The 53,844-nt window shown below is 66.1% G+C and carries 58 protein-coding genes, 3 tRNA genes, 1 pseudogene and 1 riboswitch (1 of these 63 only partly in view); of the genes and pseudogenes, 19 read left to right on the forward strand and 43 right to left on the reverse strand.

All coding sequences use genetic code 11. The features are described 5' to 3' along the window. Nucleotides 1-24 precede the first annotated feature (24 nt). The 5 genes from RM50_RS06845 to RM50_RS06865 all read right to left on the reverse strand — a co-directional run bounded on the left by RM50_RS06845 (nucleotide 25) and on the right by RM50_RS06865 (nucleotide 2,670). Nucleotides 25-966 carry a hypothetical protein gene (locus tag RM50_RS06845; RefSeq protein WP_043451175.1) on the reverse strand — a complete coding sequence of 314 codons (942 nt, stop codon included), beginning with the start codon at nucleotides 964-966 and terminating at the stop codon, nucleotides 25-27. 117 nt (nucleotides 967-1,083) lie between these two features. Further along, nucleotides 1,084-1,377 (reverse strand): DUF503 domain-containing protein, encoded by a 294-nt coding sequence (locus tag RM50_RS06850; RefSeq protein WP_043451176.1) that lies wholly within the window; start codon nucleotides 1,375-1,377, stop codon nucleotides 1,084-1,086. A gap of 15 nt (nucleotides 1,378-1,392) precedes the next feature. Then, nucleotides 1,393-1,713: a putative quinol monooxygenase gene (locus RM50_RS06855; protein WP_043451178.1), complete on the reverse strand. Its 321-nt coding sequence runs from the start codon at nucleotides 1,711-1,713 to the stop codon at nucleotides 1,393-1,395. Beyond that, nucleotides 1,710-2,264, reverse strand: a complete 555-nt coding sequence (locus RM50_RS06860; RefSeq protein ID WP_043451180.1) for a DUF1990 family protein — start codon at nucleotides 2,262-2,264, stop codon at nucleotides 1,710-1,712. Before RM50_RS06860 ends, RM50_RS06855 begins: the two co-directional genes overlap by 4 nt. After that, complete coding sequence (locus RM50_RS06865; RefSeq protein WP_043451181.1) at nucleotides 2,257-2,670, reverse strand: MmcQ/YjbR family DNA-binding protein; 414 nt, start codon at nucleotides 2,668-2,670, stop codon at nucleotides 2,257-2,259. The genes RM50_RS06860 and RM50_RS06865 overlap by 8 nt, the downstream gene beginning before the upstream one ends. 45 nt (nucleotides 2,671-2,715) lie before the next feature. On the opposite strand from RM50_RS06865, the gene RM50_RS06870 reads away from it, so the two are divergent. Continuing rightward, nucleotides 2,716-3,753: an isopenicillin N synthase family dioxygenase gene (locus RM50_RS06870; RefSeq protein WP_043451182.1), complete on the forward strand. Its 1,038-nt coding sequence runs from the start codon at nucleotides 2,716-2,718 to the stop codon at nucleotides 3,751-3,753. 4 nt (nucleotides 3,754-3,757) lie between these two features. Here the strand turns inward: RM50_RS06870 and RM50_RS06875 are convergent, their stop codons facing one another. The 10 genes from RM50_RS06875 to RM50_RS06920 all read right to left on the reverse strand — a co-directional run bounded on the left by RM50_RS06875 (nucleotide 3,758) and on the right by RM50_RS06920 (nucleotide 13,011). Beyond that, complete coding sequence (locus RM50_RS06875) at nucleotides 3,758-4,183, reverse strand: CoA-binding protein (RefSeq protein WP_043451184.1); 426 nt, start codon at nucleotides 4,181-4,183, stop codon at nucleotides 3,758-3,760. Between the two features lie 72 nt (nucleotides 4,184-4,255). Continuing rightward, on the reverse strand, nucleotides 4,256-5,167 hold the full coding sequence (locus RM50_RS20190; protein WP_052260021.1) for a hypothetical protein: 912 nt from the start codon (nucleotides 5,165-5,167) through the stop codon (nucleotides 4,256-4,258). After that, nucleotides 5,164-5,715 (reverse strand): RNA polymerase sigma factor, encoded by a 552-nt coding sequence (locus RM50_RS06885; protein WP_043451186.1) that lies wholly within the window; start codon nucleotides 5,713-5,715, stop codon nucleotides 5,164-5,166. Before RM50_RS06885 ends, RM50_RS20190 begins: the two co-directional genes overlap by 4 nt. Before the next feature lie 251 nt (nucleotides 5,716-5,966). Beyond that, nucleotides 5,967-6,335, reverse strand: a complete 369-nt coding sequence (locus RM50_RS06890; RefSeq protein ID WP_043451187.1) for a YegP family protein — start codon at nucleotides 6,333-6,335, stop codon at nucleotides 5,967-5,969. A 176-nt stretch (nucleotides 6,336-6,511) separates the two neighbouring features. Beyond that, a complete protein-coding gene (locus RM50_RS06895; RefSeq protein ID WP_043451331.1) occupies nucleotides 6,512-7,801 on the reverse strand; it encodes an adenylosuccinate synthase in 1,290 nt (429 codons plus the stop codon). A gap of 235 nt (nucleotides 7,802-8,036) precedes the next feature. Beyond that, complete coding sequence (locus RM50_RS06900) at nucleotides 8,037-9,122, reverse strand: M14 family zinc carboxypeptidase (RefSeq protein ID WP_043451189.1); 1,086 nt, start codon at nucleotides 9,120-9,122, stop codon at nucleotides 8,037-8,039. 169 nt (nucleotides 9,123-9,291) lie between these two features. Continuing rightward, nucleotides 9,292-10,956 carry a choice-of-anchor G family protein gene (locus tag RM50_RS06905; RefSeq protein WP_043451191.1) on the reverse strand — a complete coding sequence of 555 codons (1,665 nt, stop codon included), beginning with the start codon at nucleotides 10,954-10,956 and terminating at the stop codon, nucleotides 9,292-9,294. Then, nucleotides 10,953-11,633 carry a hypothetical protein gene (locus tag RM50_RS06910; protein WP_240471903.1) on the reverse strand — a complete coding sequence of 227 codons (681 nt, stop codon included), beginning with the start codon at nucleotides 11,631-11,633 and terminating at the stop codon, nucleotides 10,953-10,955. Before RM50_RS06910 ends, RM50_RS06905 begins: the two co-directional genes overlap by 4 nt. 49 nt (nucleotides 11,634-11,682) lie before the next feature. Continuing rightward, complete coding sequence (locus RM50_RS06915) at nucleotides 11,683-12,195, reverse strand: peptidase S26 (protein ID WP_043451194.1); 513 nt, start codon at nucleotides 12,193-12,195, stop codon at nucleotides 11,683-11,685. A 120-nt stretch (nucleotides 12,196-12,315) separates the two neighbouring features. After that, on the reverse strand, nucleotides 12,316-13,011 hold the full coding sequence (locus RM50_RS06920) for a SipW-dependent-type signal peptide-containing protein (RefSeq protein WP_043451195.1): 696 nt from the start codon (nucleotides 13,009-13,011) through the stop codon (nucleotides 12,316-12,318). Nucleotides 13,012-13,268: 257 nt separating this feature from the next. Beyond that, nucleotides 13,269-13,373: riboswitch (SAM riboswitch) on the forward strand. 10 nt (nucleotides 13,374-13,383) lie between these two features. Between RM50_RS06920 and RM50_RS06925 the strand changes: the two genes are divergently transcribed. Together RM50_RS06925 and RM50_RS06930 are read left to right on the forward strand one after the other, a co-directional pair. Beyond that, entirely contained in the window at nucleotides 13,384-14,592 is a 1,209-nt protein-coding gene (locus RM50_RS06925) for a cobalamin-independent methionine synthase II family protein (RefSeq protein ID WP_043451197.1), read from the forward strand. 199 nt (nucleotides 14,593-14,791) lie between these two features. Further along, nucleotides 14,792-15,424 carry a uracil-DNA glycosylase gene (locus RM50_RS06930; protein ID WP_043451199.1) on the forward strand — a complete coding sequence of 211 codons (633 nt, stop codon included), beginning with the start codon at nucleotides 14,792-14,794 and terminating at the stop codon, nucleotides 15,422-15,424. 149 nt (nucleotides 15,425-15,573) lie between these two features. Here the strand turns inward: RM50_RS06930 and RM50_RS06935 are convergent, their stop codons facing one another. From RM50_RS06935 to RM50_RS06945, 3 genes are all read right to left on the reverse strand, one after another. Further along, complete coding sequence (locus RM50_RS06935) at nucleotides 15,574-15,996, reverse strand: DUF3151 domain-containing protein (RefSeq protein ID WP_043451201.1); 423 nt, start codon at nucleotides 15,994-15,996, stop codon at nucleotides 15,574-15,576. Beyond that, entirely contained in the window at nucleotides 15,997-17,016 is a 1,020-nt protein-coding gene (gene fbaA, locus RM50_RS06940) for a class II fructose-bisphosphate aldolase (RefSeq protein WP_043451203.1), read from the reverse strand. 238 nt (nucleotides 17,017-17,254) lie between these two features. Further along, entirely contained in the window at nucleotides 17,255-17,911 is a 657-nt protein-coding gene (locus RM50_RS06945) for a TrmH family RNA methyltransferase (protein ID WP_240471904.1), read from the reverse strand. A gap of 72 nt (nucleotides 17,912-17,983) precedes the next feature. Here RM50_RS06945 and RM50_RS06950 point away from each other — a divergent pair, with 72 nt between their 5' ends. Next, nucleotides 17,984-18,820 (forward strand): HAD-IIA family hydrolase, encoded by an 837-nt coding sequence (locus RM50_RS06950; protein ID WP_043451206.1) that lies wholly within the window; start codon nucleotides 17,984-17,986, stop codon nucleotides 18,818-18,820. On the opposite strand, the gene RM50_RS06955 is transcribed toward RM50_RS06950, so the two are convergent. From RM50_RS06955 to RM50_RS06970, 5 genes and pseudogenes are all read right to left on the reverse strand, one after another. After that, nucleotides 18,817-19,857, reverse strand: coding sequence for a Tat pathway signal protein (locus RM50_RS06955; protein ID WP_043451208.1), 1,041 nt, complete (start codon nucleotides 19,855-19,857; stop codon nucleotides 18,817-18,819). The genes RM50_RS06950 and RM50_RS06955 overlap by 4 nt on opposite strands. Nucleotides 19,858-19,925: 68 nt before the next feature. Further along, entirely contained in the window at nucleotides 19,926-20,546 is a 621-nt protein-coding gene (locus RM50_RS06960; RefSeq protein WP_043451210.1) for a hypothetical protein, read from the reverse strand. An 82-nt stretch (nucleotides 20,547-20,628) separates the two neighbouring features. Beyond that, the gene (locus tag RM50_RS06965) at nucleotides 20,629-21,375 is read right to left on the reverse strand and encodes a GAF and ANTAR domain-containing protein (protein ID WP_043451212.1); all 747 of its coding nucleotides are present in this window, start codon (nucleotides 21,373-21,375) and stop codon (nucleotides 20,629-20,631) included. 210 nt (nucleotides 21,376-21,585) lie between these two features. Beyond that, nucleotides 21,586-22,170: an orotate phosphoribosyltransferase gene (pyrE, locus tag RM50_RS20980; RefSeq protein WP_205622237.1), complete on the reverse strand. Its 585-nt coding sequence runs from the start codon at nucleotides 22,168-22,170 to the stop codon at nucleotides 21,586-21,588. A gap of 48 nt (nucleotides 22,171-22,218) precedes the next feature. Further along, a pseudogene (locus tag RM50_RS06970) lies at nucleotides 22,219-23,466 on the reverse strand (FAD-dependent oxidoreductase); the annotation flags it as partial. A gap of 75 nt (nucleotides 23,467-23,541) precedes the next feature. Between RM50_RS06970 and nadE the strand changes: the two are divergent. Further along, nucleotides 23,542-24,396, forward strand: a complete 855-nt coding sequence (gene nadE, locus RM50_RS06975) for an ammonia-dependent NAD(+) synthetase (RefSeq protein WP_043451213.1) — start codon at nucleotides 23,542-23,544, stop codon at nucleotides 24,394-24,396. Nucleotides 24,397-24,509: 113 nt separating this feature from the next. On the opposite strand, the gene RM50_RS06980 is transcribed toward nadE, so the two are convergent. Next, complete coding sequence (locus RM50_RS06980) at nucleotides 24,510-25,307, reverse strand: IclR family transcriptional regulator (protein ID WP_043451214.1); 798 nt, start codon at nucleotides 25,305-25,307, stop codon at nucleotides 24,510-24,512. A gap of 164 nt (nucleotides 25,308-25,471) precedes the next feature. Here RM50_RS06980 and RM50_RS06985 point away from each other — a divergent pair, with 164 nt between their 5' ends. From RM50_RS06985 to RM50_RS07000, 4 genes are read left to right on the forward strand one after another with little or no spacing between them, the layout of a single operon-like run. Continuing rightward, complete coding sequence (locus RM50_RS06985; RefSeq protein ID WP_043451215.1) at nucleotides 25,472-26,188, forward strand: CoA transferase subunit A; 717 nt, start codon at nucleotides 25,472-25,474, stop codon at nucleotides 26,186-26,188. A gap of 57 nt (nucleotides 26,189-26,245) precedes the next feature. Next, nucleotides 26,246-27,685: a short-chain fatty acid transporter gene (locus RM50_RS06990; RefSeq protein WP_043451216.1), complete on the forward strand. Its 1,440-nt coding sequence runs from the start codon at nucleotides 26,246-26,248 to the stop codon at nucleotides 27,683-27,685. 31 nt (nucleotides 27,686-27,716) lie between these two features. Further along, nucleotides 27,717-28,388: a CoA transferase subunit B gene (locus RM50_RS06995; RefSeq protein WP_043451217.1), complete on the forward strand. Its 672-nt coding sequence runs from the start codon at nucleotides 27,717-27,719 to the stop codon at nucleotides 28,386-28,388. After that, entirely contained in the window at nucleotides 28,385-29,578 is a 1,194-nt protein-coding gene (locus tag RM50_RS07000) for an acetyl-CoA acetyltransferase (RefSeq protein ID WP_043451219.1), read from the forward strand. Before RM50_RS06995 ends, RM50_RS07000 begins: the two co-directional genes overlap by 4 nt. A 126-nt stretch (nucleotides 29,579-29,704) precedes the next feature. Here RM50_RS07000 and RM50_RS07005 read toward each other — a convergent pair whose 3' ends face one another. Next, nucleotides 29,705-30,277: a GlcG/HbpS family heme-binding protein gene (locus RM50_RS07005; protein WP_043451221.1), complete on the reverse strand. Its 573-nt coding sequence runs from the start codon at nucleotides 30,275-30,277 to the stop codon at nucleotides 29,705-29,707. A 193-nt stretch (nucleotides 30,278-30,470) separates the two neighbouring features. Between RM50_RS07005 and RM50_RS07010 the strand changes: the two genes are divergently transcribed. The 5 genes from RM50_RS07010 (at nucleotide 30,471) to RM50_RS07030 (ending at nucleotide 33,964) form a co-directional block, all read left to right on the forward strand. Continuing rightward, nucleotides 30,471-31,700 carry a sensor histidine kinase gene (locus RM50_RS07010; RefSeq protein WP_043451223.1) on the forward strand — a complete coding sequence of 410 codons (1,230 nt, stop codon included), beginning with the start codon at nucleotides 30,471-30,473 and terminating at the stop codon, nucleotides 31,698-31,700. Then, entirely contained in the window at nucleotides 31,697-32,323 is a 627-nt protein-coding gene (locus RM50_RS07015; protein ID WP_043451225.1) for a response regulator, read from the forward strand. The genes RM50_RS07010 and RM50_RS07015 overlap by 4 nt, the downstream gene beginning before the upstream one ends. A gap of 132 nt (nucleotides 32,324-32,455) precedes the next feature. Then, a complete protein-coding gene (locus RM50_RS07020) occupies nucleotides 32,456-32,659 on the forward strand; it encodes a cold-shock protein (RefSeq protein ID WP_009357211.1) in 204 nt (67 codons plus the stop codon). 121 nt (nucleotides 32,660-32,780) lie between these two features. Next, a complete protein-coding gene (locus tag RM50_RS07025) occupies nucleotides 32,781-33,116 on the forward strand; it encodes a hypothetical protein (protein ID WP_043451226.1) in 336 nt (111 codons plus the stop codon). A 53-nt stretch (nucleotides 33,117-33,169) separates the two neighbouring features. After that, nucleotides 33,170-33,964 carry a MerR family transcriptional regulator gene (locus RM50_RS07030; protein ID WP_043451229.1) on the forward strand — a complete coding sequence of 265 codons (795 nt, stop codon included), beginning with the start codon at nucleotides 33,170-33,172 and terminating at the stop codon, nucleotides 33,962-33,964. Here the strand turns inward: RM50_RS07030 and RM50_RS07035 are convergent. The 4 genes from RM50_RS07035 to RM50_RS07050 all read right to left on the reverse strand — a co-directional run bounded on the left by RM50_RS07035 (nucleotide 33,961) and on the right by RM50_RS07050 (nucleotide 37,717). Next, nucleotides 33,961-34,644 carry a DedA family protein gene (locus tag RM50_RS07035; protein WP_043451232.1) on the reverse strand — a complete coding sequence of 228 codons (684 nt, stop codon included), beginning with the start codon at nucleotides 34,642-34,644 and terminating at the stop codon, nucleotides 33,961-33,963. The genes RM50_RS07030 and RM50_RS07035 overlap by 4 nt on opposite strands. Nucleotides 34,645-34,759: 115 nt before the next feature. Next, on the reverse strand, nucleotides 34,760-35,536 hold the full coding sequence (locus RM50_RS07040; RefSeq protein WP_043451234.1) for an enoyl-CoA hydratase: 777 nt from the start codon (nucleotides 35,534-35,536) through the stop codon (nucleotides 34,760-34,762). Next, nucleotides 35,533-36,558: a 3-hydroxyisobutyrate dehydrogenase gene (gene mmsB, locus RM50_RS07045; RefSeq protein ID WP_043451236.1), complete on the reverse strand. Its 1,026-nt coding sequence runs from the start codon at nucleotides 36,556-36,558 to the stop codon at nucleotides 35,533-35,535. The genes RM50_RS07040 and mmsB overlap by 4 nt, the downstream gene beginning before the upstream one ends. Next, nucleotides 36,551-37,717 carry an enoyl-CoA hydratase/isomerase family protein gene (locus RM50_RS07050; RefSeq protein WP_043451237.1) on the reverse strand — a complete coding sequence of 389 codons (1,167 nt, stop codon included), beginning with the start codon at nucleotides 37,715-37,717 and terminating at the stop codon, nucleotides 36,551-36,553. The genes mmsB and RM50_RS07050 overlap by 8 nt, the downstream gene beginning before the upstream one ends. Nucleotides 37,718-37,878: 161 nt before the next feature. Between RM50_RS07050 and RM50_RS07055 the strand changes: the two genes are divergently transcribed. Both RM50_RS07055 and RM50_RS07060 read left to right on the forward strand, forming a co-directional pair. Next, nucleotides 37,879-38,685 carry an exodeoxyribonuclease III gene (locus tag RM50_RS07055; protein WP_043451238.1) on the forward strand — a complete coding sequence of 269 codons (807 nt, stop codon included), beginning with the start codon at nucleotides 37,879-37,881 and terminating at the stop codon, nucleotides 38,683-38,685. Between the two features lie 34 nt (nucleotides 38,686-38,719). Continuing rightward, nucleotides 38,720-39,604, forward strand: a complete 885-nt coding sequence (locus RM50_RS07060; RefSeq protein ID WP_043451239.1) for a hypothetical protein — start codon at nucleotides 38,720-38,722, stop codon at nucleotides 39,602-39,604. Nucleotides 39,605-39,653: 49 nt separating this feature from the next. On the opposite strand, the gene RM50_RS07065 is transcribed toward RM50_RS07060, so the two are convergent. The 5 genes from RM50_RS07065 to RM50_RS07085 form a co-directional block, all read right to left on the reverse strand. Continuing rightward, nucleotides 39,654-40,706 carry a LacI family DNA-binding transcriptional regulator gene (locus RM50_RS07065; protein WP_043451240.1) on the reverse strand — a complete coding sequence of 351 codons (1,053 nt, stop codon included), beginning with the start codon at nucleotides 40,704-40,706 and terminating at the stop codon, nucleotides 39,654-39,656. A 157-nt stretch (nucleotides 40,707-40,863) separates the two neighbouring features. After that, nucleotides 40,864-41,112 (reverse strand): hypothetical protein, encoded by a 249-nt coding sequence (locus RM50_RS07070; RefSeq protein WP_043451244.1) that lies wholly within the window; start codon nucleotides 41,110-41,112, stop codon nucleotides 40,864-40,866. Further along, nucleotides 41,109-42,008 carry a carbohydrate ABC transporter permease gene (locus RM50_RS07075; RefSeq protein ID WP_043451246.1) on the reverse strand — a complete coding sequence of 300 codons (900 nt, stop codon included), beginning with the start codon at nucleotides 42,006-42,008 and terminating at the stop codon, nucleotides 41,109-41,111. Before RM50_RS07075 ends, RM50_RS07070 begins: the two co-directional genes overlap by 4 nt. Further along, nucleotides 42,005-43,042, reverse strand: a complete 1,038-nt coding sequence (locus tag RM50_RS07080) for a carbohydrate ABC transporter permease (protein WP_043451247.1) — start codon at nucleotides 43,040-43,042, stop codon at nucleotides 42,005-42,007. The genes RM50_RS07075 and RM50_RS07080 overlap by 4 nt, the downstream gene beginning before the upstream one ends. 7 nt (nucleotides 43,043-43,049) lie before the next feature. Beyond that, a complete protein-coding gene (locus RM50_RS07085) occupies nucleotides 43,050-44,339 on the reverse strand; it encodes an ABC transporter substrate-binding protein (RefSeq protein WP_043451249.1) in 1,290 nt (429 codons plus the stop codon). A 140-nt stretch (nucleotides 44,340-44,479) separates the two neighbouring features. On the opposite strand from RM50_RS07085, the gene RM50_RS07090 reads away from it, so the two are divergent. Continuing rightward, nucleotides 44,480-46,342, forward strand: coding sequence for a glycoside hydrolase family 13 protein (locus tag RM50_RS07090; protein WP_043451251.1), 1,863 nt, complete (start codon nucleotides 44,480-44,482; stop codon nucleotides 46,340-46,342). Nucleotides 46,343-46,385: 43 nt separating this feature from the next. Here RM50_RS07090 and RM50_RS07095 read toward each other — a convergent pair whose 3' ends face one another. The 9 genes from RM50_RS07095 to RM50_RS07135 form a co-directional block, all read right to left on the reverse strand. Then, on the reverse strand, nucleotides 46,386-46,997 hold the full coding sequence (locus RM50_RS07095; RefSeq protein WP_043451253.1) for a hypothetical protein: 612 nt from the start codon (nucleotides 46,995-46,997) through the stop codon (nucleotides 46,386-46,388). Further along, nucleotides 46,994-47,632, reverse strand: a complete 639-nt coding sequence (locus RM50_RS07100; protein ID WP_043451256.1) for a hypothetical protein — start codon at nucleotides 47,630-47,632, stop codon at nucleotides 46,994-46,996. Before RM50_RS07100 ends, RM50_RS07095 begins: the two co-directional genes overlap by 4 nt. Further along, nucleotides 47,629-48,009, reverse strand: a complete 381-nt coding sequence (locus RM50_RS07105; protein ID WP_043451258.1) for a hypothetical protein — start codon at nucleotides 48,007-48,009, stop codon at nucleotides 47,629-47,631. The genes RM50_RS07100 and RM50_RS07105 overlap by 4 nt, the downstream gene beginning before the upstream one ends. Beyond that, nucleotides 48,006-48,197 carry a hypothetical protein gene (locus tag RM50_RS07110; protein WP_043451259.1) on the reverse strand — a complete coding sequence of 64 codons (192 nt, stop codon included), beginning with the start codon at nucleotides 48,195-48,197 and terminating at the stop codon, nucleotides 48,006-48,008. The genes RM50_RS07105 and RM50_RS07110 overlap by 4 nt, the downstream gene beginning before the upstream one ends. Further along, nucleotides 48,194-48,643, reverse strand: a complete 450-nt coding sequence (locus RM50_RS07115) for an Asp23/Gls24 family envelope stress response protein (RefSeq protein WP_043451260.1) — start codon at nucleotides 48,641-48,643, stop codon at nucleotides 48,194-48,196. Before RM50_RS07115 ends, RM50_RS07110 begins: the two co-directional genes overlap by 4 nt. Before the next feature lie 196 nt (nucleotides 48,644-48,839). Further along, nucleotides 48,840-50,438 carry a glycoside hydrolase family 68 protein gene (locus RM50_RS07120; protein ID WP_043451262.1) on the reverse strand — a complete coding sequence of 533 codons (1,599 nt, stop codon included), beginning with the start codon at nucleotides 50,436-50,438 and terminating at the stop codon, nucleotides 48,840-48,842. 987 nt (nucleotides 50,439-51,425) lie between these two features. Then, a tRNA-Phe gene (locus tag RM50_RS07125) sits at nucleotides 51,426-51,501 on the reverse strand. Nucleotides 51,502-51,549: 48 nt separating this feature from the next. Continuing rightward, a tRNA-Asp gene (locus RM50_RS07130) sits at nucleotides 51,550-51,623 on the reverse strand. A gap of 90 nt (nucleotides 51,624-51,713) precedes the next feature. After that, nucleotides 51,714-51,786 (reverse strand) — tRNA-Glu (locus RM50_RS07135). A gap of 164 nt (nucleotides 51,787-51,950) precedes the next feature. On the opposite strand from RM50_RS07135, the gene RM50_RS07140 reads away from it, so the two are divergent. Then, nucleotides 51,951-52,967 (forward strand): PHP domain-containing protein, encoded by a 1,017-nt coding sequence (locus RM50_RS07140; protein ID WP_043451264.1) that lies wholly within the window; start codon nucleotides 51,951-51,953, stop codon nucleotides 52,965-52,967. Between the two features lie 91 nt (nucleotides 52,968-53,058). Then, a protein-coding gene (locus RM50_RS07145) for a DMT family transporter (protein ID WP_156133853.1) crosses the window boundary here: on the forward strand, nucleotides 53,059-53,844 show its 5' portion. 135 nt of this gene lie beyond the right edge of the window; 786 of the gene's 921 nt are visible here — the first part of the coding sequence; its start codon is at nucleotides 53,059-53,061; its stop codon lies beyond the right edge, outside the window.

Below are 53,844 nucleotides of genomic sequence, written 5' to 3' on the forward strand. Positions count from 1 at the left end.
ACGACAAGTACGCAGCAGTCGTTTTTAAGATCCCCTTCGCCAGCCGGCCTGGGCCAAGGCAACAAGCACTTTGGCGGCGGCAGGCTTCGCGTCGTTGACCATGTGCCGCTTGGAGATCCTGACCTCAGTCCACCCCAACGCAGCGTACCGTTCGGATCGTGTGATGTCCCTGGCGATCTGACTGTCCTCGCCGTGGTGGTCGCCCTCGTACTCGATTCCGATCTTGTATTTGCGGTAGGACAGGTCCGGCTCATGATGCCTGGTGCCATCCTCAGTAATGATCGGCACATTCAGCTCCGGTTCGGGCAGGCCCGCGCGGACAATCGCGAGCCGGAGCAGGGTTTCCTGCGGTGAATCAGCTCCGACCCGAATGAGTGCCAGGGCCTCCTTCGCCTTCCGGAGCCCCCGTTTGCCCCGGTGCCTGTCGATGGTCCGCTGCAGGTCCCTTGTGCTGCACAGGGGCATGTCCCGGCCCTCAAACTCCGGCCTGGGCACGCGGACGCAGGCATCCCCCATCACCACGAGCTCGTCGACGGACAGCAGCTCGGCCATGTCCAGCCAGGTCCGCGCCGGCGTTGTGACCGGAAGCCCGTCCATTGCCGTGACTTCATCCCCGTACAGCTTCATGCGGTGCACGATGACGTGGGGCCGGTCCAGGTAGGCTGCGCCCTCGGGGCGTATGAGGTGGTAGACGTCGAAGGCCTCATCCCGCCGCCGCTGCGGCAGTGAATGAAGCTCCGCGGCCGTAACGTGAGAGGCAGCACAAAGCTCGTTGACCTCGATGAAAGGACGGACCCGCGCGCCCAACGCAAGCTCCGCCGTCGGGCCCTCCATCCTGATGCCCCTGCCACGGTATGCCAGCGATCCGTGCCGCCAGCGGCGTGGGGAGACTCCGGCAACCGAAGCGTCACTAAGAGTGAAGGGGCGTCCCCGGAGTTCCTCCGGCAGCGGCTGTGGAGTCTTCATCGATCCATGACAGCAGAATCCAGGCAACACCCGCAGAAGTTATCCACACCCTCAATCGACTGCTGAGTACTTGTCGTTTTGAGGCCCGAAAACGACAACTACTCAGCAATCGATGAGTTAATCCTCGCTGTGCAGCTCACGTTGGCGCGCGCTGAGCAGCTCAAGCTCGGGGCGGCCGGCCACGAAGCGTTCGACGGCGTCGAGCACCTCCACGAGGTGCCTGCGGTCAGCTGCCACCAGCCCCACCCCCAGCTTCGTGCGCCGGTACTGGTTCTGGTCCCCCACCTCAGCGACGGAGACCTCGAAACGGCGTTTCACGTCAGCAACGAGCGGCCGCACGACCGAGCGTTTCTCCTTCAGGCTGTGCACGTCGCCCAGAAGAATGTCGAACTCGATCCAGCCGATCCACATGGCACTGGCCCTTGGTTATTCGATGGTGAGTTCACCCATGAGGTCCCACCCGTCGCCGTCGAGCTGCCGGCTGATGATCCTGGGTGTTTCGGCGAGGGCCTGCGGCATATCCGCCATGGCCTTCTGGAAGTGTGCGCTGTTGACGTGGTCGCCGGCGGCATCGTCCTTGAAGGCCTCCACCAGGACGTACTCGTTGGGGTCGTCGAGGCTGCGGGACCAGTCGAACCACAGGTTGCCTGGCTCCTGCCGGGTGGCTTCGGTGAAGTCCGCCACCAGGGCCGGCCAGCGCTCGGCCCACTCGGGCTTGACCTTGAACTTGACGACGATAAAGATCACTGGGATGTTCCTTCCGCGGCGAGACTGCGTGCCCCTTCAATGTACCGGGAAGTAACGTGGCGCTGCGCCGCGCGGGTGACCACACCGCCGGCGGCGTAGAACCAGTTGGCTGGCCTGCTGAACGCCCGGATCCGCAGCCACACTTCCCCCTGGCCGTTGATCTCCACTTCGAAGGACTCCTCCCCGCGGGCGGGATGGCCGGGCAACGTTCCGTAGCCGAAGCCGGCGGATTGGGGAACACCGTCCGGCAGGGGTTCGTGCACCCACACCACCTGGCAGGGGGCGGGCAGGCGGAACGGCCCGACGCCGAATCCGCTCACCACGCGCGCCCCGGGCACCGCCCTGGGTGAATCGGCGCGGACCCGGAGCCCTGCCCGCCGCTGCAGCTCCCAGCCCAGGATGCCGTCAGCAACCCGCCGGTAGAGGTCCAGTCCGTTCCCCAGCCGGGCCTCCTCGAGGACGCGGCTGTACCCTTCCGGGGCGAGGCCGTGTTCTGTGCCGCCCACGTCCGGGTAGTCCAGCCCGGCCTCCGTCTGTTCCCTGTCAGTCATTGCGGCCTGCCCTTTCGAACCGCGCCCAGCCCAGTTGCTCCTGCTGTTTCCGGCTCAAGCCGGACACCACCAGGTCGTACGAGTCCTCCACCATGTCGCGGATCATCCCATCCGGCAGCGAGCCGTCCAGACGGACTCCGTTCCAGTGGGTCTTGTTCATGTGCCATGCGCCGGTGATCGCGGGATGGACCGCGCGCAGCTGAACCGCCAGGGCCGGCTCGCACTTGAGGTTCACGTAGAAGTCGTCTTTGTCCATGGAGGACAGGGCAAACAATTTTGCCTCGTGGCGGGCTCCACCGGCGGTGCTGGCGCGGACCTTGAAGACCGAAGTCTCGGGTCCGAAGGGAAAATCCTCGTATGCGCCGGGAAACGAAAGGCAGATCCTGCGCAGCGCATTTGGGTCCATAAGGGAAGCCTATAAACAGGACCTGCCCGGTGCTAGTCTGCGAGGATGTCACGCGATCAGGGAGCCATACCTGTTCTGGATCTGAGTTCCGCACGGCAGCCCTACGGGACTTTCAGTTCCGGGTTTATCGAGCAACTGCGGCATGCCACCCACGATGTCGGGTTCTTCCAGGTCACGGGATATGGCGGACGGCCGGGCCAGGCAGAGCACCTACTGGACATCGTCCGGCGCTTCTTCGACCTGCCGCTCGAGGAGCGGCTGAAGCTCGACAACCGCTTGTCTCCCCACTTCCGCGGCTACACCCGCATGGGCACTGAGGTGACGCAGGGCCGGGCAGACGCACGGGAACAGATCGACTATTCGCCGGAACGTGAACCGGTCAGGGACTATCCCGCGGACCAGCCCTACTGGCTTCTGCAGGGCCCCAACCTCTGGCCTGACGACGCCTTACCCGAGCTGAAACCCGCGGCCATGGAATGGGCGGACCTCATGTCCGAGGTAGGGATGGAACTCCTGCGCGCCATCGCAGTGTCCCTGGAGTTGCCGGAGGACTACTTCGACGAACCCTTCCAGGGCACTCCCGCCTGGATGGGCAAGCTGGTGCACTATGTGGGTGGGGTGGTGGAGGCGGCCGGAGACCAGGGCGTCGGGTCGCACGCGGATTACGGATTCGTGACCCTCCTGCTGCAGGACGAAGTGGGCGGCCTCGAGGTCCTGCCGCCGGGCACCAGCCAGTGGCTGCCCGTTGAGCCGCTCCCGGGAGCCCTGGTGGTCAACCTTGGCGAGATGCTGGAGGTGGCCACGGAGGGATACCTTGCCGCCACCATCCACCGCGTGCAGGCCCCGCCGCCGGGCGTGGACCGGTATTCGGTTCCGTTCTTCTGGTCGCCCCGCCTCGACGCCGTCATTAAGCCCGTCCCGCTGGCGCCCGGGCTGAAGGCAGCGGCCCGTGGCATCACCGACGATCCCAACAATCCGCTGCTTGCGTCATTCGGCCTCAACATGCTCAAAGGACGGATGCGGGCGCACCCGGACGTCACCGAACGGCACTATCCGGACATGGTGAAGGGCCGGACCCGGTGAAGCGCTAAAGGTTGTACTTCCAGGCAACCTGGGCAGGACAGGCGTTGGCCACCACGTCCAGGCCTGCCGCCTTGGCGCGTTCCACCGCGGCTTCGTCCATGACGCCCAGCTGCATCCATACCGCCTTTGCCCCGACGGCAATGGCCTGGTCCACCACCTCGCCCACTTTCTGCGAATTCACAAAGCAGTCCACGACGTCGATGGGCTGCTTTTCCGCCGGGATGTCACCGAGGGTGCGGTACCCGGTTTCGCCGTGGACGGCATCCCCGCGGAGATTGACTGGAATGATCTCCATGCCCAACCTGTCACGGATGAACAGCGAGACGTCGTAGGCCGACCGCCACTCATTGGTGGTCAGGCCGACGATGGCCCAGCGGCCTTTGGTCCGGAGGAGGCGTTCGATGACTGCGGGATCGTTCGTGTGGCCCATGGGATCAGCCTACGCTGCAACTTGTCCAACAACGCGGGCCCGCCCACGCGCACCCGTTTGGCTGGATACCGGCTATTTCGCCGGGACTGCGTTGGTGCGGCCATTCCCCGGGCCGTCGCCTTGTCCTGCACCCTGTGGCGGGCTCTGGGCTTGGCCTGCATTGTCCGCGGAGCCGGCATTCTGTGCCGGAGCCCCGGGGTCCAGTCCGCCTGCCGGATTTGGTTCAGGCGTCCTGGCGCCACCCGGCACGGCGGGCGCACCGGTCCCCGCAGCGGCGCCGGTTCCAGCTGCCTCCGCAGGCGTTCGGTCACCTGTGGACGGTCCCGCAAGATCCTTGCCGTTCCCGGTTGCGGCATCCATGGTGGAGGATGCGGCGGAGCCGGCCGCGCATGCTGCGGCGCCGGTGCCGGGGCCGTGCTTAAGCGGTCCGGCGCAAACCGGGGCGGCAGGCACGCCTGATGGATCCCGCAACAGCCGGAAGCCATGGCTCCCGGCGCGGACAGTGCCACCAGGCGCGGCTGCCGATGCGGCACCTGCCGGTTCTGCGCCGGCTGCCGGATCCGTGGCACGGTAGCCGGGGGCAGCGGGCGCCGCGGTGGCAGGCCTGTTCCATGGCGCCCATTCCTCCAGCAGGTGCTCCACGCCGTTGTTTCCGGAGACCGTGGAGGTCGCGGCCACCCCGCCAACGCCCAACCCCATCCCGGCCACCAGGACCAGGCCCAGGGCGGTGGGACGGTGACGGCGGCGCCGGCGGCGGCGGGCCAGCTCATCCCCGGGCTGTTTGGCGGGGGCAGGCTCTCCGGCCCTTGGCGCGTCTCCTGTTTGAAGCAGCGCCGCCAGGTCACCGGAAGGTTCCGGCGCCGGCAGGGCCGCCAGGGAGCCCAGCGAGAGCAGGACGCCGCGGAGTTCCACGTCCTGGCCGAGGCCTGCGTCCTGCAACATGCCATCGACACGGGTGGCGAGGTTATCGGAAGCGGATGTCATGGCGCGAGATACTCCTTCACTGCCGCAAGGTCCCGGAGTTTCAATAGGGCGCGCCGCTGGAGCTGTTTCACGGCACCGGCACTCTTATTCATGGCCTCCGCTGTCTGTTCAAGCGTCAGGCCGCCCAGCAGGCGCAGCGACAGCACTTCGCGCTGGTCAGCGGGCAGTCCATCCAGGAGCCCCAGGACTTCCCCCGGCGAGATGCGTTGCAGGGCTTCGTTTTCCGCCGAGGTGTCCTCGCGCTGGTCAAGTTCCGGCTCGAACGGCAGCTTGGCGGGGCTCCGGCTCTGGCGTCGGTGGTCGTCCACCATCCGGGCGTGGGCAACGGAAAAGATAAAAGTACGCAGACCGCCCTCCCCACCATGGACAGTGTCGAGCCGGGGCAGGACGGACAGGAACACTTCCTGCATCGCCGCCTCCGGATCCTCGACTCCCCGGGCCGTGAGATAACCCAATACCTGTGACGCATATGTCTTGTAGACGAGGCTGAAGGCAACGGTCCCGGTAACCGGCCGGTCCTGGGCCTCATCTTTCTGGGCATCGGTCACTGACGTAGGACTTTCCGTCAAAAAAGGTGTTGGCTAGGCAGGCGTTCAGTACATCCGGAACGCTGCCCCCACTTTACCCTTCGGTAACCACCGCCGCAGGTACCGCCACAAGCCCGCCGAAAGACAAAAGAGCCGGCCTGGAACGTGATGGGGGACAGGTTCCAGACCGGCACTTCATAGAGGTAATCGCTGCGCACCGCGAAAGGGTTACGCGTTTTCAAAAACTTTTTTGAAACCAGCTTTTTCGTTCGTCAGCGGGCCGCTGCCCGGGTCCACCGGGGTGCCGTCCCCTGCCGTCGCGGCACCTTCGCCAGGGGGAAGGTATGCAGCCTGCCGGGCATCCGTTCCTCGCCGCAGGCGGGCACGACGGCGGGGGGCACGTCGGCGGGTGCGTCGGCGCCGGCCAGGGGGACGGCCGCGGGACGGACCGGGGCCCCTGCGGGACAAAGATCCGTGACCAGGCCGGTCCCCGCGCATTCGCGCACGGCGGCGATTCCGGCGGCGAGCGCCTGTTTGTCCTGGTACGGTCCGGAAACCGCCACCACGGCGCCATCCGGCGCCAGCAGCCGGAACCGGAAGAGGGAATCAGCGTCAACGAATGCTTCGAATTTTCCGGCCATGACGGTCCTTCCTTGGGCACCAGGGGGTACCAAAGAGTCTGGCCGCGACGGCGGCGGCCCCACAAGGCCGTTCACGTTAAGCCTGTGTAAATTGCTTTCCACCCCGCCACGGCAAGCGGCAGGCCACCCGTGGAAGGTGGCCTGCCGCCGTCGTGATCCTGCTGTGGAGGAGCGTGTCAGTCGTTGATGAGGTCGTTCACCACGATGGTCTGGTCCCGGTCCGGGCCCACACCGATGGCGGAGAACCGGGTGCCGGAGAGCTTCTCCAGCGCCAGGACGTAGTTCCGGGCGTTTTCCGGCAGGTCCGCAAGGGTGCGGGCACCGGTGATGTCCTCAGTCCAGCCGTCGAAGTACTCGAAGATGGGCTTGGCGTGGTGGAATTCGGTCTGCGTCATGGGCATCTCGTCGTGGCGTACGCCGTCGACGTCGTAGGCCACGCACACCGGGATCTGCTCGATGCCGGTGAGTACGTCCAGCTTGGTGACGAAGTAGTCCGTGAAGCCGTTGACGCGCGAAGCGTGGCGGGCCAGGACGGCGTCGTACCAGCCGCAGCGGCGCGGGCGGCCGGTGTTCACGCCGAACTCACCGCCGGTCTTTTGCAGGTAGACGCCCATCTCATCGAAGAGCTCCGTGGGGAACGGGCCGGCACCAACACGGGTGGTGTAGGCCTTGATGATGCCGATGGAACGCGAGATGCGGGTGGGGCCGATGCCCGAGCCCACTGAGGCGCCGCCGGCGGTCGGGTTGGACGAGGTGACGAACGGGTAGGTGCCGTGGTCGACGTCCAGGAAGGTGGCCTGGCCGCCCTCCATCAGGACCACCTTGCCTTCGTCCAGGGCGGAGTTCAGGACCAGGGTGCTGTCGATGACCAGGGGCCGGAGACGCTCGGCGAAGGACAGGAAGTACTCCACGATCTCGTCCACCACCACGCTGCGGCGGTTGTAGACCTTGACCAGGAGTTCGTTCTTCTGCCGCAGCGAACCCTCCACCTTCTGGCGCAGGATGGATTCGTCAAAGACGTCCTGGACGCGGATGCCCAGGCGGGCCACCTTGTCCATGTAGGCGGGGCCGATGCCGCGGCCGGTGGTGCCGATGGCCCGGCTGCCCAGGAAGCGTTCCGTCACCTTGTCCAGGACCTGGTGGTACGGGGCCACCAGATGGGCGTTGGCGGATACCCGCAGCTTGGACGTGTCGGCACCGCGGGCCTGGAGTCCGTCGATTTCCTGGAAGAGTGCCTCCAGGTTCACCACGCAGCCGTTGCCGATGATGGGGACGGCATTGGGGCTGAGGATGCCTGCCGGCAGCAGCTTGAGTTCGTACTTTTCACCGCCTACGACGACGGTGTGCCCGGCGTTGTTGCCGCCGTTGGGCTTGACGACGTAATCAACACGGCCGCCCAGCAGGTCGGTGGCCTTGCCTTTTCCTTCGTCGCCCCACTGGGCTCCTACGATCACAATTGCTGGCATGGGATCCTCCCCCATTCGTTCGGACTGCCCGCGTCCAGCCACCAGGTGGCGGGCCCGTGCAGCGCCGTTCATGAGAATGCCCCGAACAGACCGGCCTTCGCCAGGCCGCGTTGCGGCGCAGCGACGCAAGAGTTCGGGGGCTCTTACCACCCAAGTTTAGCGGATTGGGCACTTTGTCCAGCGTGTGGCCCGCCGCGGTCCCGTGGATAACTGGACCGCGGCCGGCCGGAGACGCCTACTCGTCCTCTGCTTCCCCCGCAGGCCGCGAGGTCTGCTCGGCGAGCGTGTCCCAGAAGGAGGTGTCGGCGCCGGCAATGGATCCGTCCGCGATCGCTGCGGCGGTCGATGTCAGCATAGTGACGGTCTGCTTGATCAGGTAGCCGTTGCTGCGCTGCCCAAGGGCGTAACCGTCCAGGTAGTGGTCCGACATGCCCCGCATCTCGAAGAGGAGGGTGGCGATGCCGTACTCCACGGCAATGCCGTTGCGGCTGATGGTCTCGGCGCTGCCGCCCTGGTACTTGCCCAGATGGCCCCAGCCGGTGGAGTCGACGTTGTTGAAGACCACAGCGCCCAGCTGCTTGGATTTTTCGACGACGGCGGGGTCGGCGTTGGGCGTGGTGGGATACAGGATGGAGCCGGACACCAGCTTGCCGTCGCGTTCCGCACGGGTGCCCTGGTGGTGCAGGTCGATCATGTAGTCGATCCGGTATTTGCGCATCACGTTGTTGTGCAGCGCCTGGGTTTCCGGCTGGACCTTGGCCAAATGGTCGCGGTTCAGGTCCACGCCCTCCGCGTTGTAGCGTGTGAGGTGCCGGTCCCCCTTGGCGAGGTAGTCATCCAGCGAAAAGTTCACGTCCCCCATGGCGCCGTCCGCGTTGAGCATGGGCACCACCAGGATGTTCACACCTTTGAGGATGTCCGCGGATTTGCCGGTCCCCAGGTGCTTGATGAACTCCATCGCGCCCTCGGTGGTCAGCTGCTCGTTGCCGTGCTGCTGGGTCAGGTACAGGATGGTGGGCTTGGCCGGGTCCGAGATGTACTTGACCAGGTGGATGTCCCGGCCTTTGACGGTCTGGCCGATGACTTCGAGCTCCATGGCCGGCTGCCTGGCGTCCTGGTCCTTCAGGAAGGAAACCATCTGGTCGTAGGTGGCCAGCTTCGAGGTAGTGATCTGGCCGTTGTCGCCGTAGTTGGGCCCTTCCCCCACAGCGTGGGCCGGGGCGGCTATGGCAACAACGGCCAGCGCCAAGGCTCCTGAAGCGGCAAGGGTCCTGAAAGTAGCCAGGGATTTCTTCACGTGCGGTACCTCTTTCGAGTGCATTGGGTGCGTCCAGCCGCCATGTCCCCCATTGCGGTCTGTGACAGAAAGCCAAGCAAGGAAACTACTGTTGGTCAATTACATTGACTAAAATTGTTTACTTCTTATTTCGAGCGGCAGCAGGGCTTATAACGGTTAATATCGGAAAAAAGTTCCCGCGCGCCGGCGCAAATCACGAGGGCCGGTAACCAAACGGCCCAGCGGAAGAAGTGCCAAGCGAAAGACTCAGTAATTCCGGATCATTAATCAGGCCAATCCTTACAGCCGACACTTTGTATTCCCCTGCTTTGGCTGAGACATCAGCGGGTTTTACCCCGGGCCAGGGCCGGTCAGGCTGAACGTTGACATGGATGGACACCAGGGCGCCCACTGAAGCCAGAATGGCCCCGGCATCGGCGCGGGCGCCCGCAATGAGGGGTGCCAGTGCCGTGTCCAGATTGGACACCGCTGCGCTCAATGGCACCACAACGGAGGTGGTGACAGCTTCCAAAACCGCCCCCACGAGGTTGCTAAGCAACGGCGTAAGATCCAGCCCGACGGCGGTGATAGCGGGCTGCACTGTGCCCGCCCGGTATTGCCCCACGGTTCCGGCGATCTGGATATCGGTGCTCCCCAAGACAGTGCCAACGAGCGGAACTTCAACACTCGCCTTAACGGTCGCCGATACTGTCACAGCATCGACTGCGGTCCCCAGCCGCATGGCGACCCGTGCAAGGAGCGATCGAACGTCTTCCTGCAACTGCGTGATGTCGGCCTGCGTCAGAACCACCGGAGTGTTCGGGGGCCGCCCCTTACTCAGCGCAGCCGCGCCGGGAAGCCTGGCCAGATCTATCGTCAGGCGGCCCGTGTCAAGACTGAGCGTCACAGCGCCTTGGGTCTGCGGCTGTTCAAGCAGCGCACGGACCGGACTGAGATCCAATCCGACGACGGCGGCGGTTGTTGTGGTCCTGACACGGCCCAGAGATCCGAGCGCCTCCTGAACTCCGGTATTCAGTGCACTGATGAGGTTGCTCTGCAGATCCTGCAGCGTAGGCACGCCAACAAGCGCGGTGTTCGTTGCGGCCACGATCGTACCGGCGGCGGGGACATCCGCACCCAGGTCAAGGCTTGCCACCCCGTACTCCCTTGAGATGCCTGGGGACGCGGCCAACGTAGGCCAGCCGTTGATCATGCCGCATGCCTGGACCGACGTGGAAGACGCCACGGCACCTACGTCGAGGGTTACGCCAGCCAGTGACGCGGGAACGATATTTCCCAGCGAGATTGCGGCCGCCTGCGGCGCGGTGGCAGCCCCGGCTGCAGTTCCACCCACGTCCACGGCCCCGGACTGGTCGGTGACGAGCCCGGCTGCAGCACGGGCTTGCCCGCTGTCCAGGGCCTGTGCCCACTGTGTGTAGGTGCCCAGGCCACCCACGGGGAGCCCCAGGCCCAGGCCCACCGTCACCGGATTAGTGCCAAGGGCCGTGACAGGCAGCTTACTGATGAAGGCGTCCGGAATGCCTGTCACCGGAGTAGCCGTGAGAGGCAGCGGTGACGCCGCACCGTCGGCGTTGGTGACGGTGAGACCCTCAACTCCGGCTATGGACTTCAGGTTCGTGCCCAGGACGCTCCCCGTGAGCTGGGTGGCCGATGCCTCGCCGCTGAAGAGCGTGTTGGTGGCACAGTCCCCCGGAGAGCCAACGCCTACGCTGCCGGTGGCCCACTCGTTGTCCACCCACGCCGCCGTGGTGACCGTGGCGGTCGCCACCAGGGAAACCGCAGCCGCCGCTGCTATCGCCAGGGAGGTGCGCGGATTCCTGGCCGCGCGGTGACGCAGGTTCCTGCGTGGGGCTGTCATGATGTTCTCCCGGTCCGGGCCCTGGTTCGGCGGCCGGCCGCCACGGCCGCCGCGCCCAGGAGCAGAAGGCCGCTGCCTGCCAGCAGTCCCTGGAGCACCGCTGCCCCTGTGTTCGCCAGCGGTACTGGCGGCCGCTGCGCCGGCGGGCTCACGGCGTCGTCATTGCCTGCAGCGGTGACCCCGATACCCAAGGTCAGTGATGTGTCCCGCGGATCCTGCGAACCCCCAGGCCGGGACAGGATGAAGCGGAGGTAGGGTGAGGTACCGCCGCGCAGATCCCGCAAGGGAACCAGCACATCCTGCCGGTGTTCGGCCAGCGCCACCGGCGCTATGCGCGGCGTGGACGCGGTGGGACAGCGCAAATCCCCGCCAAGGCCGCTGCTCCCCTGCCACTGGACATCGCATTCGTCCACAGAAACCAGGTAAGTGTTTGTGCCGGCGATCCCACCATCGGCAGTCAACTGCAGGGTCGACTGACCGCTGGGCTGGTCCACCGAAATGCCAATCTGCCAAGTGAAGGACTCCCCTGCTTGAAGCGCAGGAAGGGCCAATGGATACACCGACGAAGAAAGGGAAAGGAAACCTGCCGCTCCCGTCTCCGGAACCGGCACCAATGGTTCGTCAGCCACCGCTGCGACGGGCGCAGCGGTGGCCAGCAGAACTGCGATAACCCCCACGGCTCTTGCGACGTGCCTGAAGCTGGGTCCCGCCATGTCAATTACGACCTTACTGTTGTGGTTTCGCCGGGGGTTCGTCGTCGACCTCCACCTGGCCAGTTGCACCGTGCCGCGGCCAGTAGGCCCATGTCACCAGCACGGTCACAGCGAGCGTTGCTGCGCCCAGGAACTCCGGCCCCCGTGAAGCCATGACCCAGGCTCCTAGGCCGGGAACAGTGAACAGCACCTTCTGGGCCGTGGCCACCTCGTAGGGCAACGGGTCATCCGACGTGTTGGCGTCGCCGCGAAGCCTTAGCGATGCGGTGGCCCCCTCCACACTGGGCGGGTCAACTGCCACCACGCGGTGGGTCACCAGGGCGGTCGCCGCTTCCCGGCGGACCGACACGACGTCGCCCGGGACGAGATCCGTGGCGGTGACCTGCACGGTCAGGGACAGCGCTCCGACCGGATAGAGCGGCTCCATCGATCCTGTACGGAAAACGACGAAGGACGCCTTGAAGAAAAAGCCGAGGACCAGGCAGAGGATGCATGCCAGTCCCAGCAGGGCAACGAGGGAAAGCAAGACCTCCCTGAGCCCCCTGGCCGCGCCTCGAACAGCCGGCGGGACCCGGGTTCCGGAGGGCACGCCGGCCGCCCGGAACCCGTACCCACGCCTGGCGGATATCCGCTGCACGGGTGGCGGCTACTGCTGGCCCACAGTGCTGCTGAAGGTCCACAAGGGGGTCGTACGCAGTCCCTGAAGATCAACACTTGCATTCGAAGGAAGCGTCAGGGCGAAGCAAAGACTCACGGGTGCACCCGCGGCTGCATCCGTAGCTCCGGCCGCCAGGTTGATGGGGGTGCCCGAACGGGTGTTCAGGGTCGAGCCAACGGGAACAAGATCAGCTCCATTGGAGGAGAAGTTGGTGGCGTTGCAAAGGTCCTTGTCCACATCCTTCTTCAGCTGGTACCGAAGAGCACCGTACAGCGCTGCAGAGTTGGTGACCGAGTCTGCTTCGTCGAGCCGGGCAGCCCCCGTCAGCGTGGCCACCAATGATTGGGACTTGTCCGAAGCGCGCAACTGCATCGGGGCGTAGACAGTCGATCCCGGTACGAGATCGTCAGCATTGACGCTGAACGTCAGGGCTCCACCGGGAGCAGCCGGCTCGTCATTCCAAACCGCCTCGCCCGAGGTGCCGGACCAGGTGTTCTGCTCCATGTGGTAGACCTTGGTACCCGGGCCGCCGCCGTTCCCGCTCTGGCCGAAGACCCACTCGTTGTCCGTCCACGCAGCAAGGGTGAAGGCCGCGCCGATCCCCAGGACAAGCCCGCCGGCAAGAATGGCGCGGACTTTATTAGCCTTTTGTGAGCGCGGCCTAGCGCTGGCTGATTCAACCATGATTTCCCCCAAATTAGAATTAAACCCCGAACGGTAAGAACCGGGACACGGGTATGGGGGATTATCGGTATTTCCCCCAAAAGACCGATGTTTCTACACCATCATTACTTACTAATTAAAGTCAAGTCGGTGTATTAAATGTTATCAACTGCCGCTTTCCCGCGGCTGAATGGGGCGGACCAGCTGCCCCTGACGCCGGCGCGCCACATTCTGAAACCGATTTGCCCCGCCGCCTTGCTGTCGCTTTAGGTGGGAGTGAACCATCCGGAGCGGCCAAGAGACCTGGCTCAGTGACGCCGCAGCAACCACGGTCCGGCAGCACAGCCGCCGGCCGAAGGTGCTACTGCCAGGACCGATGGAAAGGAACCCAGCATGTCTTTGAACACCGATCACATCCGCGTAACCCACGCCGGCTCGTTGCCCCGGACGCCGGAGCTCATCGCGGCCAACGCCGCCAGGGAGGCCGAGGGAATTACGCCGGGGTTCCTGGAACTCCTCGAAGGTTCCGTGGTGGACGTGGTGCAGCGCCAGAAGGACCTGGGCATCGACATCCCAAATGACGGCGAGTACGGGCACACCATGTCCAGTTCCGTGGATTACGGTGCGTGGTGGAACTACTCCTTTGCGCGTCTGGGCGGCCTGGAGCCGACGAATGTGGACCGCTGGGCCGATGCGCAGGTGCACCGCTCTTCCCCCGGCAACATCGTCTTGACCTCCTTCCCGGACCGCCGGGACCGGCAGGCGTTCAACGAGGCCTACAACGACCCCTCCTCCGGCATCCTGACGCACCGCAAGAGCGTCGCCCAGCCCAAGATCACCGGGCCCCTGACCTACACCGGCCAGGACCTGGTGGCATCGGACGTCCGGAACCTGAAGACCGGACTGGCTGCGGCCGGGCTCTCGGACGGCTTCGTTGCGTCCCTCTCCCCCGGCTCCTGCGCCCGGCTGGCCAATGAGTACTACAAGACGGACGAGGAGCTCGTCTACGCCTGTGCCGATGCCATGCGGGAGGAATACAAGGCCATCATCGATGCCGGCCTCACGGTCCAGCTCGATGATCCGTCCCTGGCCGAAAGCTGGGACCAGATCAACCCCGAACCGTCCCTGGAGGACTACCTGAAGTTCATCCAGCTGCGCGTTGAGGCCACCAACTGGGCGCTGCGCGACCTCCCGCAGGAACAGATCCGCCTGCATGTCTGTTGGGGTTCCTGGCACGGCCCGCACACCACGGACATCCCCCTTGCCGACATCATCGGGTCAGTGCTGCAGGTCAACGCCGGCGCATACTCCTTCGAAGCAGCCAACGTCCGCCACGAACACGAATGGCGGGTATGGGAGGACACCAGGCTCCCCGAGGGCAAGGTGATCGTCCCCGGCGTCGTTTCGCACGCCACCAACGTGGTGGAACACCCTGACCTGGTGGCAGACCGCATTGTCCGCTTTGCCGACATCGTGGGCCGCGAGAACGTCGTCGCCTCCACCGACTGCGGCCTGGGCGGCCGCGTCCACCCGCAGATCGCCTTCGCCAAACTGGAGGCCCTGGGCGAGGGCGCACGCCGCGCCACCAAACGTCTCTGGTAGCACTGAAGCCCGAAACGCCGGCTGTGCCTTCCATCACCGGAAGGCACGGCCGGCGTTTCGCTTCCCGCGGCTTGCTAAACTGGACAAGGCCGGCCAGGAGCCGGCCCACCCCAACCAACCGCCACCGACATGACGCGCGCCCGCGTGCCCGTTTCGGTGACGGCAGCAATGCCAATCCCCGCAGGAGAACCAGCCCTTCATGACAGCCCTGGCCCCCGAAACATTCCACGAACAGCTCATGAGCCGCCGCTACGAACCCAGCGTGGCCGCCGTCAACGAACTGTGCGACTCCCTGCGGGAAGCCAAGCCCGGAACCACAGTTCCCTACGTGGACCCCATGCACGACGTGGAGGAATGCCGCATCGTCAGCCTTTTCTCCAACATCGGCGAGGCGGACAAGTCCGGGTTCATCACGGCAGGGGACCAGGACGCTGCCACCCGTATGCTCGGCATCCAGTGGAAACTGGGCCTGCGCCCCGAGTTCGTCATGCCGTGGAACGTCCACCCCTGGCATGTCCCGGGTGAAGTCAACGGCAAGTTCACTCCCGACCAGATCCAGGCCGGCCTGAAGCCCCTGCTGAAGTTCCTGGCCCTGGTGCCCCGCGCCTCGGTGATCGTGGCGCACGGCACCGAAGCCAACCGCCTGGCGAACCTCCTGCTGAAGACCGAAGTGCCCCTGCTGTGGCGCCGCGGCCTGAAGACCTACAAAGTCCGGTCCTTGAGCGGCCGCGCCTTCGCCGGCTCCCCGGCGCGCCAGGAGGAATACCTCGAGGACATGCGCGCCGCCTACGCCGATGCCATGGCGCGCACGGGCATCGCCAACAAGGGCTAGCCACGTTTCGACGGACTTCATAGCCAGGACGACGGCGGCCGGTCCCCTTTCATGTGAAAGGTGACCGGCCGCCGTCGTCCATCTGGAGGGGCCTCCGCCGCCGGGGGTTCCCTGGCTGAGCGAATCGACGCCAGGGAGGCGGTGGGGATCTAGGAGCCTTCGATGGCCGCCTTGGCTTTGGGGTCGGAGTCATTGAGGAACTTCTCGATCCGCTCCGGCTCGTCAGCTTCGCCGATGGCCGATGAGGCCCGGCCCAGGGAGTAGAGGGCACGCAGGAAGCCGCGGTTCGGCTCGTGCTCCCAGGGAATGGGACCAACGCCGCGCCAGCCGTTGCGGCGCAGCGCGTCCAGTCCGCGGTGGTAGCCCACCCGGGCGTAGGCGTAGGAGTCGATGGTGCGGCCCTCGGTCCACGCTTCCTCGGCCAGGATGGCCCACAGGAGCGAGGACGTGGGGTGCTTTTCCACCAGGTCCAGGGCTTCGTGCCCGGCCTCGAGCTGCCCGTATACCTCTGTTTCGGCAGGCAGGAGCGTGGGCTCCGGCCCCATCAGGTTCCGGCGGAACTCGTCCGACATTTAGAAGGTCTTTCCGGCCGAGCCGAGCTGCTTGGTGGCTTCCACCACGCGGGCTGCCAGGCCGGCTTCGGCGGAGGCGCCCCACACCCGGGGGTCGTAGGTCTTCTTGTTGCCCACTTCGCCGTCGACTTTCAGGACGCCGTCGTAGTTCTTGAACATGTGGTCAGCCACGGGACGCGTGTAGGCGTACTGGGTGTCCGTGTCGATGTTCATCTTGATCACGCCGAAGGAGACGGCGTCGGCGATTTCCTGGTCGGAGGAGCCGGATCCGCCGTGGAAGACCAGGTCGAACGGGTTCTCCTTGCCGATCTTGGAGCCAACCTGCGCCTGGATGTCCTTGAGGATCTCCGGGCGGAGCTTCACGCCGCCGGGCTTGTAGACGCCGTGCACGTTGCCGAAGGTCAGGGCCGTGATGTAGCGGCCGTTCTCGCCGGATCCCAAGGCGTCGATGGCGGCCAGGGCGTCCTCCACCGTGGTGTACAGCTTGTCGTTGATGGCGTTCTCGACGCCGTCTTCCTCGCCGCCGACGGTGCCGATCTCAACTTCGAGGATCATCTTGGCGGCGGCGGTGCGCTGCAGCAGCTCGCGGGCAATCCGCAGGTTCTCCTGCAGGGTCTCTGCCGAGCCGTCCCACATGTGCGAGTTGAACAGCGGGTTGCGGCCTGCCTTGACCTCAGCCTCGGAGGCTTCGAGCAGGGGCAGGACGAAGCCGTCCAGCTTGTCCTTGGGGCAGTGGTCCGTGTGCAGGGCGATGTTGACGCCGTAGTTCTTGGCCACTTCGCGGGCGAAAGCCGCGAAACCCAGGGAACCGGCAACCATGTCCTTGGTGGAGGCACCCGACCAGTAGGCGGCACCGCCGGTGGACACCTGCACGATGCCATCGGACTCCGCTTCGGCGAAGCCGCGCAGTGCGGCGTTCAGCGTCTGCGAGGACGTGACGTTCACGGCCGGGTAGGCGAAGCCGCCCGCCTTCGCGCGGTCGATCATCTCGGCGTAGATCTCTGGGGTTGCAATGGGCATGCTGGCTCCTCTGCTGAGTTTCGTCTGTGGGTGGATGACCCTCAAATAGACCGCTTACGGCTTGGCACCATCCTAGCCATTCCCGGGCCGGGAGTGCTCTGGGTTACGCCCCACCCGCACCCTAGCCTCGCAAGCTCGGCCAGGGAACCCCGCGGGCGTGGGCCCGCCACCCGCACCCTAGCCTCGCAAGCTCGGCCAGGGAACCCCGCGGGCGTGGGCCCGCCACCCGCAGGTCTGGCTACACGTGCTGGTCGAAGACGTGCCGGCGGATCCAGGCGTGCATGGCGATCGCGGCGGCGGAGGCTGCGTTGATGGACCGGGTTGAGCCGAACTGCTCAATGGACAGGGTGGCGACGGCGGCCTGGTGGACTTCCGGGGTCAGCCCCGGGCCCTCCTGGCCGAAGACCAGCACGCAGTCGCGGGGTAATTCGTAGGTCTCCAGGGGCACCGAATCCGGGAAGATGTCGATCCCGATAATGGCCAGCCCCTCCCCCTGCGCCCACTGCACGAAGTCCCCGACGGTTGGGTGGTGCCTGACGTGCTGGTAGCGGTCGGTGACCATCGCCCCCCGCCGGTTCCACCGCCGCCGGCCGATGATGTGCACCTCCTTGGCGAGGAAGGCGTTGGCGGTGCGCACCACGGTGCCGATGTTCAGGTCGTGCTGCCAGTTCTCGATGGCCACGTGGAAGTTGTGCCGCCGGGAGTCCAGCTCGGCAACAATCGCCTCGTGTTTCCAGTACCGGTACTTGTCCAGCACGTTGCGCCGGTCGCCGTCCGCCAGCAGGTCAGGATCCCAGTGGTCGCCTTCAGGCAGTTCCCCTTCCCAGGGCCCGACGCCGACCTCCGCCTTTGCGGATTCGGCCTCCTCGGGCTCGTGGTGCGGTTCGTCGGTCATTCCGGGCGTTTGGTTCACCCTTCAACACTAGACTGGAGCATTCGGGCAACCATCATCACGTGGAGGACAGGCATGGCAGAAGAAGACCAGGTGGCAGGCAACCCGGCGGTTTACCGCAACGGCCAGGAGATTGAGTGCTGGCTGACGGACATGGACGGCGTCCTGGTCCACGAGAACCAGCCGATCCCGGGCGCGGCGGAGCTGATCCAGCGCTGGGTGGACACCTCCCGGCGGTTCCTGGTGCTGACCAACAACTCAATCTTCACGCCGCGCGACCTGGCCGCCCGCCTGCGCGCATCCGGGCTGGAGATTCCCGAGGAAAACATCTGGACGTCGGCCCTTGCCACCGCGCAGTTCCTGAAGGACCAGGTGTCCGCAGGCGGTTCGGAATCCGGGAACCGCGCCTACACCATCGGCGAGGCAGGGCTGACGACGGCGCTGCACGAGGCCGGCTTCATCCTCACCGACCAGAGCCCGGACTTCGTGGTGCTTGGCGAGACGCGGACCTACTCCTTTGAGGCGATCACCACCGCGATCCGCCTGATATTGGCCGGCGCCCGGTTCATTGCGACCAACCCGGATGCCACGGGCCCGTCCAAGGACGGCCCGATGCCGGCCACCGGAGCGATCGCCGCCCTGATCACCAAAGCCACCGGACGGGAACCCTACATCGTGGGCAAGCCGAACCCCATGATGTTCCGCTCCGCGATGAACCAGATCGACGCGCATTCCGAGACCACCGCCATGATCGGTGACCGGATGGACACGGACATCATTGCGGGCATGGAGGCGGGCCTGCACACCGTGCTCGTCCTGAGCGGCATCACGCACAAGGACGATATTGCCGCGTACCCGTTCCGCCCCAACCAGGTGCTGAACTCGGTGGCGGACCTGAAGAACCAGATCTAGAAGATGCTGACCCGGGAGCCGCCCCGGGGCAGGGGGAAATACTCGTCCAGCAGCCCCGTCACCAGGGGCCGGTAGATCTGCGGGTTCCAGCCGGGGCTGGCATGGGCGGGAGCCGCACCGGTGGTCTGCAGGTTGCTCGAGACCATGTTGTCCTTGAACACCACCGACCAGGTTTCCGCTGCGGTTTCGTAGTCCACGGTCCGGTCCTTTGGATTGCCGATGTAAGCCATCTTCGCGGTCCCCAGTTTCCCGGCAAACTGGCTGGCCTCGAAGTGGTAGATGTAGGCGGACTCGGTCTGGATGAGCACGCTGGACGGCGCGATCGGGGACAGCTGTTCCAGGGTCTGGTCCAGGATCTGCCGCCAGCTCCGCTCGTCCTTGTGGATGATCCGCTCCCCCAGTTCGTACCCGCCGCGCAGCGTGGAGGGGAACCGGACGCCGCGCTCATAAAGGAACACCACGCCGTCGAACCAGCTTTGGTCCAGCACGTCGTGTGCGCTGTAGGGGCTTGAGTCCAGCAGGATGAACTGCACCTGCAGCCCCTGCAGCGCAAGGAGCCGGGCGGCAACCTGGGTGGCGAGCATGCCTCCGAAGCTGTGCCCGTAGAAGAACAGCTTGGTGATCTTCTCCGCTGTGACGTAGTCGGTGATGGCGTTGACCACCTCGGTGACGTTCAACCCCAGGTTGGAATACCCGACGGCGGCCAGCCGGGCGCGCTTGTTCAGCGCACCCCGGAGCGTGTTGAGGATCCACTGGGCCTCCTCCCAGCTGGTCTTGTAACCGGGGAAAAGGAACCAGCTGGCGTCCGGATAGTAGGCGTCGGCGAAGTCGTCCGCGACAGGCAGGATCCGTGTGGAGCGGCGCTGCGACTGCACCTCACGGGTGACGATCATGTCCGCAGCGAGCAGCCCGGACGCCCCGGCTCCGGCCAGGAAGGTACGCCGGGAGAAGCGTTTCAGGGCAGCAGCCTCCGACAGCAGCCGGGCGTCGGAAACCGCGCGCCGGCCCTGCGGACTGACCTCCCCCTCATACGGCACATTCCTACCGTAAGCCCAGCCAAACCTGCCGCCGCAACGGGACGGGTAAAGGTTAGGTTAACCGGATCTCAGCAGGCGGCCTGCCCTCCGGCGGCCGGGAACGGGGCCTCGGATTGCTGGCGGCGGCGGTGGATCTCCAGCCCGACGTCGTTGTAGCGTCCCAAAAGGTCCGCGCCATCCGGCGCCTGCGGGGTATCGAGCAGCGCGAAAAGCGCGTCACTGGCCAGCAGCAGTTCCTCATCCGTGTATTCGGTCAACGGGCGGCCGTACAGCCTCTCGATCCACATCATGGGAAGCTGGGGAAACCCGCCTGGAAGGTCTGCGCCGGGAAAGAGTTCCGTGACATCGTCGTCCATCGCCAGCGGCCTGCGGCTGGACGTGTCCTCCATGGCCCAGTCCCGGGCGCCGGGCGCGAGCTGGAGGGAGACTCCGGCGGAGGCGGCTCCCAGCAGGGAACCGCAGTCCACTGCGTTGAGATCGTGGCGGAGGCCGGCGAGCGCGGAGGATTCGATCAGCGCCGCCTGGGACAGGTCGACGCTGATGCGGCATCGCATCCCCATCCTCCGGATGCGGCGGATGATGTGGACCAGTTCAGCACGGGAATCGTGGTGAAGGGTCCCCCGGACTTCGATCCGGACGATGTCTGCGGGAACATCGAGATTGACGAGAGCGTCTAATGCGCGGTCCATAGGTACTCCAAAAGAGGTCTATGGCCGACGGCTCAACCTCCGCAAGCGTAACCCCCGCCCGAGTCCCGGCACAACCCGGACCTCAGGCGCCTGTGCCGGGGCTGACCTTCCCCGGTTCCTGGTAAAACGTGCGGGAGCCGGCACCTCCCACCGAGTCCACGATGGACCTGGCGACGTCGCGCAGTTTGGTGTTGCTGTTGCTGGACGCCTCGGTCAGGATTTGTACCGCGGCCTCCTGGCTGCAGCGGTTCTGCGCCATGACGATGCCAACAGCAATGTCGATGGTGGTCCGGGATTCAAGCGTGGCACGCAGGTTGGACGCGCTGTCGGCGTGCAGCGAAAAGCGCACGGCCAGGCGCAGGGCCTGTGAGATTTCGCGGGTGAAGTCCCTGGCCCGGGCCGCTGCAGGACCGTCGAATTTGCGCGGGACATCGGAGTAGAGGTTCAGCGCGGCCTTTGCCTCGCCCTGCAGGTTGAAGGGCAGGGACAAGACTGACCGCAGCCCGTGGGAGGCAACGGCGGCGGCGTAGTCGGGCCCCCACCGGTCCTCCTGGAACAAGTCCGGAACGTAAACTTCGCGCTCTTCCTTGGCGGCCGAAAGGCAGGGTCCCTGGGACAGGGAGTACTGGATTTCGTCGACTTCCCGGGCAGAAGGACTGCTCCAGCCGATGGTTGCTGCCTTGCGGTCGCGCAGCAGCGTGATGCCGCAGAGGGCGTCATCGCCGTCGCCCGCCATCTGGTGGGCGGAGAACCGGGCCAGTTCGTTGAGGAAATTTTCGAAATCAGCGCTGTCCAGGATGAGGTTCTGGATCTGGTCGGTTGCGCTCAAGGGCTGTTCTGGGGGGAGCAAGGTACACGGTCTCCAAGTGCTGAACGGGTTATCCCAATGATATGGCAGCCTTGAACGCCCGACCAGCAACAGTGGCGCAGCTCCGGCTCCTGGGCGTCACGGAGCCCCGGCCCTTTATTGCCGGCCAGCCGCGCGCCGGTTCAGCCGGGCGCCGACGCCAAACCGCCGGCGCCCGGAAAGCGGCCTCGATCAGGAGAGTCCCAGTTCGTCCTTGCCGAACGCGAAGAGGTACGGAACACCTGTTTCGGCTTCGATCTTTTCCTTGGCGCCGGTATCGCGGTCAACAATCACGGCCACGGCCACGACATTGCCGCCGGCCTTGCGGACGCCTTCCACCGCGGTCAGAGCCGAACCGCCGGTGGTGGATGTATCCTCCAGGACAAGGACCTTACGGCCTTCGACGGACGGACCCTCCACCTGGCGGCCCATACCGTAGGACTTCTGGGCTTTCCGAACCACGAACGCATCGACGGTCCGGCGAGCGTCTGCGGCGGCGTGCATCACGGCTGTGCCCACGGGGTCGGCCCCCATGGTGAGACCGCCGGCGCACTCGAAGTCGATGCCGGCGTCGTCTGCCAGCGCCAGCATGACCTGGCCCACCAGCTTGGACGCCTCGTGGTGCAGCGTAATGCGGCGCAGGTCGATGTAGTAATCGGCCTCCGCCCCGCTGGAGAGGATTACCTTGCCGCGGACCACGGCGAGTTCCTTGATCAGTTCGAGCAGTCGGGCGCGGGCAGCTGCGGTGTTGGCGGCAGTCTGGGTGGGCGAAGTCATGGGCTCAAGTTTAGTGGGTGGGTGGACGGTCAACGGGCGGGCAAACCCGGGGGCGTGCTCGGGACGCGGACCGATCGCGATGATCCGCGGCAGGAGACGCTTGACCACAGGATTGTGGCGCAGGACGAAGAACGCCACCCGCGGGAGGGGAAACCGGCGGCCGTCGGCGCCGGCGAGCATGTCACCGGACAACTTCCCGGCGAAGAGCGGAACGAACACCGCCCGGTGCAGGATCCGCTGCACCGCCTGCACCAGCACCGTTGGCAGGTGGCGCCGGCGTTGGATCGCCGCGAGGGTCCTGGTCCGCACCTGTCCCCGGCGCAGGTCGGGAACCAGCCGTTCCGCGGCTGCCACGGCGTCCTGGATGGCCAGATTGATTCCCACCCCGCCCGCCGGTGACATCGCGTGGGCGGCATCTCCGATGCACAGGAATCCATCGACGTACCAGCGCCGCAGGCGGTTGAGCCTGACGTCCAGCCAGTGCAGGTCGTCAAGGCTGCTGATGGCCTCAACACGGTCGGCGAGGTCGGGCCGCAGGGCCGCCACGAGCTGGCGGAACCACTCAACGCCGTTGCGACGGATCGCCGCGTCCGAGCCTTTGGGGGCGAGGTATCCCATTTGGTAGTAGGTGCTGCGGTTGAGGGCAATCATGGCGTCCCGGTCGCCCAGCGAGGGGACGACGCCGGCCACCTCGCCCTGCTCCGACGCACGGCGCGGGAGTTTGAACCACCAGGTGTCGAAGGGCACCGGGTACTCCGTTGCGCGCATCCCTGCCGCTTGGCGGAGCACGGAGTGCCTGCCGTCCGCGGCCACCACGACGTCGGCGGGCAGCAGCTGTTCACCCTCCCCGCCCGGGCCACGGAAGCGCACCCCGGTGACACGTCCGCCGTCGAACTCCAGGCCGGTGGCTTCGGCCTCCATCAGCAGGGTGAAGGTCGGTTCGGCTGCGGCAGCCGAGGCGAGGAAGTCCAGGAAGTCCCACTGCGGCATCATGGCCACGTAGTTGTACGGCGGCTTCAGGGTATCGAAGGCTGCCAGGGTAACCATCCCGGCGCCGGGGACCGGGACCGCCACGTTGGTGAGCCGGCTCTGGGGCAGGCTGCGGAAACCGGCGCCGAGGCCAAGTTCATCGATTAACCGCACTGTGGACGCGTGGACCGTGTCGCCGCGGAAATCCCGCAGGAAGTCGCTGTGTTTTTCCAGGACCGTCACGCGGATCCCGCCGCGCGCCAGCAACAGGCCCAGCATCATTCCCGCCGGTCCGCCGCCTACCACGGCACACCCCGTCCGTTCCATGCCATTACGCTACGCCCGGCATGTCCCGGCCGGAACAGTTGAGCAGTGTTGACACTGCTGGCTAGGCTGGTTGGCATGCGCGAACTCCAGGCCAAGATCATTGAAGAAATGGGCGTGCAGCCCCGGATCGATCCCGCAGGGGAGGTGCGCAAACGCGTCACGTTCCTCAAGGAATACCTGAAGGCAACCCAGACCAAGGGCTTTGTCCTGGGCATCTCGGGCGGCCTGGATTCATCCCTGGCCGGCAAGCTTGCCCAGCTGGCCGTGGAGGAGCTCGAGGCCGAAGGCGTGGAGGCCAACTTCGTGGCCGTCCGGTTGCCCTACGGCGTCCAGCACGACGAGGAGGACGCCCAGGCGGCACTGGACTTCATCAAGGCCAAGACGGAGTGGACGTTCAACATTTCGGCTGCGGTGGACGGCTTTGAGGACGAGTTCGAAAAGACCGTGGGCTCTGAGATCTCCGATTTCCACAAGGGCAACACCAAGGCCCGCACCCGCATGATCGCCCAGTACGCCCTCGCCGGTGAGCACAACTACCTCGTGATCGGCACGGACCACGGCGCCGAGTCAGTGACCGGGTTCTTCACCAAGTACGGCGACGGCGGCGCCGACATCCTTCCCCTGTTCGGCCTCAACAAGCGGCAAAACCGTGCCCTGCTGGCCGAGCTCGGCGCCCCGGCCCGCGTCTGGGAGAAGGTTCCCACGGCGGACCTGCTGGATGACCGCCCGGGCCGCACCGATGAGGACGAACTGGGCCTCAGCTACGACCAGATCGACGACTACCTCGAAGGCCGGGAGGTTCCCGACGCCGTGGCCGAGTCGATCGAACATAAATACCTCCGCACCCGCCACAAGCGCACCGTGCCGGTAACCATCTTCGACACCTGGTGGAAGACCCAGGGGCCGGAGGAGCCCCGCGCCGGACTCTAGGAGACCTTCCGCATTAAAGGGAGACTCCACACGCTTCAGCAGGAACGACGACGGCGCGTTGCCCCGGAAAGGGGCAGCGCGCCGTCGTCGTTTCCGTGCACAGCCGTGGAGGCTCAGCGGGTCCGCCGCCCGCCGTCGCTGCCTCCGCCCAGCTGTTGCGTGATCCGGTGGGCCTCCGCCATGAGCAGGCCGCCCAGCTCCTCCTGCCGTTCCGGCTTGAAGCGCGGTTCGATGCCGGTCAGCGACAGGGCCCAGGAGGGTTTCCCGGTGCGGTCGAACACCGCCGCACCCATCCCCCAGCTTCCTTCCAGGACCAGCCCGGGGTTCACGGAGTAGCCGGCCACGCGGGTCCGGGCAAGGTTGGCCCGCACCCGTTCGGGGGTGTGGTTTGCGGCAAAGGAGCCCGCATGCTCCGGCCAACGGCCCAGCAGCTCCTCCTGCTCGCTCTTTGGCAGGAACGCCATGATGGCGGTCCCGGCGGAGGCCACCCCCAGCGGGAACCGGACGCCCTCATGGAGCACGAAGGACCGGACGGGGAAGCTGCCCTCCTCGCGCAGCAGGCACACCGTTTCGGCGCCCCGGCGGATGGAGAAGAAGGCGCTCTCACCGGTGGCCTGGGCCAGCCGCCGGAGGCTGGGCCGCGCGATGTCCTCCATGGGGAACCGGGCCGAGGCAACGGATCCCATCAGCAGGACTTCAGGGCCCAGCACCCAATTGCCCGTGACGGGGTCCTGGTCCAGCAGCCCTTCGGCGGCCAGCGAGGCCAGGAGCCGGTGGACGGTGGGGCGGGTCAGCCCCGATTCCCGGACCAGCAGCTGGAGCGGCATGCCCTCCGCACTCCTGCCCACCAGGCGGAGCAGTCCCGCAATCCGCGTGACCACCTGGGCGCCCTGAACCGGTGCCGTCGCCATAACCCCTCCATCTGTCCATAATGTGGATGCTTCAGACCCTCGTGTCCATACTATAAGTTCCTTCATTGCCTTTCTTGACACCTCTGTCACAGCGCCCGTAGGCTCCAAACTCAGATTCTGCACGTCCACAAAGTGGACAATCGCGTACTCGATGAGGAGACGACATGACGAAACTCCAGGCCTCTGCCGCCGCCGCCCTGGACGGGGCCCTGCATGATGGCATCACGCTCGCGGTGGGCGGGTTCGGCCTCAGCGGCATTCCGGCCGACCTGATCGAGGCTGTCCGCGATTCCGGCGTGAGGGACCTGACGGTGGTCTCCAACAACATGGGCGTGGACGGCAAGGGTCTTGGCATCCTGATCGAGGCAGGCCAGGTCCGCAAGGTCATCGCCTCCTATGTGGGTGAAAACAAGCTGTTCGCGGAGCAGTACCTCGCCGGAAAGCTGGAGGTGGAGTTCACGCCGCAAGGCACCCTGGCTGAACGGCTCCGGGCCGGCGGCGCCGGCATTCCCGCCTTCTACACCAAGACCGGTGTGGGCACCCTGGTTGCCGAAGGCAAGCCGCACGAGGTTTTCGACGGCGAAAAGTACGTCCAGGAGCGTGCCATCCGGGCCGACGTCGCACTGGTCCACGCGCACACCGCGGATACCGATGGGAACCTGATCTACCGCTACACCGCCCGGAACTTCAACCCGGTAGTGGCCACGGCGGGCATCCTGACCATCGCGGAGGCGGAAGTCATCGTCGAAGCCGGTCACCTGGACCCGAACCACATCGTCACCCCGGGCGTCTTCGTCCAGCGGCTGGTCCAGGCCACGGACCGGGTGAAGGACATCGAGCAGCGGACCGTGCGGCAGCGGGCCGGGCTCGTTTCCGCCTGACCCCGGCCGCCGAACCCGACGCCGCAGCCCCAAACACTCGATGGAGAGATCACCGCTATGACTGCCACGCAGCTCAACACCCAGGATGTCCGCCAGAAAGGTTTGGCCCGGATGGCGGAAACGCTGGCCGGCTGGACGCAGAAGTGGTTCCCGGATGCCTACATCTTTGCCCTTGCCGGCGTACTGCTGGTGGCCATCTCGGCGCTGGCCATCGGCGCCTCGCCCAAGGCGGTGGTGGATTCCTTCGGCAACGGGTTCTGGGACCTCACCGCTTTCACGTTGCAGATGGCCATGGTGGTGCTCACCGGCTACGTGGTGGCCACCTCCCCACCGGTTGCCCGGCTGATTGAGCGGCTGGCCCAGGTTCCGGGCTCGGCGCGCTCCGCGGTCAGCTTTGTGGCGGTCCTGTCCATGTCGGTGTCCTTCGTCAACTGGGGCCTGAGCCTGATCTTCGGCGGTCTCCTGGCGCGGGCCGTGGCACGGCGCAAGGACCTGCACGTGGACTACCGGGCACTCGGCGCCGCGGCCTTCATGGGACTCGGCGCGGTCTGGGCGCTGGGCATGTCCTCTTCGGCCGCCCAGCTCCAGGCGACCAAGGCCTCCATTCCGCCGGCGCTGCTGAAAATCACCGGCGTCCTGGATTTCGGGACCACCATTTTCACCTGGCAGTCCCTGCTGACGCTGGCCATCCTGATGCTGCTGACCACGGTCATCGCGCACTTCTCTGCCCCCACCGGCGGTGCCGTCACAACGGCTGCCGATCTCGGCGTCGACCTTGACGACCAGCCCGAACCGCCGGCCGAAAAATCCCGGCCCGGCGAGTGGCTCGAATACAGCAGGGTCCTCCCCATCCTGGCAGGGGTATTGACGCTGGGCTGGCTGGTGTCCCAGCTGCTGACCCTGCCCCTCCTGAGCGTTGTGAGCTCCCTGAACGGCTACCTGCTGGTGTTCCTGATGTTGGGGCTGGTGCTGCACGGGACGCCGCGCAAATTCCTCCAGTCAGTCACCAAGGCTGTTCCTGCCACCGCAGGAATCCTGGTCCAGTTCCCGCTGTATGCCGCGATGGCGGCCATCCTGACCAAGGCCACCGGCGCCGGCGGCCTCTCGGTATCCGAGCATTTGGCGCACTTCTTCACCAGCATCGGCGGGAACGGCGCATTCGCGGTCATCATCGCCCTCTACACGGCCCTCCTGGGCATGTTCGTCCCGTCCGGCGGCGGCAAATGGCTGGTGGAGGCGCCGTACGTGATGCAGTCCGCCACGGACGTCAACATGAACCTGGGCTGGACTGTCCAGATTTACAACATGGCCGAGGCCCTGCCCAACCTCATCAACCCGTTCTTCATGCTGCCGCTGCTGGCTGTCCTGGGCCTGCGCGCCAGGGACCTGGTGGGCTTCACGTTCCAGCAGTTCCTGTTCCACCTCCCGGTGGTCCTGCTGCTCGCCTGGCTGCTGGGAATGACGTTCGAGTTCGTGCCGCCGGTAATACCCAACTGAGTACAGCTAACAAGATCAAGGAGAAGGCCCCATGGGATGGACCAGGGATGAAATGGCTGCGATCGCGGCCGAGGAATTGAACGACGGCGACTACGTGAACCTGGGGATCGGCATCCCCACGCTGGTGGCCAACAACCTGCCCGACGGCGTGCGGGTGGTGCTGCAGAGCGAGAACGGCCTGCTCGGAATGGGCCCTTTCCCGTACGAGGGCGAGGAGGACGCGGACCTGATCAACGCCGGCAAGCAGACCGTCACGGTCCTGCCCGGCGGCAGCATCTTCGACTCCGCCACCTCGTTCGGCATGATCCGGGGCGGTCACGTGAAGGTTGCCATCCTGGGCGCCATGCAGGTGTCCGGCAATGGCGACCTGGCCAACTGGACCATTCCGGGCAAGATGGTCAAGGGCATGGGCGGGGCCATGGACCTGGTGGCCGGAACCCCGCGCGTGGTGGTCCTCACCGAGCACAACGCCAAGGACGGAACGGCCAAGATCGTCCACGAATGCACCCTCCCGCTGACCGGGCTCAGCTGCGTGGACAGGATCATCAGCGACCTCGCCGTTTTTGACCTTCACAAGACGGACGACGGCGGGCGGCAGCTCACGCTGACCCGGCTGGCCCCGGGGGTCACCGTGGAGGAAATCCTGGAGAAAACCGACGCCGGCTTCGAAGTCCGGCTCGAGGACAAGGAAGTGGCGGCATGAGCCTGAAGGAACAGTTTGGCAAGGACGTCCTGATCACCGGCTGGGGCCACAGCAAATTCGGCAAACTCGCCGACGACACCCTGGAATCCCTGATAGTCCAGGTGGCCACGGATGCGATCACCGCAGCCGGCATCGAGCCCGGCCAGGTCGATGAGATCTACGTGGGCCAGTTCAACTCCGGCATGATGCCGCTGGCATTCCCTTCCTCGCTGGCGCTGCAGGTTTCCCCGGAGCTGGCCAACGTGCCGTCGACCCGGGTGGAGAACGCCTGCGCCTCAGGCTCCGCCGCGTTCCAGCAGGGCACGAAATCGCTGCTCGCGGGCACCGCCAAAACCGTCCTGGTCATCGGCGCGGAGAAGATGACCCACGCCGGAGCGGATGTGGTGGGCGCCGGTCTGCTGGGCGCGGACTACGACATGGCCGGCAAGCCCTCCACCACCGGCTTTACCGGGCTCTTCGCCGAAGTGGCCAAGCACTACGCCAAGCGCTACGACGCCGCGGGGAGCCTGGGCGACATCCTGGGCAGCATCGCCGCGAAGAACCACCGCAACGGCGTGGACAACCCGTACGCCCAGCTCCGCAAGGACCTCGGCGAGGAGTTCTGCCGGACCGTCTCGGACAAGAACCCGATGGTGGCCGATCCCCTGCGCCGCACCGACTGCTCCCCCGTCTCGGACGGTGCAGCCGCCGTCGTGCTGTCCACCGCCCCCACGGGCGGAAGCGCCTCCCCGGTCCGGCTCGCCGGCTTTGGCCAGGCCAACGACTTCTTCCCCGCCGCACGCCGCGACCCCACCGCTTTCGAAGCCACCCGCGTCTCGTGGCAGCGCGCCCTGGCGATGGCCGGCGTCGGGCTCGAAGACCTTGACCTCGCCGAAGTCCATGACTGCTTCACCATCGCCGAACTGATCATGTACGAGGCCATGGGCCTGACCGAACCCGGCCAGGGCGCCCGGGCCCTCACGGAGGGCTGGGTGTACAAGGACGGGAAGCTGCCGGTCAACGTCTCCGGCGGCCTCAAGTCCAAGGGCCACCCCGTCGGCGCCACCGGCGTGTCGCAGCACGTCCTGGCCGCCATGCAGCTCACCGGCACCGCCGGCGACATGCAGCTGGCAGCCCCACGCCGCGCCGCGGTGCAGAACATGGGCGGCGTGGGCATCGCCAACTACGTCAGCATCCTCGAAGCGGTGTGATCTCCCGGGACTGAGGCGACGCCGTCGTGGGGCACATCCCGGCCGGCGTCGCCCGCCGGGGCGGTAGCGGGCGGCGTGTCCGCGCCAAAGTGCCCCCACGACGGGCGGCCCGGCGGCGGCCCCAGCCTACTTGGCGGCGATGGCTTCGGCGCCCGCTGTGGCGCAGGCTTCATCCAGGGCGCCATCGGGCGCACCGCCCACGCCGATGCCCGCCACCGAAACGCCGTTCACCTTCAGCGGGACACCACCGGCAAGGAACAGCGTGCCCGGCAGGTCGGCGATCGAGGGACCGTTGCCGTTGACGCGTTTGGCCAGTTCGCTGGTGGGGGCGCCGAAGGCTGCAGCCGTATAGGCCTTCTGCTTGGCGGCCTCAATGGTGTGTGCCGCGGCGTTGTCTCCCCGCAGCACTGCCTGGACCGTGCCAAAGCGGTCGACGACGGCCACCGTGACGAACGGCAGCTTGTCCGCCTGGCATGTGGCGAGCGCTGCCGTCACTGCCTGGGCAGATGCTCCGGCAGTGATGCGGCTCTGCTGCACCACCGTTTCCGGTGCCGGCTGGACGTCAACGGCGGGGACGACGGCGGGTGCTTCCGCGCCGTTAGCGCGGCCAGTACCGGCGTTGGCGGCCGCGGTGGCTCCCGCGGTGGCAAGGATCGCTGCAGCTGCTGCGGCGGTAAGTACTTTGTGCGGCTTCTTCATGGTGCTTCCTTCGGCTGGAGTGGATTGGTGCCGCTTTCCATCCTTCAAGGCCACAGCATCAGGGGCATCGGGCGTCCGGCTGGCCTTGGCTGCCCCGAAAGGCCAGCCGTATCAGCCAAAAGGCTGAGGCAAAGCCGGCCGGAGAGCCCTAGCATGGAATGCACCCCTTTCCACCACCAGATCCGGATTCCGCATGCCTGCCACCGACGCCACAGCACCCTCTCCAGCGGCACCCGGTGCCGCGGGCGGCACCGGCGGCCGGCACGTCCCGGCACCGCCCACCGTCCAGGCACGGGTGGGCAGGATCGAGGCCGCAGTCCATCTGGGCTTCGCTGTGCTCCTGGTGGCTTCCGTGGTGCGGTACGTCATGCGGCACTCCCCGGCCGACAACATGCTGGTGCTGGGACTCGCCGCGGCCGCCAGCCTGCTGTACGCGGTGGTGGCCCTGCTGTCGGCGCGTGGCCGGCACAGCGTCACCTGGGTGGTCGCATTGGTGGCTGTGTGGGCGGCCCTGGTGGTGGCGGCGCCAAGCTTCGCGTGGTGTTCCTTCGCCCTCTTCTTCCTGTGCAGGAGCGCGCTGCGCGGGCCTGCCTCCTACATCCTGGCGGGCACCATCACCCTGGCCACCGCCGTTGGCCTGTTCCGGCTGGGCAACGGGACCGACGTGGCCATGCTGCTGGGACCGCTGGCGGTGGCCGTCATGCTGACGCTCATCTATGACCGTATACAGCACGACGCCGAGGAGCAGCGCCGGCTGCACGCGGAAGTTTCGCTGGCGCAGGGACAGTTGGCGGCAAGTGAACGACGCGCCGGCACCATCGCCGAACGGGAACGGGTGTCGCGCGAAATCCACGACACCGTCACCCAGGGGCTGGCCAGCAGCCTGCTCCTGCTTGAAGCCGCGAACCGCGAATGGCCACGCGCGGCGGCGCGGGACAGTCTTCGCCATGCCACCACGCTGCTCCGCGGGAACCTGGCCGAAACCAGGAGCCTGGTGCACGAGCTGGCCTCCCCCGGGCTGGAATCAACGCCGTTGCCGGACGCCCTGCTGCTGGCCGCCCGGCAGTACGTGCCGGCAGCCACCGTGGTGGTGACGGGCGGGGCGGCGCCGGTTTCCCCGGAGGTGCGGCATGCCTTGCTGAGGGTGGTGCAGAGTGCGGCCTCCAACATCGCGCTGCATGCTTCAGCGTCGGTGGCCGCACTGACACTGGGCTACCTTCCGGACGCCGTCACCCTTGACATCTACGACGACGGCGCCGGCTTCGATCCGGCGGCGGCAGCCCCGCCGTCGACCGCCGGCGGTTACGGGCTGCGGGCCATGCGGCAGCGGGTGGAGCAGCTGGGCGGCACATTCTCGGTGCAAAGCGCTCCCGGCGAAGGAACGATCGTGGCGGCGCAACTTCCGGTGGAGGGAGGCAGGTGAGCGGCATCAGGGTACTGCTGGTGGATGACCACCTGGTGGTCAGGAGCGGCCTGCGCGCGCTGCTCGGCACCCAGCCTGACCTGGAGGTTGTGGCTGAGGCGTCATCCGGAGGGGAAGCGCTGCAGCTGGTGCGCGAACACGCGCAGGACGTGGTGGTCATGGACCTGGCGATGGGCCCGGGGATGGACGGAATCGAAGCCATCAGGCAGATTCGGGACCTCAATCGCGGGCAGGCGGTCCTGGTGTTCACCACCTACGATTCGGATGCCGATATTGTCCGGGCCGTGGATTCCGGAGCGATGGGCTACCTGCTGAAGGACGCGGCGCCGGAAGAGATCTTTGCCGCCATCAGGGGCGCGGTGCAGGGCAGGAGCGTGATGAGCCCGCCGGTGGCGTCACGGCTGTTCCAGCAGCTGCGCAACCCCGAGGAAGTCCTCACGCCCCGGGAGGCGGAACTGCTGAGCCTGCTGACCGAAGGCCTGAGCAACCGCGAGCTCGGCCAGCGGCTTTTCATCTCCGAGGCCACCGTCAAAACCCATCTGGCACACATCTATTCCAAGCTCGGAGTGGACTCCCGGGCGGCCGCCATTGCCACCGCAATCCGGCGCGAAGGGATGCGGTAACGGCACATTATGCCGCCTACCCTTGCACCGGCGCCCTGCGCCCCGTACGTTGGGGACTGCGGGGGACTAACTCCCGCGCACTCCGGGACGTTCCCCGGGGAGAGAATCAGAGTCACATGAAGGAATGCAGCCATGGCAACAGGCACAGTTAAATGGTTCAACGCCGAAAAGGGTTTTGGCTTCATTGCCCCCGATGACGGGTCCGCTGACGTATTCGCCCACTACTCGGCAATCGCCACCAGCGGCTACCGCTCACTGGACGAGAACCAGAAGGTCGAATTCGATGTGACCCAGGGCCCCAAGGGCCCGCAGGCAGAGAACATCCGCCCGCTCTAAGTCTTCGGCGGCCTCCGGCAGCAGCCGGACCCCATTCAGCGGCCCCTCCAACACGGTTGGCGGGGCCGCTGCTTTTTTGTGCGGCATGATGCCGCGGTTTCGGGTTTGGGATAATTGATCCATGACCGGCCAGGACCAGGACAGGGACCCGTGGGAGGAGTTCGACGCCCTTGGCCCCGCAGTGCCCGACCGCGTGCCCGGGCAGCCGGGCGGGGAGCCCTACGGATTTGGTTTCCGCACCGGCGTGCGCAGCGCCCGGGTGGCCATGGGCTTTGCCATCTACGCGCTGGCCCTGGGAACCGTCCTGGCCCTGACCGGGTGCATCGTCTTCATCAGCCGGCAGCAGTGGGTGCTGGCGGGACTCATGGTGCTGTTTGAGGCAGTCTTCGTCTACGCGTTTACCCGCCTGGTGGCCCAGGCCCGGCACCGGAGCAAGCGCGGCCGGAAGGCCCGCTGAAGATCCTCAAGAGCCCTTGACCTTGACGCTGCGTCAACCTCTAGTCTCGGAACATGGAAGACACCCAAGGGGCCGCCAGGGACTGGTCCATCCAGGACGTAGCCCGGATTGCCGGTACTACCAGCCGCACCCTGCGGCACTATGACGACGTCGGCCTGCTAAAACCAAGCCGGGTAGGCATCAACGGATACCGCTACTACGACGGCGCCGCCCTCCTCCAGCTGCAGCGCATCCTTTTGCTGCGTGGGCTGGGCCTGGGCCTGGACGCCATCGCGGAGGTCTTCCACCGCCAGGCCGATCCTGTGGAGGCGCTCACCCGCCACCTTGAATGGCTTGGCCAGGAACAGCAGCGGCTGGCGCTGCAGGCGCAGTCGGTGCGGAAAACCATCGAAACGGTAAGGAAAGGAGGCCAACTGATGGCAGAGGACATGTTTGACGGCTTCGACCACACGCAGTACAAGGACGAGGTCGAGGAACGCTGGGGCAAGGACGCCTACGCCGAGTCCGACGCGTGGTGGCGCAGCAAGGACGACGCGGAAAAGCGTGAGTGGAAGTCCAGGGCCGAGAACCTGGGCAGGGACTGGATTGCGGCCGCCACGGCAGGGGTTGCCCCGGATGGGTCCGGGGCCCAGGACCTGGCCCGGCGGCACGTCGAGTGGCTGAAGTCCATTCCGGGAACCCCCGCCGCCACCGCCGGTGGGGACCTCAAGGGATACGTCCTCGGGCTGGCGGACATGTACGTGGCGGACCAGCGCTTCGCCGCCAACTACGGCGGCACGGAGGGGGCTTCCTTCGTTCGCGCCGCCCTCCGCAGTTACGTGGAGAAGCACCTGCAGGACGGAAACTAGGAGTTGGAACCGGCCCGCTCGGTTTCCGTCCGCTTGGCCTTGGCCCTCCTGGTCCGCCGGATGATGAGCAGGACAAGGGCAACAGCGAGCGCGGCATAGACGGCATAGTTCAGGAAACGTGAATACTGCTCGATCAGCTGGTACTGGGTGCCCAGGAGATAGCCCAGGCCCACCAAGGCGCCGTTCCACAGACCGCTGCCGGCGAGGGTGAAGAGGGTGAAGGTTGCCAGGGGCATGGCCGCCGCCCCTGCAGGGAGGGAGATCAGGCTGCGCACTCCCGGCAGCAGGCGGCCAAAGAAGATGGAGGATTTGCCGTGCCGGCGGAACCAGCCCGCCGCATGCTCAAAGTCTTCCCTGTCCACCAGCGGCAGTTTGGAGAGCCACCGGACGGACCGTTCGAGGCCGAGTCTTGCCCCCAGCCAATAGAGCAGCAACGCTCCCAGGTAGGCGCCCAGGGTGCTGGTGGCAAAGACAAGGAAGAGGTTCAGCGAGCCCTGCTTGGCGAGGTAGCCGGCCAGCGGGAGGATCACCTCGCTGGGGATGGGAGGCACCACGGTTTCCGCGAGGGTGAAGCCGCCAACGCCCCATTCACCCAAAGTATCGATGGCCCGCGCCGCGAAGCCCACGATGCCCGTGAGCCCCTCGGTGGGGCTGGCTGCACCGGCCATGATTGTCCACATACGCCCGTCCCGTTTCCGCTGCCTGCCGTATCCGCCTGATGGCCCGTTATGTCTACCTTACGGGGCCGGCGCACCGGCGCCTTCCAGCCCCCGCCGGACGGGCGAAGGCTGGAAGCTACCGGTGCTTGAATTCCGGCTGCCGTTTTTCGCTGAACGCAGCCATGCCTTCCTTTTGGTCCTCGGTGGCAAACAGGGAATGGAACAGCCGGCGTTCGAACACCACGCCCTGGCCAAGACCGGTCTCGAAAGCGGCATTAACGGCCTCTTTCGCTGCCATTGCCGCAGGCTTCGATTTTCCGGCGATCACCTCCGCCACCTTGAGTGCTTTGGACACCACCTCGGCAGCGGGGACGACGCGCGACACCAGGCCGCACCGGTCCGCTTCCTCCGCATCGATGAACCTGCCCGTCAGTATCATGTCCATGGCCTTCGCTTTGCCCACGGCACGGGTGAGCCGCTGGGAGCCGCCCATGCCCGGGATCACGGCAAGGTTGATTTCCGGCTGGCCGAATTTTGCGTTGTCGCCGGCGATGATGATGTCGCACATCATGGCCAGTTCGCAGCCGCCGCCCAAGGCAAAACCGGAGACCGCCGCGATGGTGGGGATGCGCAGGCGGGTAAGGTTCTCCCAGCCGCGGAACCAGTCCGCCGTGTACATCTCCATGTACCCTTGGTCCGCCATTTCCTTGATGTCGGCTCCGGCCGCGAACGCCTTGCCGGAGCCGGTGATCACCACGGCGCCCACGCCGGGATCGGAATCCATGGCTGTGACGGCGTCCACCACCTCATCCATCGTGGCCTTGTTCAGGGCGTTCAGTGCCGAGGGCCGGTTGAGCGTCACCAGCCCGACCCGGCCCTGCTGCTCCACCAGGATGTTGGCGTACTCGGTCATTCGGGACTCCCGTCGTCGTGTGCTCTCGTGGTTCTGCGCCCTGGGCCCGGCAGCTCCCCGCCAGCCGGCTCCCCCGCTGTCCCGTCCACCGGATGGTGCCGGGAGGCGCCGCGGATGTCCGTGATGATGGCGGAGAAGTCGCGGTCGGCGCCGCCCTCCGCGACGAACCTATCGTAGATTCGGGCGGCGAGCGGCCCCATCTGCCCGGCCACCCCCATGCTGTGGAGGGCGTTGATGGCCAGGTTGAGGTCCTTGGCCATGAGCGTGGAGGCAAACCCCGGTTGGTAGTCCCTGTTGGCGGGGCTGGTGGGGACGGGGCCGGGCACGGGGCAATTGGTGGTCAAGGCCCAGCACTGGCCGGACGCGGCGGACGCGACGTCGAACAGGGCCTGGTGGGTCAGGCCCAGCTCTTCGCCCAGGACAAAAGCCTCGCTGACGGCGATCATTGAGACGCCCAGGATGAGGTTGTTGCAGATTTTGGCCGCCTGCCCGGCGCCATGCCCGCCGCAGTGGACCACCCGTTTGCCCATGACGTCCAAAAGAGGCCGCACCGCGGCAAAGTCCGCCTCGTCCCCGCCGGCCATGAAGGTCAGCGTGCCTGCTTCGGCTCCCACCACGCCGCCGGAGACGGGCGCATCGACGGACCGGTGGCCTGCTTCGATGGCCAGGCGGGCGGCTTCCCTGGCCTCGTCCACATTGATGGTGGAGCAGTCAAGGAACATGGTTCCCGGCGGTGCCGCTGCCAGGAGCCCGGCTTCCGGCGGCAGCCCGGGACGTTCAGCGCCCCGGTAGGCGTCCAGGACGTGGCGGCCGCTGGGAAACATCGTCAGGACAACATCGGCGCCGGCCACGGCGTCAACCGCCGTCGCCGACACCGGCAGCCCTTGTGTCTGTGCGGCTTGGCGGGCTGCGGGCATCACGTCGAATCCGGTGACCAGGTGTCCCGCCCGGACCAGGTTCAGGGCCATGGGGCCGCCCATATGTCCCAGGCCAAGGAAGGCCACGCGCAGGTTCTCAGGCATGATCCTGCTCCCTTGCCTGCAGTTCCTCCTGTGGCTGGAGGTCCAGTTCCCCGCCGTCCAGGGGCTGGAAGAACCTGTCCACTTGGAGGGGGGTAACCTCCGCCAGGGAGGCAGGTTTCCATTGCGGATTCCTGTCCTTGTCCACCACCTGGGCACGGATTCCCTCACGAAAATCAGGCCCGGCCAGGAAACGGATCCCGGCCCGGTACTCCTGGGCCAGCACTTCGTCCAACGTCAGGTGCGCGGCACGGCGGAGGGCCGCCAGGGTCACTTTGACCGAGGTGGGAGACTTGGCCTCGATCGTGTCCGCCGCTTCCGCGGCTTCTTCCCGGCCGGGACCGGACCAGCCCCGGAGCCGGGCCACGATGTCCTCCGCTTCGTCACTGGCGTAGCAGGCGTCGATCCATTCCCGCTGCCCGGCCAGGACGGAGGCAGGGGCCTCCGAGGCGAAACGGGCGACGGCGCCTTCCGGGCTTTGGTCCACCAGCGCCGCCGCCAGGCCGGGCAGGTCCCGGGACGGAACGAAGTGGTCCGCGAGGCCCAGGAACAGGGCGTCCCCGGCGCCCAGGTGTGCCCCCGTCAGGGCTGCATGGGTTCCCGTTTCGCCAGGTGCGCGGGACAGCAGGTAGGTCCCGCCGACGTCGGGAGCGAATCCGATGGTGGTCTCCGGCATGCCCATCCGGGTCCGTTCGGTGACCACACGCAGGCTCCCGTGCGCGGAAATTCCAACCCCACCGCCCAGGACCAGCCCGTCCATCAGGGCAATGTAGGGCTTCGGGTAGCGTGCAATCAGCGAGTTGAGGCGGTACTCGACCTGCCAGAAGCCGGCCGTCCCTGCCCCCGCCCCGGCGCCTTTCCCTGCCCCGGTCCCTTTCCCTGCCCCGCCGTGCAGCATGTCTTTGTAGATGGCCACGATGTCCCCACCCGCGCACAGGCCCCGATCGCCCGCGCCCTGCACCAGGACGGCAGCTACACGGTCGTCGTCTGCCCAGGCAAGGAGCTGCCGCAGGAGCAGGTCCACCATCCCGGAAGTGAGCGCATTGACGGACCGGGGCCGGTTCAAGGTGATCACACCCAGCCCGCCGCGCTGCTCGAAGAGCACGTCGGCGCCTCCGCTCCCTGCATCGCTGTGGTCGGTGGTGCCCGTGGGTGCGGTCATCGGCTGGTGCTCCTTCGCATGGTGGCCGGATGAGTGAGCCAGGTCATTCTGCCTGCGAATATACCCGCCTCTTCCCGCCGCCAACCAACCCCACCCGCGGCACTGGCGCGCCCCTTTCCGGGCTTTACCCCGCGAGCGGCTGCCAAGGTAAGTTAGGAACCGTGAAGATAGCTACCTGGAATGTGAATTCGCTCCGCGCCCGTGCCGACCGTGTTGAAGCCTGGCTTCAGCGCAGCGACTGCGACGTCCTTGCCATCCAGGAGACCAAGTGCAAGGACGACAACTTTCCGTGGGAGCTGTTTGAACGGATGGGCTACGAGGTGGCGCATTTCGGCGTGAACCAGTGGAACGGCGTGGCCATCGCATCCCGGGTGGGGCTCGAGGATGTGGAGCGGACCTTCCTGGACCAGCCCTCGTTCGGCAAGGCCGGCAAGGACCCCGTCCAGGAGGCACGGGCCATGGCCGCCACCTGCGCCGGCATCCGCGTCTGGAGCCTGTACGTCCCCAACGGGCGTTCCTTGGACGATGAACACATGCCGTACAAGCTCAAGTGGCTGGAAAGCCTGAAGACCCATGCCCAGTCCCTGGTCACGGACAATCCCCAGGCGCAGGTGGCCCTGATGGGTGACTGGAACATCGCACCGTTCGACGAAGATGTCTGGGACATCGACCTTTTCATCAGGAACCGGGCCACCCATGTCAGCCCACCGGAGCGGGAGGCGTTCCACGCCTTCGAAACCGCGGGATTCACGGACGTCGTCCGCCCGTACACGCCGGGACCCGGCGTCTACACCTACTGGGACTACACGCAGCTGCGGTTCCCCAAGAAGGAAGGCATGCGGATCGACTTCGTCCTGGCCTCCCCCGCCCTGGCCGCGCGCGTCACCGGCGCCTCAATCGACCGCGAGGAACGCAAGGGCAAGGGTGCCTCGGACCACGCTCCCGTACTGGTGGAACTGGCGGACTGATGACTGCACCCTGGACCCAAGCAAGGAGACCGTAATGACGGGAAACCTCTACCGGGGCCAGGCCGGCCTGCCGTTCTCCTCCACGCTCCGGGTCTACGAACCCCTGGAAGCCTTTCCGGAGGAACAGCGCGCGGCCATCAAGGCGGCCGGCGCGCGGGCGGTGTCACGGGCCGCCGTCGAAAACGCCGAACTGCTGGCATCGCTGGGACGCATCACACGCTCAGGCGGTGATCCCTTCCCCACGGGACGAACCGACCTGGTGCGTGTCACCACCGCGCCCGAACCTGAAGGTGGTGCGGCCGGCGCCGACGCCGGCAACGGCCCGGAGCTGCTGTACTGCCCCAGCCAGCTTGTCCTGCGGGCCGGGCTCGCTGCCAACGCCCTCATGGAGGGTATCCACGGCCCGCTCGCCGAGCTGCTGATCCCGGAGGAACAGCGTGACCGGCACCAGGAACGGATCGACCTGGTCAAGGCGCGGGACGGCTCCATCCGGGTGCATACCCGCGCGTCCACCTGGGGCATACCGTTCAGCTGGTTCTCCTTGTTCATGGAATCGGACCGCAAGGACGTGGTGGAAGCCGGGGGACGGATCCTCACGGTGCGTGTGTGGGCGCCCATCACGGATGCCCTGGAAAGGGCCCGCTACGCCGTGGCCAACCTGGCGCTTGCGGCGCCGGACCTGGACATGCTTGACGACTTGGCGCAGTTGACGGAATGGCTTGAGCTGTTCCACGTGAATTCCATGGTGGAACTGGACTACGGCGCCGTGGCGGACAAGGTCTACCCGGACGAATCGCCCATGGATATCCGGCTGGGCATCGAGTGCCTGGCGGAGGGTGACATGACCGGCGCCGCGGCCGCCTACCGCCGGCTTGCCTCGCGCTGGATTCCCATCCGGCAGCTGGCCCGCGCGTCCTGACGCGTGTCACGTCCTGAAGGCTAATCCGGCTTCAGGTACTGCCGGTGCTTCAGTTCCGTGGAGGCGCGGTGGTGCGCCGGACAATCAGTTCATGCGGTGCCACGGCGGAGTGCACGGACCCAATGTCGCCGTCGAGTTCGTCCAGGAGCATTTTGGTGGCCAGTTCGGCCTGCTCGTCAGGGCGTTGCCCCACCGTGGTAAGGCCCATGGCGTCGGCGAAGTCATGGTTGTCAATGCCCACGACGGACAGTTCTCCGGGAACGTCCACGCCCATGCGGTGGGCTTCGAAGATGACGCCCATGGCCATTTCATCGGAGGCGCAGAAGATTGCCGTTGGTTTCCGGCCAGGCCGGGACCACAGGCGGCGGAAGGCTTCCTGGCCGCTGCGGACGGTGAAATCGCCCCATTCGTCCCATTCGGGGCGGGTTGGCAGGCCTGCTGCTGCCATTACGTCCTTGAACGCCAAGATACGCACCCGGGGAACGTCGAAATTCAGGTCGGTCTCGTCGTCGCCGTGCAGGAGGGCGATGTCCTTGTGCCCCAAATCGATGAGGTGCCGCACGGCCGTTGAGGCTGCCGCGTAGTCGTCGATGCCGATGTAGGGGCATTCCTCCACGTGGCCGCCCACCACCACCAGGGGGATGTCGATCTTCTGCAGGTGTTCAATTTCGTCGTGGCTCAGCGCCATACACAAGACCAGCAGGGCATCGATCTGCTTGTAGACCATGGTCTTGCTGAAGAGCCGCTCACGGTTGCTGCCGTGGCCGCCAAGATTGAACAGTGAAAGGTTGTAGTGCCGGGCATGCAGCTCGCGGTCGGCGCCTTCAATGGCTTTGGAAAAGAACCAGCGGCTGACGAACGGTGCCAGGACCCCAATCGTTTTGGTGCGCCCGGTGGCCAGCCCGGAGGCCGAGGAAGAGGCGACATAGCCCAGGGCTCCGGCCACCTCGAGGATCTTTTCCCGAGTGGCGGGCGAAACCCGGGGCAACCCACGCACGGCCCGGGACACAGTTGCGGTTGAAACTCCGGCGGCTGCGGCCACATCCTCAATACTGACGCCGTTATGGCCGCCCCTTTGAGACCTTTCAGTTGTGCGTGCCACCGTGTCCCCTCTTCAACTCCTTTTCGACGTAGGGCCGGCCGGCCCTGCGTTCACCCCCAAACCATGCATCTTCCCATTGAGCGGCCGGTCAGTGATAACCCGGCAGGTGCGGGCAACGGGGAAGTGCGGCGCTGCGCTGATGCGTTCGGCTGCGCTGCTACCTGCGGGCCGGAAGTTTCCGGCGCAGCCGCACCATGCCGTACAGCGCCAGCAGGGTGGCGAGCAGGCCCAGCGCCCAGCCAAGCGCCGGCTGGGCAGTGACTTCCATCCAGACGGTAACTACCAGCAGGACAAGTGCCCAGAAGGCAAGGAAGCCGATGACGATGTCAAAGTCCTCACCCGAACGGACCAGACGGCTGCGGCCTCCCGCCCCCGGGGTCCGGGGGCGGGAACCGTGGTCCGTCACTTGACTGCACCTGCCGTGAGGCCGGCAACAATCTTGCGCTGGAAGACCAGCACCAGGATCACCAGCGGAATGGTGACGATGGTGCCCGCGGCCATAATGGCCGTGTACGGGATCTGGTTGGGCTGGGCGCCGGCGAAGTTGGCAATGGCCACCGTGACCGGCTGCGTTGCGTCGCTGGACAGCTGGCTGGCAATCAGGAACTCATTCCAAGAGGAAATGAACGCCAGGATTGCGGTGGTGAAGATTGCCGGCGCGGCCAGCGGCATGATGACCTTGCGGAAGGCCTGTCCCTGGGTGCAGCCGTCAACGCGGGCCGATTCCTCCAGTTCCCACGGCATTTCCCGGAAGAACGAGGTCATGGTGTAGACCGTCAGCGGGAGCACAAAGGAGATGTTCGGGATAATCAGCGCCTGGTAGGTGCCCATCCAGCCGATGTTGGTGAACAGCTGGAAGAGCGGGGTGATCAGCGCAACGCCCGGGAACATCGACGCTCCCAGGATGAAGCCGAGCACCAGGAATTTTCCCCGGAAGTTCAGGCGTGCCAGCGCGTAGGCCGCGAAGACGCCGATGAGCAGGGACACGACGGTCACCACGCCGCCGATGAACACGCTGTTCAGCAGTGCCTGTCCGAACCGGTTGCCGAATGACGTGTCAAAGGCGGTCTTGAAGTTGTCCAGGGTTACGTGGGTGGGCAGGATCGACGTGTCATACGTGAAGCCCACCTCCCTGAACGCGGTAACCACCATCCAGTACGCCGGCGCCAGGCACCAGAGCAGGATGATCGCGGCACTGATGTAGGTGCGGCCCTGAGCCCACTTCTCGCGGTTCTGGGCAGCCTTGCGGCCCTTGTCCTGCCGGGCACGAAGCGCGGAGGCGTCAGCTGTTGCCGTGGTCATTTCTTCCCCTTTCCGGTGGCGCCGCTTTGTTCAACCACGTTTGCGCCGAGGAAGCGGACGAAGATGAAGGCGACGAGGAAGATGATGATGAAGGTGATGGTGGACAGCGCGGCCGCCGAGTTGAAGCCTTGCCTGATCTGGTTGATCACCAGGATGGACAAGGTGGTGGTGTTGTTGGCACCGCCGGTGAGGATGTACGGCAGGTCGAACATGCGCAGCGCATCCAGGGTACGGAACAGGATTGCCACCATCAGTGCCGGCTTGACCAGCGGAAGGGTGATCAGGCGGAACCGCTGCCATGCCGAGGTTCCATCCACCTTTGCTGCCTCATACACCTCAGCCGGAATCATCTGCAGACCTGCCAGGATCAGCAACGCCATGAACGGCGTGGTCTTCCAAACGTCCGCGATGACCACAGCCCACTTGGCCGGCCACTCGCTGCCCGTCCACAGGATGGTGGTGTTGAACAGTTTGTTGGCGATTCCTTCGAACGCGAAGATGAAGAACCAGAGCTTCGCGGTGACGGCCGTGGGAATGGCCCACGGCACCAGGACAGCGGCACGGACCAGGCTGCGGCCGCGGAATTCACGGGCCATGATCATGGCCATCCAGAAGCCAAGGACCGTTTCGAACGCCACCGTGACGACGGTGAAGAAGAACGTGGTGGCTGTGGCGGACCAGAACTGGCCGCCCAGGGTACCGGGCGGGCACGCTACGGTTCCACCGTCCGGCGACGAACACTGCTGCGCCAGCCAGTTCACATAGTTCTGGATGCCGGCAGGGCCGCCCGCGGTAAACAGGCCGGTGGCGGGGTCCAGGCCGGCATCCTTCTGGAAGGACATGACAATGGCACTGATGATCGGGTAAACGATGACGATGCCCAAAGCGATGATCGTGGGGGCGAGCAGCCAGGATGCCCAGCGCCCCTGGCTGGCGATCCTGTTGTCTTCCCCTACACCCTTGGGCGCGTGATGGACGGGGGTCCCGCCCGACGCCGGTGCCTTGACCGGCGTCGGGCCTAGTTCGGTTGCCATGGCAGAACTACGATCCCGCACCGGCGGATTCGATGGACTTCTGCATGTCAGAAAGTGCGGTTTCCACTGTCTTTTCTCCCTTGATAGCGGAGTATGCGTTGTCTTGGATTGCCTTGGTGACGGCCGGGTAGAAAGGCGTGACCGGACGCGGCACGGCATTCTCAATAGAGGTCTTCAGGACCGGCAGGTACGGCAGTTTGCCAACCAGTTCCTGGTCCGTGTACAGCGAACCGAGCACTGGAGCCAGGGAGCCCTGGGTTGCGTAGAACTTCTCGCTCTCGGCTGAGGTCAGGAACTTTACGAAGTCCAGCGCCGTGGCCTTGTGCTTGGAGTAAACGCTGATCGCGGTGTTGTGGCCGCCCAGCGAGGAAGCGCCGGGGCCGCTCTTGCCCGGAAGGGCGGTCATGCCGAACTTGTCCTTCACAGCGGAGGAGCCTTCGGTGCTCATCAGGCTGTAGACGTAAGGCCAGTTGCGCAGGAAGAGAAGCTTGCCGCTCTGGAAGGCCTGCCGGCTGTCCTCTTCCTTGTAGGTGATGGCTTCCTTCGGAATGTTGCCGTCGGCGTAGGCCTTGGCCAGGTTCTCCAGCCCGGCTTTGGCCTCCGGGGTGTTCAGGTTGGGCTTGCCGTCCTTGTTAAGGACAGAACCGCCGGCGGAGTTGATGGCCTCGGACGCGTTCACCGTGAGGCCCTCGTACTTGCTGAACTGGCCTGCGTAGCAGCCGATGTTGTTCTGCTTGGCAATGGAGCACATGCCCATCATCTCGTCCCAGGTCTTGGGCGGGTTGGGGACCAGGTCCTTCCGGTAGAACAGGATGCCACCATCTGAGGTCCGCGGGGCTGCGTACAAGGTGCCCTTGTAGGTAGCGCTCTGGACCGTGGCGGGGAGCATGGCACTCGTGTCGATTGCCATCTTGTCCTTCAGCGGCTGCAGCCAGCCCTTGGCTGCGAATTCCGCAGTCCAGACGACGTCCACGTCTGTCACATCGTAGTCGGACTGCTTTGCCTGGAAGTGCTGGACCAGGTCATCGTGCTGCTGGTCGGCCTGGTCGGTCTGTTCCTTGAAGGTGACTTGCTCATCTTTGTGAGCCGCATTCCACTTCTCGATGAGGGGACGGATCACATTGTTGTTGTCCTTGCCCTGCACGAAGGTGATCGGGCCGCGGGCATCCATATTGGCGTCAGCGTCGCTGCCTCCGCCTCCACCCGTGGTGCCGCCTCCACCTCCGCCGCAGGCGGACAACGTAAGGGCCAGAATGCCGGCAGTGGCAGCCGGAAGCAGGAATCTCGGGGTTTTCATTAGCTTGAAGCTCCTCGCTGAGTGACAAGTAAGTCGACAGTGCGCTTGCTAGGTGAGGTTGATGTGGTGACCATCACACTAGTAAGGTAGCTGTCGGGAATGCAAGCGTTTACATCAAAAAGTTATCAGAGGGGAACCAAATGCCCGACCCGTCCGTTCCTGCACCCCGTCCAGCGCATTCGGCCTGGTGGGCGGACGCCGTCGTATACCAGATCTATCCACGGTCCTTTGCGGACGGCAATGCGGACGGGATGGGCGACCTGCGCGGAGTGATGGATCGGCTCGCCTACCTTGAACGGCTCGGAGTGGACGCTGTGTGGCTGTCCCCTTTTTATAAGTCGCCGCAGGCCGACGGCGGGTACGACGTTGCAGACTACCGGCAGGTGGACCCCCTGTTCGGGTCCCTTGCGGACTTCGACTCGATGTTGCAGGAAGCTCACCGCCGCGGCCTGAAGGTCATTGTGGACCTGGTTCCCAACCACACCTCGGACGAACACGCTTGGTTCCAGGAGGCTTTGGCGGCGGCGCCGGGCAGCCGGGAACGGGACCGCTACATCTTCCGGGAGGGCAGGGACGAGGTACCCGGGTCCGGTGACGGCAAGGTGGCACCCAACAACTGGAAATCAATCTTCGGCGGCCCGGCCTGGAGCCGGATAACGGAGGCCGACGGGGCTCCCGGCCAGTGGTACCTGCACCTCTTCGACACCAAGCAGCCGGACCTGAACTGGGAGAACCCGGAAGTGCAGGAGGAGATGCGCTCCGTGCTGCGCTTCTGGCTGGACCGTGGCGCGGACGGCTTCCGGGTGGATGTTGCGCACGGCCTGGTGAAGGAACAGGGACTGCCTGACTGGGATGGGGCGGCCGCCATGGTGGAAGGAACATCCCATCGGGCCCGGGAGAGCCTCCAGCCCGGAGATGCTCCCCATGCCCACACCGACGCCGAAGAACCGCACCGGGCCGTCTCGCCCATGTATCCACCGTCGCCCTTCTTTGACCAGGACGGTGTCCACGCCATCTACCGGGACTGGAACCGGGTCCTGGCGGAGTACGGTGGCGACCGGATGATGGTGGCGGAAGCCTGGGTGGAACCGGCCGAACGCCTGGCAAGGTACGTCCGGCCGGACGAGATGCAACAGGCCTTCAATTTTGATTTCCTGCTGGCCGGCTGGGACGCCGAACGGATGACCGAAGCCATTGATGCCTCCCTGGTGGCGGCAGCATCCGTCGGGGCGCCGCCGACCTGGGTACTCAGCAACCACGACACCGTGCGGCATACCAGCCGGTTCGGGCTCAAAGACCCCACCACGTTCCCCAAGGGCATCGGGCCCGGTGACGAACAACCGGACGCGGCCCTTGGCCTGGCCCGGGCCCGCGCCGCTACCTTGGTGGCGCTGGCGCTTCCGGGATCCGCCTACCTTTACCAGGGCGAGGAATTGGGGCTTCCGGAGCACACCACCCTTCCCGACGACGCCAGGCAGGACCCTACGTTCTTCCGGACGCATGGCGCGGAGATCGGCCGTGATGGCTGCCGGGTTCCGCTGCCGTGGGTGGCTGACCGGCCCGGTTTCGGTTTCTCCGGCGACCAGTCCGGGGAGGCGGCCGGGCCGTGGCTGCCACAGCCGGAAAGCTTTGGCCCGTTGGCCGCCGACCAGCAGGAGGGCGAGGAGGGGTCAACCCTGGAGCTCTACCGGGCCGCGCTGGCGTTCAGGTCGGCGGAGCGCCTTGGCAGCGGCACCGTGGAATGGACCGATGAACACGCTCCGGACAGCGGGTTGCTGGTTTTTCGGAACGGGAATGTGGTGGTCCTGTCCAATATGGGCTTCGCCTCCGCGCCCGTTCCCGAGGGATATGCCGTGGTCATGTCCAGCGGCCCGGAGCCCGCCGTGGATTGGGCCGCAATGCGTGAGGTTCCCGTGGACTGCACTGTGTATCTACAGCTCGAAGGGTATCTACAGCTCGAAGGGCATCTACAGGGCAACCCGTCCGCGCGGGCCAACCTGTAGGGCTGCCGGGGGCAGCTTCCCGCCCACCCCACGGGCTCAGCTTTCAGCGGACGCGCTCAGCCCGGCTGAAGCGCGTCCGTGCCCCCGCTCCTATATGCACCAGGACTGGTATCTCCCCGCCCACAACGGACTCCAGCGCTGTGATGAGTTCCGAGACCTCGGCAGCAAGCAGGTGGGGCGCCACACCCTGGCGCGGCAGGAGCCGGACCTTCAACGCGGGCGAACCTTTGACGTCATAGGTGGCTATCGTGGCGCCCGCGAGGTCCGGCCGGCCCTCCAGCGCATGCTTGAGTGCCTGCTCGGCCACCCCTCCCCCGATCCGGATATCGCCCGGGGTGTTGCCGGGATCATATTCCTCGACGAGGAGATTTGACCGGCCCTTGCCCTGCTGCGCGATCCAGGCCACCATGAGCCCCATCAGTGCCAGCAGTACCAGCGCCGCCACGATCCACAACCAGCTTTCGGGCCGGCCCGGGAACCGTGTTGCGTCGAAGAGCTGGTTGATGCCGCCCCAGGCCCAGCCGGACCAGGAGTGCCACCAGGGTGCTACCGGAGGTACGGTTGTCAGCAGTACCAGCAGGAGGCCGGCTCCCACCAGGACCAGGCCCAGCACAGTGAGCAAAACGCGGTTGAGCAATGCCGGTGTGCTGTTCATGCTCCGATCACCCCTGACGGCGCCACGTTGACGCGGGGAACCGGGGCCGGCTGCAGCAGCATCTGCTCCAGTTCGTCGCGGACGGCTTCCAGGACTCGGTCCTGGTCAACGGGGACCCCGGAGGTGGGCCGGACGTTCACCAGCACCTGCCGCTGGGAGACAACCACCATCACCTGCTCCGGTGTGACGTTGGCGGCAAGCCGTGCCCGGCGAGCGAGCGAGGAGGCGATGACCTCGTCATCCACCACTACGGCCGGTGAGCCCGGGCCGTGTCCGGTAGCCAGCAGGTGGCGGGCGCGCTTGCCGGGCAGAATCCCGTTGAGCAGGAAGATCAGTCCCACCATGGCGAGCACGGCTCCGGTTGCAGCCAGCAGCAGCGGCGGGACGCCGGCCGGGAGGTCCACGATGCGCTGCGCTGCCACCTGTGGTTCGATCAGCCACGCCGGCTGGCCCAGGGCATGGACCCCAGACTCGAGGACGCCATAGGCGGCCAGCACGAGGACCAGGACGGCGGCGGCGACCGATACGGCGGCCCGGGAGGAATGTGTCTCGCGGTAGAGGATCCTGCGCATGTCGGGTCCGTTGCTTCTTTGCGAACCGCTTTCCGTCCGGCGGTCTTCCACGCTGCTGCTCACTGAACCCGCCCTCCTGCGCTGATCCGTGTTCCGCTGATGCGGATGTCCACCCGGCTCACCCGGGAACCGCTCAGCTCCGAAACTGTTGCCAGGATGTTTTCCTTGGCCTTCACGGCCCGGTCCCGGATGGAGCCGCCGCTTGCCCTGACGCGTCCCGGGTCCCGCACCACTGACTGCAAAGGCGGGATGCTGATGGGTGCGACGAGGGACAAAGCCAGCAGGCCGTCGTCGTCCGTCCAGTCGGCCCGCACATCCTCGGCGTCGACGCCAAGCGCCTCGGCGGCGGCCGCCCTGGCCAGGCTGGTCAACGCCTGGGTGCTGATCCGGTTATGGCCGCTGAGCGCCTGCCCACGCACAACGGGCGCGGGCGATGTCATGAGGACGAGCGCCGGCCGGTGATGGCATCGAAGACGCCGCGCAGGTCCAGTTTTCCTTCCGCGGCACGCCCCAGCAGGGCTCCGATGGCCATGAAAAGCAGGGAGACAAGGAAGCCCCAGAGGCCGAACTGGAGGGACATGAACGCCACGAATGCGCCCAGGGCGGTGCCCGCGACGGTGAGGCTCACAGCAGCGCCTCCCGCTCGGGCCCGGCGGGGGCGGTGGTCTTAACCGGCGCCGGCACGTAGACGTCGGTAATCTCCACATTCACTTCGATAACCTGAAGCCCCACCAGTTCCTCCACCGCGCGGTAGACGGCCGCGCGGACGTCGTTGGCCAGCGCGTGCAGGGGCGTTCCGTAGCTTGCCACCAAAGTGATGTCGACGGCGACCTGCGTTTCGCCCACTTCTGCGTGGACGCCCGCGGCGTGGTCGGAACTCCCCACTGCGTCACGGATGGCCCCAAGGGCCCGGGACGGGACCGAACCTAAAGAGTAGACGCCGGGAACTGACCGGGCCGCGATTCCCGCCACCTTCGCCACGGCAGTCTCGGAGATGATTGTCCGGCCCGGACCGGGAGCCGGGCTTGCGGCAGGGCGGCTTGGCACTACAGGCTGTGGGTTCTGGTATTCCATCAGGCACTCCCCCTTCTGTTGTTTCCACCCTATCCCCAGCCCGGGGCGTTGTGCCGGAATCCCCACGGCCCGCCGACAGGCCTTGCTTAAAGGGCCCAGGCGGGAACGCCCCCAAGGACATTCCCGCCTGAGCGGTGCCGCCTGTGTCAGCGGCGATGCGGCGCGGGCCGCAGTCTATTCAGGTTTGTACGCCGGCCTACTTGTAGAGGCCTTCGCCGCCGACCCTGACGTTAGTGGGCAGGTAGCCGAACGGGCCGAGACCGTTCCGGCCGAAGCTGCGGTCCACCTGGGTCACGCCGTTCCTGAAGTTGATCTTGACGGTGGGCGACAGCGAACCGCCGCGGACTCCGTTGACGTTGTCGATGAACGACTGCACCAGGCCTCCGGGCTGCACGTAGTGCGAGTAGGCCTGGAACTGGCGCCCGTTCTGCTGGCCGGAGATGGTACCGCTCGGGTTGTTCGCCGGCAGGTTGAGGTCGGTGGGTGAACCGAGCGCCAGGCCGCTGTTGTTGACGGGCTGGTAGTCGGAACGGATGCCGTCGCCAACGAAGCCGTAGACGCCGTCCGGTCCGCGCATGCCGTCCGCATAGGTGAACTGGTGGCTGATTGTGTACAGGTAGTACTTGTTCTTGCCGTTTTCATTCTGGATGAAGATCTGCGGGCGCTCAGTCTGATCGTTGACGCAGTTTGCGGACAGGATCGGCGGCAGGAAGGACCACTTGGTGAGGTCCTTGTTGTCGGCCACAGCGAGGCCCACGTTGGCGGTCTGGTACTTGGCGCCGGTGTTCTGGACGTCGGCCAGGCTCTCGGCATGCGGATCGCCCGGCTGGTAGCCGAGGTCCTCGCCCTTGCACTGGTAATCGCCACGGGTACCCGCAGTGTTGCCTTCGAAGACCATGTAGGTCTTGCCCGGGTGGGCGGGGTCGGCGAACGTGTACGGGTCGCGGAATGCAAAGCCCGGGTTCTGGGCCTTGGTCTGGTACATCTTTCCGTCCGGCTCCAGCAGCTTGGTGTGCTGGAAACCGTCGAAGCTGACGCCGTTCTTGTCTGCGTGGATGTTGCCCAAGGCCTTGGCGATGGCGGCGTCGGGGGCGATCCCGCCGCCGCCGGCGTTACGCTCGGCCACGTCGTGGAACGTGGTTGCCGTGTAGAAGACGTTCACATGGTCGCCCTGCATGAGGCGGGTGGAGCCGGACCATTCGGTGTTGCCGATGGAGGTGTTGTCCAGGAAGAGGTGGCCGCCGTAGTTCCACTTGTCCTTGGCCGGATCGGCATTGGTCTTGCGGAAGAAGTAGCCGATGCGGGCGTTCCAGTGGCGCTGGTCGAAGCCGTAGCCGGCGTGCCGGTCGGCAACCAGCGAGAAGATGACGTCCCAGCCCTTGTAGCTGATCTGGTTGGCGTTTTCATCCGTCAGGGACCAGGTGTCCCAGACCCAGACGTCGTCATTCATGGCGGGGAAATCTTCGGGGATCTCCGGCATGGTGACATCGGGGCTCATGGAGTTCTGGCCGGGAGCCACGGTGGGGTCGCTCTGCGCCATGATCTGCTTGGCGTCTGCGCGCGTCCACTTCGAGGTGAAGTCCGACGCCGGGTCGAAAGACTGCTGCGTGTGCGTGGTGGGGAGGGCGAAACCGGGAGTGGGGGCCGGCAGCTGCCCGACCGACGGCGGGTCCGACGGCTCGTTGGCCTGGGCCGGGGGGACGGCCAGGAAGGCCGAGGCAGCCACGGCAGCCGCCAGGGCTGCGGCGGCAGAACGCCACCGCAGCGTCCGGGGTGATTGGGGGTGCTTGTGCATTGGTGCTCTTCTCGCGGAGTTGTAACTGTTCGTGGAAGACGGGCGGATGCCCATAACCCCAAAACCAACCGCGGCCCGGCAACAGCGCAGGCGCCATCGGGGACGCCGTTGTGTGTCGGGGAGGAGCGGGGCCTGGGTGGGGCCCCGGGCCAAAAGGAAAGCATGCTTTCCCTTGGCCGCTCCCACGCTAGGCAGAGGCCGCAGCGTTATTCAAACCCTGTTTCAAAGCGGAAAACCGGGATACCGGCGGGTAGGTGCAAGCGCTTACGCAACCCAACGCGCGCGCGTGCCACAACGGTTTGGCGGGGGTCAAATGTTTCAGCCACCGCTCAAAGTTTTTTCTGCGGGAAAGGTCGGCTGTTGGCTGTGTCACGCTCCTGATGTGATGCCCGCGACTGCGGTGCCGGCTGGCTGCCCGGCCACCACGCATCATGGCCAGGCCGGCCGGATGCGGCCCCACCACGCACCTCTGCCGCGCCGGCGGATACTGCCCACCACGCACCTCTGCCACGCCGGCGGCCGGATGCGGCGGGATCACTTCCAGCCACGGATCACCCACCCACGGATCGAGTCGGGTGGTGGGAAGGCTCCCCCGCATGCCGCATACGTTCCCGGTTGTCGACCCGCAACGGAGCCTTCGCCGCGCAGATTCACCTCCGCCCCGCTTATGTCGGGGTCGTCGGGGAATACGCGGGGCGCGAATGACTTTCCGTGTCGCCGCGAAGCAGCCTGGTCGCGAGTGGATCCTCGCGGCTGGCATGCAACGGCGTCAGAGTCTTGTTCGCGGATCCGAATCTTCAAGGTTCTGATCCGCGAACAAGACCGGTAGCGGCAGGCACGAGCGGCAGGCGGCCAGTGCGGGCGGCGTCAGGATTGGGAGAGGTGAAGGAGCGCGGGGCGGACCGCAACCCGGAGCAGGAAGGGGCCGGTCCGAAGGGAGGCTTTAAATGAGAAAAGCACCAGTTCCGAAGAACTGATGCTTCCCAGTGGTGGCTCCGACCGGCGTCGATCCGGTGACCTTTCGATTTTCAGTCGAACGCTCTACCAACTGAGCTACAGAGCCTAGGTGACTAGTCACCATGAGAGCCGGAATTACTTCCAACAATCAGAGCGACCCTGACGGGACTTGAACCCGCGACCTCCGCCGTGACAGGGCGGCGCGCTAACCAACTGCGCTACAGGGCCTTGCGTTTCTTGCTTCACGGTATCTCTACCGCTTTTTTCAAGGCTTCCAGCCTACCAGACTTTTTTAGCCTGTTTGACCAGTTCCTTGCGTACCCCCAACGGGATTCGAACCCGTGCCGCCGCCGTGAAAGGGCGGTGTCCTAGGCCGCTAGACGATGGGGGCCAGAACCCGTTCGGAACAAAATAAAAGGCGAGAAGCGAGGCTTTCCGTCTTTGTCCTTTGCGTTTCTCCGAACTGGACTCTAAAACTATAGGGCCTCTGCCGGAATTATCCAAAATCGGCGGAAATCCGCGCCAATTCCCGCCCCGGCGCGTAAAGATGGACGGATGGATGCCGTCGCAGCACTCAACGAGATTGCTTTCTGGCTGGAGCGCGGACGCGCCGCCACGTTCAAGGTCCAGGCCTTCCGCAAGGCGGCGGCCGCCATCAGTGCGCTGCCGCCCGGGGAAGTGGCCGACCGCGCCCGGAGCGGACGGCTTAAGTCCATGAAGGGCATTGGTGACCGGACCTTCGCCGTGATCCGGCAGGCAGTGGACGGCGAAGTGCCGGACTACCTCGCCGACCTCCGCGAGAAGGGCGCGCAGCCGCTCGCCCCCGGCGGGGCTGACATCCAGGAGGCGCTCCGCGGCGACCTGCACAGCCACAGCGAGTGGTCCGACGGCGGCTCCCCCATTGAACTGATGGTTGCCGCTGCGGGGGTGCTGGGGAGGGAGTACCTGGCCCTGACTGACCACTCCCCCAACCTCACTATCGCCAACGGGCTCTCGCCCGACCGGCTGCGGGACCAGCTGGATGTGGTGGCGGGCATCAACGACGGCGGCGGGACAACCCGGCTCCTGACCGGGATCGAGGTGGACATCCTGGAGTCCGGTGACCTGGACCAGGAGCCGGAACTGCTGGAGCGCCTGGATATCGTCGTGGCCAGCGTCCACTCGAAGCTCCGCGCTGACCGAAAGACCATGACCAAGCGCATGCTCGGCGGCATCCAGGACCCGCAGACCAATGTGCTGGGCCACTGCACGGGCCGGCTGGTGGAGGGCACCCGCGGAACCCGGCCGCCTTCCGAGTTCGACGCCAAGGAAGTCTTTGCAGCCTGCGCCGAGAACAATGTGGCAGTGGAGATCAACTCCCGTCCCGAGCGGCAGGATCCGCCCGATGCCTTGATCCAGCTTGCGCTGGATGCCGGGTGCCTGTTTTCGATCGACAGCGACGCCCATGCGCCCGGGCAGCTGGATTTCCTGCAGTACGGCGCCGAGCGGGCAGCCCGCAACCACGTACCCGCCGAGCGGATCATCACCACCTGGCCCGTGGACAAGCTGCTGGCCTGGGCCAGCCAAACCTAGGCGGGACCGCCGTGGCCGATTCCCGCCAGCCCCGCGCCCTGGCCGGCCGTAGATTGGTCTTATGCCTTCAGCCCACCCTGCCCAGAACCGAATGAAACCTCCGGCCGTGGCACCCGCCCCCGTCAAGGCCCTCGGCGTGGCGGCCATGGTGGTGACCGTGGTGCTGTGGGCCTCTGCCTTCGTCGGCATCAGGGCCATTGGCCCGCACTTCTCCCCCGGCCCGCTGACCTTGGGCAGACTGTCGGTGGCCGCCGTCGTCCTGGCGTTCCTGGTGGTGCCGCAAATGCTCAGGAGCCGGCTGCTGCCCAAGGGCCGGGAATGGCTGCCGATCATCGCGTACGGGGTGATGTGGTTTGGCGGCTACAACGTCGCCCTGAATGCCGCCGAACACATTCTTGATGCCGGAACCAGCGCCCTCCTGATCAACGTCAACCCCATCCTGGTGGCCATCATGGCCGGATTCTTCCTCAAAGAGGGGTTCCCGCGCTGGCTGCTCATCGGCAGCACGGTGGCGTTCGCCGGCGTGGCGCTGATCGCCCTGGGGTCCGGACGGCCGCGGGTTCCCGGGGAAAGTCCGACGGCGGACCTGGCAGGCGTGGCGCTTTGCCTCCTGGCGGCGGTGCTCGCCGCCGTCAGCGTCATCATCCAGAAGCCGGTGGTGCGGAAGTTTCCGGCGGCTCAGGCAACCTGGTTCGGCATCGTGGTGGGGGCGCTGTGCTGCCTGCCGTTTGCCGGACAGTTGGCGTCCGAGGTGCAGTTGGCTCCGCCCGGGGCGACCTGGGGCCTGGCATACCTGGGGGTCTTTCCCACAGCGATCGCCTTTACCACCTGGGCCTACGCGCTTTCCCTGGTGGACGCCGGCAAGCTGGCGGCCACC

Source organism: Pseudarthrobacter phenanthrenivorans, from assembly GCF_000813845.1.
Taxonomy (GTDB): Bacteria; Actinomycetota; Actinomycetes; order Actinomycetales; family Micrococcaceae; genus Arthrobacter; species Arthrobacter phenanthrenivorans_B.

What these genes read in the sequence shown, in the direction of transcription:
- mmsB (WP_043451236.1), bottom strand. Translation starts at nt 36,558, where the DNA reads ATGCCTGAGAACCTGCGCGTGGCCTTCCTTGGCCTGGGACATATGGGC.
- RM50_RS07060 (WP_043451239.1), top strand. Translation starts at nt 38,720, where the DNA reads ATGACGGGAAACCTCTACCGGGGCCAGGCCGGCCTGCCGTTCTCCTCC.
- RM50_RS06870 (WP_043451182.1), top strand. Translation starts at nt 2,716, where the DNA reads ATGTCACGCGATCAGGGAGCCATACCTGTTCTGGATCTGAGTTCCGCA.
- RM50_RS06950 (WP_043451206.1), top strand. Translation starts at nt 17,984, where the DNA reads ATGGCAGAAGAAGACCAGGTGGCAGGCAACCCGGCGGTTTACCGCAAC.
- RM50_RS06875 (WP_043451184.1), bottom strand. Translation starts at nt 4,183, where the DNA reads ATGGGCCACACGAACGATCCCGCAGTCATCGAACGCCTCCTCCGGACC.
- RM50_RS06990 (WP_043451216.1), top strand. Translation starts at nt 26,246, where the DNA reads ATGACTGCCACGCAGCTCAACACCCAGGATGTCCGCCAGAAAGGTTTG.
- RM50_RS06995 (WP_043451217.1), top strand. Translation starts at nt 27,717, where the DNA reads ATGGGATGGACCAGGGATGAAATGGCTGCGATCGCGGCCGAGGAATTG.
- RM50_RS07115 (WP_043451260.1), bottom strand. Translation starts at nt 48,643, where the DNA reads ATGGAATACCAGAACCCACAGCCTGTAGTGCCAAGCCGCCCTGCCGCA.
- RM50_RS07095 (WP_043451253.1), bottom strand. Translation starts at nt 46,997, where the DNA reads ATGAACAGCACACCGGCATTGCTCAACCGCGTTTTGCTCACTGTGCTG.
- RM50_RS07075 (WP_043451246.1), bottom strand. Translation starts at nt 42,008, where the DNA reads ATGACCACGGCAACAGCTGACGCCTCCGCGCTTCGTGCCCGGCAGGAC.
- pyrE (WP_205622237.1), bottom strand. Translation starts at nt 22,170, where the DNA reads ATGACTTCGCCCACCCAGACTGCCGCCAACACCGCAGCTGCCCGCGCC.
- RM50_RS06905 (WP_043451191.1), bottom strand. Translation starts at nt 10,956, where the DNA reads ATGACAGCCCCACGCAGGAACCTGCGTCACCGCGCGGCCAGGAATCCG.
- fbaA (WP_043451203.1), bottom strand. Translation starts at nt 17,016, where the DNA reads ATGCCCATTGCAACCCCAGAGATCTACGCCGAGATGATCGACCGCGCG.
- RM50_RS06985 (WP_043451215.1), top strand. Translation starts at nt 25,472, where the DNA reads ATGACGAAACTCCAGGCCTCTGCCGCCGCCGCCCTGGACGGGGCCCTG.
- RM50_RS06900 (WP_043451189.1), bottom strand. Translation starts at nt 9,122, where the DNA reads ATGCACTCGAAAGAGGTACCGCACGTGAAGAAATCCCTGGCTACTTTC.
- RM50_RS07105 (WP_043451258.1), bottom strand. Translation starts at nt 48,009, where the DNA reads ATGACATCGCCCGCGCCCGTTGTGCGTGGGCAGGCGCTCAGCGGCCAT.
- RM50_RS06945 (WP_240471904.1), bottom strand. Translation starts at nt 17,911, where the DNA reads ATGACCGACGAACCGCACCACGAGCCCGAGGAGGCCGAATCCGCAAAG.
- RM50_RS07040 (WP_043451234.1), bottom strand. Translation starts at nt 35,536, where the DNA reads ATGACCGAGTACGCCAACATCCTGGTGGAGCAGCAGGGCCGGGTCGGG.
- nadE (WP_043451213.1), top strand. Translation starts at nt 23,542, where the DNA reads ATGCGCGAACTCCAGGCCAAGATCATTGAAGAAATGGGCGTGCAGCCC.
- RM50_RS07025 (WP_043451226.1), top strand. Translation starts at nt 32,781, where the DNA reads ATGACCGGCCAGGACCAGGACAGGGACCCGTGGGAGGAGTTCGACGCC.
- RM50_RS07120 (WP_043451262.1), bottom strand. Translation starts at nt 50,438, where the DNA reads ATGCACAAGCACCCCCAATCACCCCGGACGCTGCGGTGGCGTTCTGCC.
- RM50_RS06980 (WP_043451214.1), bottom strand. Translation starts at nt 25,307, where the DNA reads ATGGCGACGGCACCGGTTCAGGGCGCCCAGGTGGTCACGCGGATTGCG.
- RM50_RS07050 (WP_043451237.1), bottom strand. Translation starts at nt 37,717, where the DNA reads ATGACCGCACCCACGGGCACCACCGACCACAGCGATGCAGGGAGCGGA.
- RM50_RS06860 (WP_043451180.1), bottom strand. Translation starts at nt 2,264, where the DNA reads ATGACTGACAGGGAACAGACGGAGGCCGGGCTGGACTACCCGGACGTG.
- RM50_RS06865 (WP_043451181.1), bottom strand. Translation starts at nt 2,670, where the DNA reads ATGGACCCAAATGCGCTGCGCAGGATCTGCCTTTCGTTTCCCGGCGCA.
- RM50_RS07090 (WP_043451251.1), top strand. Translation starts at nt 44,480, where the DNA reads ATGCCCGACCCGTCCGTTCCTGCACCCCGTCCAGCGCATTCGGCCTGG.
- RM50_RS06845 (WP_043451175.1), bottom strand. Translation starts at nt 966, where the DNA reads ATGAAGACTCCACAGCCGCTGCCGGAGGAACTCCGGGGACGCCCCTTC.
- RM50_RS06960 (WP_043451210.1), bottom strand. Translation starts at nt 20,546, where the DNA reads ATGGACCGCGCATTAGACGCTCTCGTCAATCTCGATGTTCCCGCAGAC.
- RM50_RS07140 (WP_043451264.1), top strand. Translation starts at nt 51,951, where the DNA reads ATGGATGCCGTCGCAGCACTCAACGAGATTGCTTTCTGGCTGGAGCGC.
- RM50_RS07010 (WP_043451223.1), top strand. Translation starts at nt 30,471, where the DNA reads ATGCCTGCCACCGACGCCACAGCACCCTCTCCAGCGGCACCCGGTGCC.
- RM50_RS06850 (WP_043451176.1), bottom strand. Translation starts at nt 1,377, where the DNA reads ATGTGGATCGGCTGGATCGAGTTCGACATTCTTCTGGGCGACGTGCAC.
- RM50_RS07080 (WP_043451247.1), bottom strand. Translation starts at nt 43,042, where the DNA reads ATGGCAACCGAACTAGGCCCGACGCCGGTCAAGGCACCGGCGTCGGGC.
- RM50_RS06920 (WP_043451195.1), bottom strand. Translation starts at nt 13,011, where the DNA reads ATGGTTGAATCAGCCAGCGCTAGGCCGCGCTCACAAAAGGCTAATAAA.
- RM50_RS07085 (WP_043451249.1), bottom strand. Translation starts at nt 44,339, where the DNA reads ATGAAAACCCCGAGATTCCTGCTTCCGGCTGCCACTGCCGGCATTCTG.
- RM50_RS07020 (WP_009357211.1), top strand. Translation starts at nt 32,456, where the DNA reads ATGGCAACAGGCACAGTTAAATGGTTCAACGCCGAAAAGGGTTTTGGC.
- RM50_RS06890 (WP_043451187.1), bottom strand. Translation starts at nt 6,335, where the DNA reads ATGGCCGGAAAATTCGAAGCATTCGTTGACGCTGATTCCCTCTTCCGG.
- RM50_RS06935 (WP_043451201.1), bottom strand. Translation starts at nt 15,996, where the DNA reads ATGTCGGACGAGTTCCGCCGGAACCTGATGGGGCCGGAGCCCACGCTC.
- RM50_RS07030 (WP_043451229.1), top strand. Translation starts at nt 33,170, where the DNA reads ATGGAAGACACCCAAGGGGCCGCCAGGGACTGGTCCATCCAGGACGTA.
- RM50_RS07005 (WP_043451221.1), bottom strand. Translation starts at nt 30,277, where the DNA reads ATGAAGAAGCCGCACAAAGTACTTACCGCCGCAGCAGCTGCAGCGATC.
- RM50_RS20190 (WP_052260021.1), bottom strand. Translation starts at nt 5,167, where the DNA reads ATGACATCCGCTTCCGATAACCTCGCCACCCGTGTCGATGGCATGTTG.
- RM50_RS06895 (WP_043451331.1), bottom strand. Translation starts at nt 7,801, where the DNA reads ATGCCAGCAATTGTGATCGTAGGAGCCCAGTGGGGCGACGAAGGAAAA.
- RM50_RS07000 (WP_043451219.1), top strand. Translation starts at nt 28,385, where the DNA reads ATGAGCCTGAAGGAACAGTTTGGCAAGGACGTCCTGATCACCGGCTGG.
- RM50_RS06925 (WP_043451197.1), top strand. Translation starts at nt 13,384, where the DNA reads ATGTCTTTGAACACCGATCACATCCGCGTAACCCACGCCGGCTCGTTG.
- RM50_RS07035 (WP_043451232.1), bottom strand. Translation starts at nt 34,644, where the DNA reads ATGTGGACAATCATGGCCGGTGCAGCCAGCCCCACCGAGGGGCTCACG.
- RM50_RS06930 (WP_043451199.1), top strand. Translation starts at nt 14,792, where the DNA reads ATGACAGCCCTGGCCCCCGAAACATTCCACGAACAGCTCATGAGCCGC.